The following is a 55,846-nucleotide window of genomic DNA, read 5'->3' as shown; positions in this document are numbered from 1 at the left end:
TGCCGGAGGCCACCGCGAACTGGACGAAACGGTCCATGCGCTTGGCCTGCTTGGCCGGGATGTACTTCTCTGGGTCGAAGCCCTTGACCTCGCCGGCGATGCGAGAGGTGTACTCCGAAGCGTCGAAGTGGGTGATGGGCCCGATGCCGGACTTCCCGGCCACGAGATTCTCCCAGCTTGTCGCAAGGTCGTTACCAAGGGGGGTGATGGCCGCAAGGCCGGTCACGACGACACGCTTTCCGGTCATTAAGATTTCCTCTTGGCGGTAATGGGGCCGAACCCGCGCGAACGGGATAGATGTGGAACGATGGCGAGTGGTTGCGCGCTGTTCGCGTGGTTTCGGCCGTGCAGAAGAAAAGCGCGAGAGCGTCTTATGACCTCGTCATAAGACGCCCGCATGCGATCTTTCGTTGCGTGAAGGGCAAGCCCTACTGCTTGCTCTTGATGTAGGCGATGGCGTCCTGGACCTTGAGGATCTTCTGGGCATCGTCGTCGTCGATTTCGATGCCGAATTCCTCTTCCATGGCCATTATCAGTTCGGTCAGGTCGAGCGAGTCGGCGCCAAGGTCTTCCACGAAGGAGGCTTCGGGCTTCACTTCCTCGGCGGACACGCCAAGCTGATCCATGATGATCTTGCTGATCTTTTCTTCAACGGACATGGTCCCTCCAATGCTGTTTTTCTCGTTTCGGTGCCGGTCGGTGCTGCGTACGGGACGGGCTGCTAGCAGTACATGCCGCCGTTGACGGCGATGACCTGCCCGGTGATGTAGCCCGCCTTATCGGAAGCCAGAAAGGCCACGGCATCGGCGATGTCCTGGGGCAAGCCCAGACGCCGGAGCGGGATGGCTTCGATATATGCCGCGCGAATCTCGTCGGTGAGCTTCGCGGTCATGTCGGTTTCGATGAAGCCGGGGGCCACGGCGTTGACCGTGACGTTGCGCCCGGCAAGTTCCTTGGCGGCGGACTTGGTCATGCCGATCAGCCCCGCCTTGGCGGCGGAATAGTTGATCTGCCCGGCATTGCCCATCTGGCCCACCACCGAGGTGATGTTGACGATGCGGCCCCTGCGCTGCCTGGTCATCAGCTTGGCCGCTTCGCGCAGACAGGTGAAGGCCCCGGAAAGGTTGACGTCCAGCACGCGGTCGAAGTCCTCGTCCTTCATGCGCAGGATCAGCCCGTCCTTGGTGATGCCCGCGTTGTTCACGAGCACGTCGAGGGCGACCTTTTCCCTGATTTCTTCCTGAAAGAACGCGGCCACGGCGGCGGCGTCGGAAACGTCCAGCCGGAAGGCGCGCGCCGAACCGCCCGCGGCGTTGATGCCCGCGGCCACGGCTTCGGCCTCCTCGGGCTTGCTCACGTAGGTGAGGTAGACCTGAAAGCCCTCGCGGGCCAGGGTTTCCGCCACGGCCTTGCCGATGCCCCGGGAGCCCCCGGTGACCAGCGCGGTGGAAGTGAGTTCGCTCATTCGGCCTTTCTCATGTTGCGGGTTGCAAAGGGCTCCGCCTTATACCGCAAAGACAGTGCGACTTCAATTGGCCCGTTCCGGGGTATCGCGGGTGAAGATTATGGTATTTTCTTCCGGTGTCCGGCGATTCGTTGGCAAACGGATTTTTTTTCGCTGGCAAGGAAAACGAGCCTGCCATGAGGGAGTATACTCTTGCTGTATTCGACCGACATGGCAGGCGAAGTTTGACGACGCCAGCGGGAAAAAGGCCGTTTGCCAGTTAAAAATGGAGCAGGGCGGCCCCCCAGGTAAACCCTCCCCCAAAGGTGGCCAGCAGCACGCGCATGCCGGGGCGCAGCACGCCCTTGGCCCGCGCGTCGGCGATGGCCAGCGGCACGGACGCCGCCGAGGTGTTGCCGAACTCGTGCAGGTTCACGAACACCCGTTCGGCGGGCACGCCCAGCCGGTCGCCCACGGCCTCGATGATGCGCAGGTTGGCCTGGTGCGGAATGACCAGGGCCACGTCGTCGATGGTCAGGCCGTTGCGCGCAAGCACGTCCTGGCTGATGGCGGCCATGTTGCGCACGGCGTGCTTGAACACGTCGCGGCCGTTCATCTGCACGAAAAAGTCGTCGCCCACCGGGTCGCCCTTGGCGTAGGGGGTGTGGGTGCCGCCGCCGATGGTCAGCAGGCCGCCCAGGTTGCCGTCGGACGCGGAGTGCACGTCTTCCAGCAGCGCGCCCGCGCCTTCGGTCCCGGTGGTGATGACCGAAGCCCCGGCACCGTCGCCGAACAGCACGCAGGTGGAGCGGTCGGCCCAGTTCAGGCGGCGGGTCAGCGCCTCGGTGGCGGTCAGCAGCACGCGCGCCTCGGGCTGGGCGGCCACGATGGCGCGGGCCATGGACAGGCCGTACACGTAGCCCGAGCAGGCGGCGTTGAAATCGAAGGCCATGGCGCCCACGATGCCCAGCTTGGCCTCGATGAGGCAGGCGGTGTTGGGGCACAGGTAGTCGGGCGTGCAGGTGGCGTTGATGACGTGGGTGATCTCGTCCGGCTGCATGTCCGCGTCGGCCAGGGCCAGGCGGGCGGCTTCCGTCGCCGCGTCCGAGGCGTTCTGCCCCTTGGCCAGGCGGTGGCGCTGCTTGATGCCGGTACGGGTGGTGATCCACTCGTCGGTGGTTTCCACGATTTTTTCAAGGTCGAAGTTGGTCAGCACGTCCACGGGAGTGTACGCACCGAACCCCCTGACCCGGCAGGCAATATCGCGCGATGCTGTCATGTGGCTCGTTCCGGCGGGCGCGTGGTGCGCGCCGCATGTGGCAGGGTGGGGGACGCTACTTTATGGCCTTGCCGTAGCGGGTGAGCTCCTCGTTGGCGCTGATGGCCTTGACGAGGCGTTCGTTGGTCTTCTTCTCCACGAAGGTGGCGGCCAGCTTGACGGCGCTGCGCACGGCCTTGGCGTTGGACTTGCCGTGGCAGACGAAGGCGATGCCCTGCAAACCGAGCAGGGGCGCGCCGCCGTATTCGGCGTAGTCCACGAACTGGGCGAAACGGCGGAACGCGGATTTGGCGAGCAGGGTGCCGATCTTGGGCAGAAGACCCGAGAGCAGTTCGCGCTTCAGCACGCGGCCCAGCGACATGCTGAGCCCTTCGCTGAGCTTCAGCGCCACGTTGCCCACAAAGCCGTCGCAGACCACCACGTCCACGTCGCCGCTGAAAATGTCGCGGCCTTCCACGTTGCCCACGAAGTTGATGCCGTTCTGGGCCAGCTTGAACAGTTCGTAGGCTTCCTTGACCTGGGTGTTGCCCTTGCCCTCTTCCTCGCCGATGCTCAAAAGGCCGATGCGCGGCGACTCGCACGCCAGAAGGTCGCGCGCGAAGGCGTCGGCCATGAGGCCGAACTGGAAAAGGTGGTGGGGCTTGCAGTCCACGTTGGCCCCCACGTCCAGCAGGACGATGGGGTTCTTCTCGGTGGGCATGATGGAGGCGAGCGCCGGACGGTCCACGCCGGGAATGCGGCCCATGATGAACATGCCGCAGGCCACGGTGGCGCCGGAATGCCCGGCGCTGACGATGCCGTGGGCCTGGCCGTCGCGCACCAGGCGGCAGGCCACCTGGATGGAGGCGTCCTTGCGGCGGCGCAGGATGTCCGAAGGCTTTTCGTCCATGCCGGCCACTTCGCTGGCGTGGACAATGTCGTAGGCGACGCCGTCAAGAGGGAGTCTGGCGAGTTCCGCCCGCACCTTCGCCTGGTCTCCGACCAGCAAAAGGGCGACCCCCTTGTCGCGCGCCGCCTCTATCGCGCCGGGGACCACCACGGAGGGGCCGAAATCCCCCCCCATGGCATCCACGGCGATGACTGTGGCGTTATTCATTAGGCTGGGCAACCACCTGACGGCCCTTGTAGGTGCCGCAGCTCGGGCAGGCGCGGTGCGGAACGGTGGGCTCGCCGCAGGCGCAGTACACGATGGTGGGCACGGCCACGCGGTCGTGCGAACGACGCATGCCCTTCTTGGACTTGGACTTCTTGTTCTGCTGAACGGCCATGACGTTCCTCTCCTGGATGTCCCGCCGCGCGCGGCGGGGGTTGTGCTACTTCTTTCCGATGGTAAGGCCGCGCAGGGCGGCAAGCCTGGGGTCGCCCTCTTCCTGCGTGCAGGCGCAGGAAGAGGTGTTCAGGTTGCTTCCGCACGACGGGCACAGGCCCTGGCAGGTGGCGGAGCACAGCGGCTTCGCCGGCAGGGCCAGCAGAAATTCTTCCCACAACAGGCCGGACAGGCTCACCTCGACGCCCTGCCCGGAAGGGGAAATGCGGATCACGGCCTCGTCCACGTCCTCGAATTCGCCGTCCGCTTCAGGCTCGGAAGCACCCGCCTTGCCGTGCCCGCGCGCGGCCTCCGGAGCGGGCTGCGCGGGGCGCTGGGGCTGGGCCGGGGCGGGAAACGGCTCGAAGCTGTCGAAGGAATGGTCGATGGCCAGTTCCGCAGGCTCGGCGCAGCGGTCGCAGGGCGCGCTGATGCGCCCCGTGAGCCTGCCGCGCACGAGGCAGCCGTCGTCCTGCGGCAGCAGGAACACCGAGCCGCGCAACGGCTCGACGATGTTGAACGGCAGTGAAAATTCGGCGATGGGGCCCTGCCAGACGGACTGGTCGTCAACCTCGTACTCGCCGCCGCCCGCCGGAATGTCCTTGAGCGGAATCCAAATCTGGTGCATGGCTACCTCGCGAGCAGCGATTACTACATGCGAACCCTTCGGGCTGTCAAGAAAGGGGTTGCGTTTTTCGGGGCGGCGGTATAAGACTCCCATCTCTCGCGGCGGCAAACATCCAGAATGCGTCCGGAACGTGCCCGGCACATCGGTCGACGCCCGCCCCGCGCAGCGCCCCGGCGGGGAACGCCATCGGCGGCGCACCAGAACGACCACGCGAACTTTGCACATATACGGAGGAAAGTCATGTCCAAGCAGTGCGATGTGTGCGGCAAGAAGGCCCAGGTCGGCCACCATGTGAGCCACTCGAACATCAAGACCAAGCGCCGCTTCGAGCCGAACCTGCAGAGCGTCCGCCACCAGTGCCCCAACGGCGAAGTGAAGACCCTCAGCGTCTGCACCCGCTGCCTGCGCTCCGGCGCGGTGGTGAAGCCCGCCGTCCGCAAGGTCGCCTAAGGCTTTCCGACCCCCAGCGTTCAAAAGCCCCGGTGGTTTCCGCCGGGGCTTTTTGCCGTTGTTTTTCCGGTCGCGGAGCCCGGCACGTCCCCATTCCCCGCATTTTTACGGCGGGATACGTCTTGCCGCCGGGCCCTTCGGTGACTATCCTTATCAGGATGGGCGCGCGCGGACATCCGCGGCCGGGGGGCGCAACGCCTTGCGGGCATGCCGCCCCGCGTCGTCCCCACGTCCCCGTTTTTCCGCGCCGTCTTGCCCGCATCCGGCCCGCACCGGGCCCGCCCGGCCCGCATCCCGGCCATCGCCACGGGCGGGCGCACCGTCCCACCGCAACCATCCCGGAGCCCTCATGCCCCGTCTTGGTCTTGTCCTGCTGCTGGTCCCCTTTCTGGAATTCTACGTGCTGGTGGAGGTGGGCGCGCGCATCGGGGCGTTCAACGCCGTGCTGCTGGTGATCCTGTTCGCCATGGCCGGGGTGTGGCTGGCCCGCACCCAGGGCATGGGCACGCTGGCGCGCATCCAGCAAAGCCTGGCCCAGGGCGTGCTGCCCGCCGACGAAATGCTGGACGGGCTGTTCCTGCTGCTGGCGGGCATCCTGATGGTGTTCCCCGGCTTCGTGTCCGACGTGTTCGGGATTCTCCTGCTGCTGCCCCCGGTGCGCAGGCTGGCCGCGCATCTGCTGCGGCGGCACATGAACGCCACCATGCAGGCCGAAGGCCGCGCGGGCGGGTCGTCGGTGCACGTGCGCACCTGGTATTTCGGCCCCGGCGGGGCGCGGCACACCGAAACGTTCGGCGGCGCGGGCGGGATGTTCGGACCGGGGCACGGCGGTGGACAAGGGCCGGATGGTATTGACGGTCCCGAGGGGGCCGACGGCGCGCGCGGCGACGGCCCCCGGCCCTACGGGCCGGATGATCGTGGTCCCGGTTTCGGCGGCGGCCACGGTGCCGGGCAGGAACCCCGCCGCACCGTGGTCATCGACTGCGAGCCGGTGGAGCCGTCCTCTCCGGCTGGTGGCTCCGGCCAGTCCGGTAACACCTCCGGCTCCACGTCCGGTGACGCGGACGGTACCTCGGGCAGTCCGGGCGCGCGCTAGCGCATCTCCGGCCCGTCATTTCCGCGCATCCCATGGCTCCCCCCAACGGATCAGACCGCTTCCGCCGCCCACGGGCGGTGCGCTCCGGCGGCGCTTCCGCCCTGGCCGGGCGCTCCGCCGTGGCCTCCGGGCTTGCGGCGCGGCCGGAGCACGTGGCGGCGGCCCTGCGCCGCAGGCCCGTGCTGCCGCCGTACTGGCGTGACCTGACCGTGCCCGTTCCCCCCGCCCAGAACGCGGCGTTGCCCGCGCCGCTGCCGCAGCTTCCGCCATGTGTCATGCACTGTCTGCCGCGCTGGCGGCTGGTGCTGGAGGCGCGCAACATCCCGTTTATGGCCGTACGCCGGGGCGACCGGCAGCATCTGTTCGTGCCCGCGCTGTACGAACGTCTGGCCCGGCAGGAACTGCTGGCCGCCGAGGGCGAGGACGCCGCCGCCCGCGCCCGGCCGCCCGCGCCGCCCCCCGCCCCCCTGCGCGCCAACGCGCACCTGACCCTGCTGGGCCTGCTGCTGCTGGCCCTGTGGCACGGGGTGCGCATGGGCTGGTGGTGGGATATGAACCTGCCCCTGCCGGATCTGGACCCCGATGCGTGGCGCGACGCCGGAGCCATGGACGTCTATTACACTGTGGCGCGCGGGCAGTGGTACCGCGTGGTCACGGCCCTGACTCTGCACGCCGACAGCCCGCACCTGTTCGGCAACATCCTGTTCGGCAGCTTCTTCCTGATCCCCCTGTGCCGCCGCGTGGGCAGCGGGCCGGGCTGGCTGCTGACCATCCTGGCGGGGGCGGGCGGCAACGTGCTGAACGCGCTGGCGCGGCCCGCCTCGCACGTCAGCCTGGGCTTTTCCACGGCGCTGTTCGGCGCGGTGGGCGTGCTGTCCGGGCTGCTGGCCGTGGAAGGCGGCTGGAGCGGGTGGCGGCGCATGGTGGTGCCGCTGGCGGCAGGTCTGGCCATCCTCGGCATGCTGGGCAGCGAAGGGGAGCGCACCGACCTTGGCGCGCACCTGTTCGGCTTGGTGGCGGGCATCGTGGTGGGCATGGCGGCGCAGGGGCTGCGCGAACGCTTCGGCGCGCCGCCACGCTGGCTGGAATGGCTGGCGGGCGCGGCCTGCGCGGCGCTGCTGGGAGGCAGTTGGATGCTGGCCCTGCGGTAACATGCCCGCCCTGTCTGCACCCGTTGACGGGGGGCAGGCCGAGGGGATGCTTTCCCGCCGGAGCAGGATATTTTTGCAACGCGAAACGGCCGTGGAGGCGACTCCACGGCCGTCGTGTTTCTTGCCGTGCGGATTCCGGCTACTGGGCCTGCGCCGTTGCCGGAGCGGGGGTGGCCGGGCTGTCCGTGGCGCCCACGCCGGGCGGCGGCGGGGGCGGGGTGGGCACCGGCACGGGTTGCGGCGCGGCCGGGGCGTTGTCCTGCGGCTGCGGACCGGGCAAGGGCACGGCCGGGGCTTCCGGGGCCTGGGGCGCGGGGGCGGCAGGCTGCGCGTCCGGCTGCGTGGGCTGGGGCACGGCGGGCGTGGCCGGTGTCGTGCCGTTTCCGGCATCGCCGGGCGCGGGCTGCGGCAGGGCCGGGGCATCGGGAGCCTGCTCGCCGGAAACGGCCGGGGCGGAATCTTCGCCGGTGGGCGCGGGCGGTGCCGCGTCGGCAGGCTGCTCCGGCTGGACGGGCTGCTCCAACTGTTCCGGCTGGACGGGACCGGAGCGTTCCGCCAGCACGAATTCGCGGTCCACGATCCACTGGCGGTGCACCTCGCGCAGGTCGGCGGGCTTGTCGGCCCATTCCGCGAAGCGGTCGGCGCGCATGGCCACCACCACCTGCGGGAACAGGGTCATGGCGGCGCGCAGCGATTCCTCGTCCGAAAGCTCCTCGATGTTGGAGCCCGCATAGTAGGTGTAGGTGCCGGAGTACACCTTGTAGCTCACCGGGTGGTAGCCCTTGCGGATGTAGTCGCCCATCAGTTCGGCCTGGGCGCGGGGGCTCATGACCGGGTCCAGCGAGGGGGCGGTGAACAGGGCGGCGGGCACGACGAGCGCGGTGACGAAGGCCGCCAGGGTCAGCAGCCCGCCTTCGGGGCGGCTGCGGTCCACGGCCTTCCACAGCAGCACGGCGAAGGCCAGGGTGATGCCTGCAAGAATGGGCGCGCCGCGCGCCATGTCCAGCAGGGCCAGCACTTGGGGCTGCAAGTGCGCGCGCGCCATGTCGGGCGCCCACTGCCACAGCGAGGCGGCGCCAAGACCCAGCGCCAGCATCAGCAGCAGGAAGGCCGTCAGGCCGAAGTACATGCGGCTGCCGAACGCGTTCAGGCGCAGCAGGGCGCGGGCGGTGACCACGGCCAGCAGCGGGAACAGCGGCAGCAGGTAGATGACGATCTTGATGCTGACCACGGTCAGCAGGGCGAACGAGGTGGCCAGCGCCAGCCAGATGTAGGCCATGCCGTCGCCCTGGCCCTTGCGGGTGGCCAGCATGGCGCGCATGGAGGCTGGGGTGAAGGCCCGGCCCCACGGCAGGAACAGCAGCATGGGGGTGAACGGCAGCCACGCGGCGGGCAGGGTGGCCAGATAGTGCCACCACGGCTGCTCGTGATGCCAGGCGGCGGTGGCGCGGTCCACGATCTGGTGGCGCAGGATGTTGCGGATGAGGTCCGCGTAGCCCTCGAACCATACCGCGCCCACCCAGGCAAGCAGGGTGGCCAGCATGATGCCGCCGCCGATGGCCACGTCCATGCGGTTCAGGCGACGGGGCATGCCGCGCCACAGGGCGTAGGCCAGGCCCGCCAGCAGCGGGAAGGCCACGCCGAACGGCCCCTTGATCAGGGTGGCCACGGCGGCCAGGGCGAAGGCCGGGAATATCCAGCGGCAGGCCACGGGCAGGCGCAGCCCCCGGTACATGCACACGTGGGCCAGGGTGATGGCGGCGGCGAACAGCAGGTCCATGCGGGCGTAATGGGTCACGCCCAGGAAGTAGAAGCCGCACAGCAGCACCAGGCCCGCCGCGAACGATTCGCGCTTGTCGCACCCGGCCACCAGGCGGGCCAGGGCATAGGTGGCCCACAGCAGCAGCAGGCCGGAAACGGCGGCCCCCAACTGGAAGACCATGGGGCCGTCCACGCCGGGGATGGCGTCCAGCAGGCCGAGGAACCAGAAATATACCGGGGGCTTGTCCGGATAGGGGGTGCCGTTCAGGTGCGGCACCAGCCACTGCCCGGTGGCCAGCATGGTTTCGTAGACGTTGCCGTGGCGGATTTCGTCCGAGAACCACAGGGACCGCGCATCCAGGGTGAAGGCCGTCTGCGCCGCGTAGATGAGCGTGAGCGGCAGCAGCGGGAAGAACGCCAGCAGGTCGTACAGGCGGGCCAGGATGCCCTTGGGCCTGGGCGGCGGACAGGAACCGGCGGGCTTGCCGCCGGGGGAGCCCGCACCGCCTGCGGCAGCGCCGGGCGGGGTTTGCGCCTTGTCCTGCGGCGTGTCGTGCGGGGCGGCGGCCTTGGTTTCGGGGGCGGCGGTTTCGGTCATGGAGTGGTCCTGTGGGTGATGCGGTGGATGACGAAGGCGGCAAGGCTGCCCAGCAGGAGCCCCGCCAGTACGTCGCTGGCATGGTGCTGCCCCAGCAGCACCCGCGAATAGCCCACGGCGGCCACGAAACAGCCGAGGGCAAGGGAAGCGGCCGTGCGCTTCCAGCGCATGGCCAGCGGCGCACAGGCGCCGGCGATTTCCGTGGTGTGACCCGAGGGCAGCGAATTGTGCGGCCCATCGAACGAAAACGGCACCCACGGACCCGCCACGCCGGGCCGGGTGCGCCCGGCGGCGATCTTGATCACCCGCACGAGCAGGAACGAAATCAGCAACTGCACCACCACGTAGGCGATGACGAAACGCACGGTGCGCGGGTCGTGGCGGCGGCGGGCGCGCCACATGAGCGCCGCGTAGACCGCGTACATGGCCGGGTTGCCCCAGTCGGTCAGCACCCGTACGACAAGGGTGGCGTCCGGGTGAAGGTGCCGCCACGCGCGCCAGTGGGCGGTGACCTCGTCCCCGGTGCCCAGGCACAGGGCGGAGGCCGCAAGCAGCGCCAGCAGCGGCAGTGCGCACAGCAGGTGGTGCGAAAGGGGATACGGCTGGCGCATTGCCGCCTTATAGGGTGAATCCGCCGTGAAGGGAAGGGCGCGGGCGCGCCGGGCCCAAAGCCGCCGCCGATCCTGCCCCCGATTCCCGCCGGTCCTCGCCAGTCCTGTCCCAGTCCCCGCCGGTCCCGGCCCCGTCCCCTTCGCCGTACCGTGCCGCGCGGCCGGGATGCCTTGACGCGCCTTTTCCGCTAGACTACTTGATACGGCTTTTCCGCAACACGGACGGTACGCGACGGAGGATGCAATGTTGTCGAGAATGGTGGCTGGCGTCACCGCGCGCTGGAGCGCGCCGGGCGGGTACCGCGAGGTGCTCGGCGTCAGCCTGCCGCTGGTGGCGGGCATGGCCTCCACCACGGTCATGGAGTTCACCGACCGGCTGTTCCTGAGCCACTATTCGGTGGAAGCCATCGCGGCGGCCACGCCCGCGGCGGTGGTGCATCTGCTGTTTCTGCTCACCTGCATGGGCATCACCGGCTACGCCGGGGTGTTCATAGCGCAATACATCGGCTCGGGCGCGCCGCACCGGGTGGGCGTGGCCCTGTGGCAGGGGCTGCTGATGGCCTTCTTCTTCGGGGCGTGCCTTGCCCTGTTGTGGTTCGCCGCCCCGGCCATCTTCGCCTTTGCCGGGCACCTGCCCGCCGTGCAGGCGGGAGAGGTGGCCTACTTCCGCATGCTGGCGCTGGGCTCGGTGCTGGCGCTGGGCAACAGCTGCCTGGGCGGCTTCTTTTCCGGGCAGGGGCGCACCCGGCCGGTGATGCTGGCCAACTTCGCGGCCATGGCCGTGCACATCCCGCTGGACTACGCCCTGATCTACGGCGAGTGGGGCCTGCCGGAGATGGGCATCGAGGGCGCGGGGCTGTCCATGATCCTCAGCTGGGCCGTCACCTCGCTGCTGCTGGGGGGCATGGTGTTCACCCCGCGCAACGAGCGGTGCTTCCGGGTGTGGAGCGGACGCGGCTTCGAGCGGGCGCTGTTCCTGCGCATGGCGCGCTACGGGCTGCCCAGCGGCATCAACGGCTTCGCCGAGCTGTTCTCGGTGACGTGGTTCGTGTTCCTGGTGGGCGAATTGGGCGAAACGGCGCTGGCGGCCACCAACATCACCTTTTCCATCAACATGGTGGCTTTTCTGCCCATGATGGGCATGAACATCGCCGTGGGCAGCATGGTGGGGCAGGCCATGGGCCGGGGCAGCCCGGCCGGGGCGGAGCGGGTGACGGCCAGCACCCTGCACGTGGCCATGGCCTGGATGCTGGGGCTTTCGCTGTTCTTCTTCTTCACGCCGGGGCCGCTGTACGACCTGTTCCTGAGCGGGGGCGCGCAGGACCCCGCCGTGCTGGCCCAGAAGGCGGAAATCCGCGCCATGGGCGTGGTGCTGCTGCGCTTCGTGGCGGTGTACTGCCTGCTGGACGCGGTGACCATCGTGTACACCGGCGCGTTGAAGGGCGCGGGCGACACCTGGTTCGTCATGTGGAACATGCTGCTGGGCTGCCTGGTCTGGCTGGTGCTGCCCACGCTGGCCCTGCGCGCCTCGGGCCTGATGACCCTGAACACGTTGTGGGCGGCGTTCACCGCGTTCATCCTGCTGCTGGCCGTGGTGTCGTGGCTGCGTTTCCGGCGCGGCGCGTGGAAGCGGCTGCGGCTGGTGGAGACGGCGCACCGGCTGCCCGACGCCTGAGACGGTACCCCGGCCCCCGGCCATCAGCCCTGGTCCAGCCTGGCCTCCACCGAGGCCACCTTTCCGGCCATGCGGCCGGAGGGCCCCTTGCGCAGGTCCACCTTCAGGGTCATGTACACCCGGTCGCAGTCCTCTTCCAACGCGGCCAGGCAGCGGTCGGCCACCTGCATGACCTCGGCCCGTCCACCTTCGATGGTGGTGCCCATGGGACCCAGTTGGTACGGCAGGCCGCTTTCCCGGATGACCCCCAGCACGCGGGCCACCCACTGGCTGACGCTGTCCCCCTTGTCCATGGGAAAGACGGCGATTTCGGCGAGAACGCTCATGATGCCTCCGTGCGGCTGTCCGTTGGCCAGCCGTTATGCGGCCCGTTCACCGGCCGCGCTGGTCATCACCTCGTCGATGCGCCGGATCTTGTCCAGCACCCGCCGGGATATCTGCCGGAATTCCGTCAGCTGCGGCAGCCCGAATCGGTCGCGGCCGTGCACCAGCCCGGAGACGTCCATAATTTCGTTGTACAGGTACGGCGTGCAGATGGGGTCCTGGCGCAGGAAGAAATGCACCCGGCCCAGCATTTCGACGATCTCCGCGCCGTGGCGCTCCGGCTTGCGGAACAGCGTTTCCAGCTTCTTCTGCACGTTGCGCAGCGAGGTGCGCCAGTGCGGCAGGCGCGGCGCGAACAGCGGCTGTTCGCACGGGGCCATGGCCGCGTCCAGGCGCTGGCGGAACCCGGCCAGACCATGGCCGGAACCGTCGCCGCCGTCTGCCCGGCCGGAGTCCGCCGGAGGCGGCAGTTCGCTGTCCAGGTCTTCGGGCGCGATGTCCCGCGCGCCCCGGATCAGCGCGCCGCCGCCGTACAGGTTCACCACGTCGAGGTTCAGGGTGCGGATGTCCTGTTCCATGTCGCGCAGGGCGGTGGCGTAGGGCAGGGTGGAGCGCACCGGGCCGTCGCGGCCGGGCAGTTCCAGCGTGCCCACGGTGATGGCGGCGGCATGGTGCCCGGCGGCGTGCGAGATCTCGCCCCGCCAGCCGAAATCCTGCCCGGCCAGCACCATGCGCCCGGCGCCCATCCAGTGCAGCAGGCGCAGCAGGGCCACGCTGACGTTGCCCGCCGCGTCCAGCACCAGGTCGTCCTTGCCCGCGATGAAGGTGGCCATGCCGCCCACGGTCCACAAGGGCAGGGTGGGGCCGGGGTAGCGGCGCACCACCTCGGGCTGGACCTTGGTGGAATAGACCAGCGGCACGCGGCGTGCCCATTCCGGGTCCAGCCGGTCGTACACGCGCAGGATGCCGTCGCTGTAGTCGATGCACAGGGCGAGGTCCGGACGGATGCCCACGGCCTGCATGGCGGGCAGGGTCTGGAGGGCCGCCGTGACCAGCGCCCGGTCCGCCAGCCCGGCCACGGCCGGGGCCGAGGCGGCCAGCGAGGGACCCGCGCCCGCGATGACGGCGGGCAGGCCGCCCAGCGCGCCGCGCAGGGACTTCATGTCGCCGTCGGCCAGGGCGCGCCGGAAGTTGGAAAGTTCGTTGCCCACCATCACGTCCTGCGCGCGGCGCAGGGTGGAAAGCTCCACCGAAAGGGCGTCCAGCTGTTCGCGGCAGACGCGGGTCCAGTGGGCATAGGACGGGCCGATCTGCTGGCTGGCCAGGTCCGCCTGCAACAGGATGCGCCCGAAGAGAAAGTGCTTGTCGCAGCCGCGCACGGCGGCCACCAGCGCGTCGAAGCGGGGTTCCACGAAGGTCAGGCGGCCGGACTGGATGAACGGACGGTAGTCCGTCAGCCCCAGGCACAGGGTGAGCATGGCCGGGTCGGGCTCCAGCACCAGCAGCCGGTGGCGCGGCGGCGTGTTTTCCAGCATGTGGTTGACGCCGTAGCCCAGGTTGGCCCCCACGATGATGGTGGCCGAACGCTCCGCCTGTTCCGTGGGGGGCCACGACCGGTAGGCGAAGTGGGGCGGGAAGGCGTCAAACAACCGACGACCGTCCTCCAACTCGACGTCCAGCATGTTCCAGCGGTTCAGGCGCAGGCGCGGGGCCAGCGTTTCGGGCGCGGGAGCATTGGCGGCAAGCCAGGCGGCCACTTGGGGCTGCGCGGCGGCCAGTGCCTTGGTGTTCTCGGCGAGGAATCGGGTATGGTTCATGGTGGCGCGCATGCATGATGCATGCCGCGCGGGAAGTGCGGGCCCCGGAAACATGCCGCCCCCCCGGCGCGTGGTGCGGAGGGGGCGGCTGGAGAACGGGATGGGCGGGATGGCGGGTGTCGTTGCAGTGGGCGGGCCTACGGCGTGACGGTGCCTGATTCGCTGGCGGCCGGTTCGGCGGGCATCACCGGTTCGGCGGGCGACGCCGGGGGCGTGGGCAGCGGAGGCACCGTGATGGGGCCGTCCAGGGTTTCCGGGGCCACCCGCAGGGGCGCCTTGTAGGTGGACGGGGTGTCCGCCGGGGCGTCGAGCAGAATGGGGCCGTCCAGGGTTTCCGGCGCGGTGCGGCGCACCGGTTTGTACGGCACCGCTCCGCTGTCCGGGGAATCGGCCGGGGCCGGGGGAACAGATTCCACTTGCGGGGCCGGTTCCGCCACTTCCGGAGTGGCGGGCGCCACTGGTGCGGCCACCGGGGGTGCGACCACCGGTTCCGGCAGGGCCGGAACTTCCGGGGCCGCGACCGGCCCGCGCACCTCCCCGGCTGCGCCGTCCGACATGCCGGGAGGCACATCGGGGGGCACATCGGGCACCACGCCGGGGACCACGTCCGGGGCGGCCTGCACGGGGGCTACCGGTTCGAGTGGGGCCGGTTCGCTGGCGGGGAGCAGGGGGGCCTGCTCCGTGGGCGTCAGGTCCACGGACGGCGTGGCGGAGGCCGGAACGTGCGTTTCCGGCTCGCCGGGCAGTTCGGCCGCATGTTCACCCGTATCTGTCGTACCGGCGGGCACGCCATTGATGGCGGCGTCCTGCGGCGTGGCAGGCGCGGGGGTGGCCTCGGCCTCGGCGGGCGGCGCGATGTGGATGGTCAGTTCCGGCACGGGCGCGGGGGCCGGGGGCGGCGTCACCGGCTTTACCGGTGCCGGAGGCGGGGCCACGGGCATGGGGGTGGCGTTCCGCGCGGGCGCGAACGGTCCCTTGGGCTGTTCCGCCGCCGTTGCCGCGCCGATGGCCTTGGCGTCGCGCCCCACGAGGATGGCGCGGGTTTCCCACGGGCCAAGGTGCAGCACCATACGGCCGCCTTCCAGCGGCACCGGCGCGCCTTCCTCCAGGTCCACGGCCGGGTTGCCCGAGCCGAACAGTTCCAGCAGCTTCGGCGTGGCGGCCATGTCCAGGCGTTCGGTCACGGCCTCGCGCCCGAAGTTGGTGACCGCCACCATCATGCCGCGCCCGCCGGGCAGTTCCACGGCCAGGGCCACGCTGCCGCGCCCCTGCGTGCGCAGGCGGGCGGCCACGCGCCCGGCCGCGATGCCGGTGCGTTCGCGCATGGCGGTGATGGCGTGCACCCCGTTGAGGAATGAATTCGGGTCGTGCAACTGCTCGTCGGGCGAAGGGTAGGCCACCGGGGCGCGGGGCATGCCCTGTCTGGTCAGCACGGTGGTGCGGGCGGTGCGGTACAGGGCGTACGCGCCGCGCGGGGCCAGCGCCGGGTCCCAGCGCTCCTCGGAATCGGCCATGCTGTGCCAGTCCAGCGGCAGCGCACCGGCCAGGTCCTGCCCGTGCAGCACCAGCAGGCCCGGCTGCATGGCCTTGAAGAAGACCAGGGCCAGGTGCCCCCTGCGGATTTCGTCGCGGGCGTCGGCCTTGGCCGCCTCGGCATGGCCGAAGCCCGCGCCTAGGGCGGCAAGGCCCGCGCCGGTGACGGGCAGCACGTCGCCCGCGCCGCCCAGCGGCATGGTGGACGCCCACAGGGCCGCGCGCGTCCGCATGGCCGAGCGCATGTCGTCCGCAAGGGTTGCCGCGCCCACCGCTGCGCCCACCGTCGTGCCGGACGGCAGCATGCCGGGGGCCAGTTGCGGCAGGTCGTAGTCCACGCCGTCCGGGCCGGGGGTGGCGTGCACCAAGCGGCGCATGTCGATGCCAAGGCGCAGGGCGTCGTCCAGCAGGGCGCGCAGGGGGCGCGCGTCGCCGGTAAGCAGGGCATGTTCCGCCATGGGGCTGGTGACGGTATCCTCGGCCACGTCGGCCGATTCGTGCAGGGTGCGGGCCAGCACGGGCAGGGGCAGCCGGTCGCGCTGCCAGGCCCACCCGCCGTAACGGCGCGCCTCGCGTCCCAGCGACAGGGCGGCGGTGGGCGCGGGCTCCAGGGCCGGGGCGTGGCCGGGGTCGCCATGGGCGGCGCGGGGCAGCGGGTCGAGCCCGGCCAGCGGCTCCACCCGGAAGCCGGTCAGGGCCACGCCGCGCAGGCCGATCTGCTGGATGATGCTGGAGGACAGGATGCGCCGGGCCGCAGCCGAGGGGTCGTCCCAGTGCAGCACGGGCATGTCGAACCGCCCGGCATGGCGGTAGACCCAGCGGCGCAGGGCGCCGTCGGCCCCGCGCACCTCGCCGGTGATCGCCCAGCCGCCGGGCCGCGCCCACGACAGCACGTCGCGCGAAAGCGCGGCGGGCAGCAGCCCCTTTTCGGCCAGCAGGTCGTGCTGGGCGCGGGTGAGCGGGCGGGCCTGCCATTCCGATTCGCTGGCGGGCATGTACGGCCACAGGTCGCGCGGAATCTCCACCAGGCAGTACGCGCCGGGGTAGTCGCGCACGTTGCGCGCGGCCAGGAAGAAATCGGGTCCCATGCCGGTGGCGGCGGGGATGATGTCGGTGCCCAGCAGCAGGCGGCTGTTGTCGGCCAGGCGGCGCAGGCGGGTGTATTCGTCGTCCGTGCCCGCCGCCTCGGAAAAGCCGTGCTGGATGGTGTCGTCGCCGGTCAGGGTGGCGCTGCGGTCGTAGGCCCAGATGGCCCCGGCCCCGCCCGAGGGGGTGACGTACAGCCCGCGCGCACCCGCGCGGCGCAGCGCTTCCTGTGCGCGGGGCTGGGACAGGATGGCGAAGGCCGAGGGCGTGCCGTCGGCGATGAGCGCCATGGGGTGCACCAGCACCCAGGTATCGGCGGCGCGCAGCAGGTTGTCCGGGTCGGGCGGCAGGGTGGGGGAGCGCCAGCCCAGCTGGCTGCCGGAAACCACGCGGGAAAGTTCCGAACCCGCGCCCAGCAGCGACTGCTTTTCCAGCCATTGCATGTAGCCGGGGTCCGCGCGGGTGATGGAGGGACCCTGCGGCAACAACAGGGATTTCTGTCTGGATGGGGACGCGCCGCACCCGGCCAGGAACAGGGCGAGAGCCAGCGCCGCGAGCAGCATGGCCCGCCGGGCGGGCGTGGTCTGGAGCATGGTCCGGGGCGTGGCGCGAACCACGCCGGGGGAACGGTCCCGCGCGTGCGGAACGGCGTGCGGCACACCGGATTGCAGGGGGGAGAGGGGCACACTGCGGAGCACGGGGGCAACGGTGCGGAGCGCGGCGCGGTTCGGCATGCGAGTCTCCTTTATCCTCCCGACATTACAGGGGCCACGGGGGCCTGTCAAAGGCGGTATTGCGGCCGCGCCACGCCCTTTTCGCTTTACACGCGGCGTGAAGCGGGGCAAACCGGCATCTGTGGCCATTCGGGCCACGGACCACAGGGAGGAAGTTCATGCCGTTTTTCGAAGTGGACGCGCAAAAATGCAAGCGCGACAACATCTGTATCGACGAATGCCCCATCCGCATCCTGATCGCCGACAAGGAAACGGGCGTGGCCAAGATGCGCCAGGGCGCCGAAGATGCCTGCATCCGTTGCGGCCATTGCGTGGCCGTCTGTCCGAGCGGGGCCGTGCGCCTGGAGGGCATGCCCTTCGAGGAGTTCGTCCCGGTGCGCCGCGAACTGGCCATCGGGGCCGACGCGGCGGAACAGTTCCTGCGCGGGCGCCGCTCCATCCGCACCTACAAGGACCAGCCGGTGGAGCACGACGTGCTGGCCCGGATCATGGACACGGTGCGCTGGGCTCCCACCGCCAGCCACCGCCAGCCGGTGCGCTGGGTGATGGTGGAAGACCCCGCCCGCACCCGCGAAATCGCCACCCTGATCATCGACTGGATGATGTACCTGCGCGAGCACGACCCGGAAACCGCCAAGCGCCACAATGTCGCCGGGCTCATCGCCGGGTGGCGCAAGGGCGTGGACCTGGTGCTGCGCGGCGCGCCGCACATCGCCGTGGCCTGCTGCGACGGCGACGCCACCTGGCCCGCCGTGGATTCGGCCATCGCGCTCAGCTATCTGGAACTGGCCGCCCACGCCCATGGTGTGGGGGCCTGCTGGGGCGGCTATTTCACCTACGCGGCCAATGCCTACCAGCCTTTGCGCGACCTGCTGGGCCTTGGCGATGACGAGAGGGTGCACGGCGCGCAGATGCTGGGGTATGCCAGGTATCGGTACAGGCGGATTCCGTGGCGGAAGGCGCTGCCTGTCACCTGGAAGTAGCTCCCGCGTGCTGGCCGCGCGGATCGTGGGCGATTGCTGCGTCAAACGCCGTTTCCGCTCTGCTGGCCGCGCGGATCGCGGGCGATTGCTGCGTCAGATGCTGTTTCCGCTCGGGTCATGTACCGAAGACGTACACTCCCCTCGCGGAAACAACATTTTCCTTGCCCTCGCCGCACGCTGCGCGCGGCCAGGAAGCCGTGAAGTGGCGTGGGTTGGAAAGAATGAAGAAATGAAGCCGCCCCGATCGGAAGTTCCGGTCGGGGCGGTTGCCGTTGAAGGAAAAACGAAGAAGAGCACAATATGGTTTTCAGGTATGGCCGTCAGACGGAGCGATGTTGTCCGAGGACAAGGAAAACGGCGATGCAGCGAGGTACGTCCCGGTATTTCATGCAGGGGCGATACCCGGCAAACGGCGGGATTTGGCCCGGCACGCAAGGAAAGCGGCCCCGGCGCGAGGGGAGCGTACTCTTTGGTACATGACCCGAGCGCCGGGGCCGTTTGACGCAGCGGTCGCGGCCAAGGCCCGCCGTTTGTCAGCGCATGCGGGCCATGACGGAGCGCAGCGCCTCCGCCTGCTCCGCCAGCGCGGCCACGGCCCGGGCGGCCTCGCGCATGGCCTCCACGGTCTCGCCGGAGATGCGGTCCACCTCGCCGGTGGCGCGGCTGATCTCCTCGCTGGCGGCCGACTGCTGGGACGCGGCGGTGGCGATGGCCCGCACCCGGTCGGCCGTGGTCACGGCGATGGTGACGATATGCTGCAACGTCTGCCCCGAGGCTCCGGCCAGCTCGGCGGACCGGCCCACGTTGCGGGCGGCGTTTTCCGTGGCTTCCAGGTTGCGGGCGGCCCCGGCGCGGATGCGCGCGACGGCCTCGCCCACCTCGCGGGTGGCGCCCATGGTCTTTTCGGCCAGTTTGCGCACCTCGTCGGCGACGACGGCAAAGCCGCGCCCGGCGTCGCCCGCGCGGGCCGCCTCGATGGCCGCGTTCAGGGCCAGCAGGTTGGTCTGGTCGGCGATGTCGGAAATCACGTCCATGATCCGGCCGATGCCCTCCACCTGCGCGCCCAGTTCGCGCATGTCGGCGCGCAGCCCTTCGGCGTCGGCGGCCACGGCCGTGCTGGCCGCCACGGCCTCGCGGGTGATGGAGGCCCCGTTCTCGGCCCTGGTGCGGGCGTCGTCGGCGCTGGCCGCGGCCTCGTCGGCGGCCCGGGCCACCTCGATGACCGAGGCGTTCATTTCTTCCATGGCGCTGGCGGCCTCACCGGCGCGGGCCTTCTGCACGTCGGCCCCGCGCTCGGCCAGTTCCACCTGGCGGGCAAGCCCGGCGGCGGCCTCGGCCACCACCTGCGAGATGCGGTCCGCCTCTGCGGCCACCTCGCCGATGAGGGTGTTCTTGTCTTCCATTTCCTGCTGGTGGGCCTTGATGTCGGTAAGGTCCGCGAAGATGGAGAACGCGCCGATGAGGTTGCCGTCCAGGTCCAGCAGGGGGGCGGTGTCCAGCCGGGCGTGCACGGTGCCGCCGGTGCGGCGGGCCAGGGTCAGTTCCGTGTTCAGGATGGCCCGGCGTTCGCGCATGCAGCGGGCCACCACGGTGTCGCGCCCGGCCTCGCCGTAGAAGAACAGGGCCACGTCGGTGCCCAGGTGTTCGTCGGGCGTGCCGGAAACGCCCAGCAGGTCCAGCATGGCCTGGTTCAGGTAGCTGATGCGGCTGTCGGTATCCACCACGTAGCTCGGCATGGTCATGCCGCGCAGGATGCCGTTGGAGAAGCCCAGGCGGAGCTTGATCTCGCCCACCATGGCGCGCACGCCGCCGATGGTGCGGCCGATGTCGTCATCGGCCGCGTAGTCGATGGCCGCGTCGTAGTTGCCCCTGGCCACTTCCGCCGTGAAGCGGCGCAGCGAGCCCAGCGGGCGCGACACGGTGCGCAGCAGCCCGAACACGAAGACCAGGGCCAGGCCCAGCGCCACCACGGCGATGACGGCGGCGCTCTGCAAGAGGTGCGTATCCAGCCCGTGCACCATTTCCGAGCGGGTCATGCGCACGGCCACGCGCCAGTCCCACGGTTCGAAGTGGCGCACGTAGGCGCGCAAGGGCACGCCGTCCATGGCGTATTCGACGGGGCCTTCCTTCACGTCCTTGAAGAAGGCGGCGATGCCCGCCTCTTCCAGCGTCTTGCCGCGCAGCGCGGGATGGTGGAGAATCGTGCCCGAGGCATCGTAGACGAAGGCGTAGCCCGCGCCCGCCACGCGCACCTTGTCCAGCATTTCGGCCAGTTGCGGGGTGCGGATGGCGCGGCCCACGAACAGCACGGCGATGATGGCTCCGTCCTCGTCGCGCACGGGCTTGTAGGCGGTGATGTACCAGTCGTTCACCACAAAGGCGCGGCCGGTGTAGGTTTCGCCGCGCAGGACCGCCTTGTAGACGGGGCTGTCCTCGGGGATGTAGGTGCCCACGGCGCGCTGGCCGTCCGCCGTGCGCACGTTGGTGGCGATGCGCACCAGCTTGCCGGGCAGCACCTGGAACAGGGTGGCGGCGCCGCCGGCCATCTGCTGCACGCGGTCCACCACCTCGCTGTTGTCGCGCATGGGTTTGCGGCCCAGCAGGGAATACTGGTACAGGCCGGGCATTTCGACCGTTTCCTTCTGCCGGGTGACCTGGTTGACCACGTCCACCTTCTGCACGTCGTTCCTGCGCACCATCAGCGGGCCGTCGGCCAGCAGTTGGGATTCGAACAGCGTAAGGTCGGAGGTGACCTTTTCCTGCGTGATGGAATGCTGCATCTCGATGGTGGAGACAAGATTGTCCGTGGCGGACTTCAGATTGAGCTGCCCGAGGTCCACCAGGTCGCCCCGGACGACGATGGTGAGCACGATGGCCATGAACGCCACGGTGCTTGCGACGATGGCGGCGCTGCCCAGATAGAATTTGGTGCTGAAGCGCATTCGCTGGAACATGGAATCCCCCCAAGGCTGGCGGCCGCGAAACGGCGCATGGCCGGAAAGCGGCCCGAGTGTGACCGAGTGTGTCTGGCGTGGCGAGTGTTTACGAGTATTGACCGAAATGACGCCAAAATCAACATGATACATGATGATAGGAGTGCGGGATGAGCGGAAGCGAAGGAAAGGACAGGTTCGACACCTCGGGATTCGTCATGCGCAGGCAGGAAGTGGGCGAGGCCGACGCGGCGATGACCGTGTCGCGCGCGGGGCGCAGGCCGCCCTTCGATCCGGCGGCGGAACGCATCGTGATTCTGGGCCTGCCGGGCAGCGGCAGGCGGCGGCTGGCGGAGCTGGTGGCGCAGCGCTTCGGCATGCAGGCCGCGACGCCGGAAGACGACGCCGCGCCCGAGGTGGTGACCGAACTGTGCTGCCGCACGGGCCTGGTGCTGGCGGCCCCGGTATCCGCCGTGCGCGACGAAAAGCTGCGGGCCTGCCTGCGCGACGGGGCGCGGGTGTTCTACATGATGACCAACCCGGTGCGGCTGGCCGCCGAACTGGGCCTTTCCGGCGAGGCCGGGGAGAAGTTCTGCCGCGAGGCGCTGGAACTGGAAACCCTGTGCATGGGCGTGCTGCACTTCCTGCTGCCGGACGGAAGATCGCCGGAACAACTGGTGGTCAACGTGTGCGAGAACCTTGGGGTGGGGTAGGTTACCACCCCGCCGCGCAGCCGTCGCCGCGCGGGTCGGCCGCGCCTTCCAGCGTGCCGTCCGGGTGGCGCACGATGGCCCCGGCGTGGCCCATGACCGGGTCGTAGTCCCCCACCATGCGCACGGGGTGCCCGGCCGCGCGCAACGCGTCGGCCACGGCGGGGTCGAAGCGGCCCTCCAGCCGCAGGGACGCGGCGTCGTCCCCCCAGCTTTTGCCCAGCAGCCAGCGCGGCGCGCTGACGGCCCGTTGCAACGGCTGGCCGAAGACCACGTGGCGGGTGAACACGGCGGCCTGGGTCTGGGGCTGGCCTTCGCCGCCCATGGTGCCGTAGGGCATGACCCGGCCGTCGGCCAGCAGGGCCAGGGCCGGGTTCAGGGTGTGGAACGGTTTGCGGCGGGGAGCAAGCGCGGCAGGGCTTTCGGCGCGCAGGCTGAAGCCGCAGCCCCGGTTCTGCCAGGCGATGCCGGTGCGCGGCAGCACCACGCCGGAGCCGAATTCGAAAAAGATGCTCTGGATGCAGCTGACGGCGCGGCCTTGGGCGTCCACCGCGCCCAGCCACACCGTGTCGCCGCCGGAGGGCGGCGCGGGCCACGGCAGGGCGCGGGCCATGTCCACATCGCGGGCCAGGGCGTCCAGCCGGTCGGCCCGCAGGGCGTCCGCCGCAGGGTACGGTGCATGGTCGGGGTCGCCCACCAGGCCGTCGCGCATGCGGAAGGCGCGCTTGGTGGCCTCGACGATGGCATGGACATGCGCGAAGGTTTCCGGTTCGATGTCGGCCCCCGCGCTGCGCAACCGCTCGAAGATGCCGAGGATGCACAGCGACGCCACGCCCTGTGATGGCGGAGGCAGGTTGAACACCTGGCCCTGCGGCAGGCGCAGGGAAAGCGGGGCCACCAGCGACGCCCGGTGGGCCGCAAGGTCCGCCGCCGCGAGGGGAGAGCCCGCGTCGGCAAGGTCGGCGGCCATGGCGGCGGCCACCTGACCCCGGTAGAAATCGTCCAGCCCTCGTCTGCCCAGCGTGCGCAGGGTATCGGCCAAGGCGGGCAGGCGCAGGGTGCTCCCTTCCGGGGGACACGCGCCGCCGGGCAGGAACTGCGCGGCAAAGCCGGGCTGGGCGGCCAGCGATTCCTGGTGAGCGCGCACCAGCGCATGGTGCCCGGCGGTGACGGCAAAGCCGTGCCGGGCGTGCCATTCCGCCTCTTCCAGCAGGCGGGGCAGGGGCAGGGCCGGACCCCACGCGCGGGCGTGGTCCAGCGCCGCCGCCCAGCCGGATACGGCCCCGGCCACGGTGATGGCGGCCAGCGGGCCGCGCCGGGGCACTGCGTCCGTGTGGCCTGCTTTCCGGAGCAGGTCCGGCGTCACGGCCGCGCCGGAGCGGCCGCTGGCGTCGATGCCCACGGGCGCGGGCGCGCCGGGCTGGTGAATGAGCCAGAAGCCGTCGCCGCCAAGGCCGGTCATGTGCGGATACACCGCGCACAGGGTGGCGGCGGCCGCCACCACGGCCTCCACGGCGTTGCCGCCTTCGCGCAGGATGGCGAGACCGGCCTGCGAGGCGAGGTGATGCGGGGTGACGACCATGCCCCTGCGGGCGCGCGGCGTGTGCAGCATGACAAGGCTCCGTGGCGGTGAAATTCCTGTGGGGTGCTTGTGGTTCGGCTGTCCCGGTTGCAAGGGACACCCCGTCCACTATCAGAAAGTTTGAGGGAGGGGATGGGGTCCGGGGAAGGGGAGGGCACTTTCCAAAGTGTCCTCCCCTTCCCCGGTTCATTCCCTTCTCCCCTTTCCCCCAATGTTCTTACCCTCTCAACCTCAGATAATTACGGAACAACCGGCGGCTCATGCGCGACCAGGCATCGAAGTCGGCGGTGGATTCCAGGCCGGGCACCAGAGCCTTGACCACAGGGAATTCCAGGTCGGCGTGGGTGAGGTCCACGTACACCGGGGCCATGCGGTTGACGGCGAACAGGGTTTCCAGCAGCGCCAGGTTGCGCTGGGGCGATTCCAGGGTCAGGTCGGGCAGGTCTTCCAGCCTGCGTTCGGGCAGGCCGCGCACGCCGGGGCCGGAGGGGCCGCCGTTGGGGTAGGGGAAAGGGGTTTCGGTCATGGCGGACAGCACGGCCCGGCGGCCGGAAAGGCCCGCGCCGGTGCCGCGCGCCACCTGCCCGCGCGGCCCCACCACGAAGCACTTGTAGCAGGGCACGCCGAACTCGGTGGTCAGGTCCTGGAACTGGATGTGAATGCCGCGCGCGGCGTAGTCGTCCAGCAGGGCCTGCAACCGCGCGTCGTCGGTGACCAGGCGGAAGCACTGTGAGCGGTCGTAGGGCATGGTGGCTTCGGCGTCGCGCTCGAGGATTTCGGTCAGCGCGGCCACCTTGGCCTCGGCCATGATGTTGCCGGTGGCGAGCCCGGTGGAGCCGGAGGCCGAGAACAGCGCGATTTCGTCAAGGTTGCAGAACAGATAGGCCATCTGCGCGGGCACCAGCACGGGCCGCGTGCCGCCCGCGTCGTCGGGGGTGTGTCCGGTGAGCCAGTACAGGGGCTGGTCCTGGTAGGGGGCCTCCAGCGGAATGGCCTGCGGGGCCAGCGCCTCGCGGCCGTCGGCCAGCAGTTCGGACAGGCGGGCGCGGATCAGCGGCTGCGGGGTGGCGCGGTCGAGCACGTGGAGGTGGCCCCCAATCTTGCCGACGGAAACGTACGACGAGGCGCGCTCCACCATCTCCATGGCGTAGGAGGCGCGCGCGTCGGCCAGCGACAGGCCCCGGCCGTAGGTGGTGCCCTCGCCTTTCAGGGTGTAGTCCAGCGCGCCGCAGCGCACGGTCATGTCCACGTTCCAGCGGCGCAGCAGGGCGATGGGGGAAAGGGACGCCTCGTGGCGCATCTCCACCCCGGCGATGATGCCGTTTTCCACCAGCCGTTCCAGCGCCAGGGACGCCGTTTCGTGCGACGGCGGGCGCTGCCACGGGGCGGATTCGGCGGGTTCCATGGACAGCAGGGCGCGGATGTCGGCGGCGGTGGCCACCGGGCGTTCCGGGCCGTCCAGGATTTCCGCCGGGTCGTACAGCGGGGGGATGTCCATGTCCTCAAGCTGCGGCAGCATGCGGTGGTGGTGCATGTTGTCGCGGAACACCTCGCACCAGGCGCGGTGCAGGTCGCGGTCGGGCTGGGCGTGCCAGCGCAGGGCGATGTGCGGGGTGGCGGCCTCGATGGCGGCAAGGCCTTCCGGCGCGGGGGCCGGGTCCGTCTGGCGGACGAGGCCGGAAAGATCGGGGTTCAGCAGGCACGCCTCGCACAGCAGGGCGGCGGTGGCGGGCCGGGCGGCCGGGTCGAGGCCGTCCAGCAGGGCGGCCATGCGCTCCGGGGTGAAAACGGCGGCGAGGCGCAGCAGATGGCTGTGCAGGAATTCGTCCAGGGGCGCGGCCTCCAGCCGGTCCAGGCCCTGCTCGAAGGTCATGTCCGCCGGGGGCTCGCAGGAGAAGTAGCCGGTGGTGGCCTCCGTGGAGGTGTGCGTGTAGCGGTAGTGCAGGGTGGGGAGGGGGGCGGGGATGGCCGCAGGCTTGGTCGAGTCGGGCATGGGTCCTCCGTGAGTGTGCGTGGGGATGGCATAGCGTATGGGGGTGGAGGGGACAAGGATGAGCAGGGGGAAGGGGGGAGGGGTTGTGCGAGGTTAGTCACGGCTTCTATGAAGATAGCCCCACCCTGTTGACCACGCCAAACAACAAGGGGACCGCGTTTCCGCAGCCCCCTCGCTCAGCTATCCAATTCAATTCTAATCTCTCCCTCTCTCTCGCGTGCGTTCACCCTCGCGTCCCCCACTACTGCGCAGCAATCCACTCCATGGCCGCGTGCAGGTCGAGGGTGACGGTGTAGATGACCCGGCCGGTGACGATCCCCTCCACGCTGGACGTCAGCGTCAGCGGATACAACGCCCACACGTCCTCCCAAAGGGGGGCAGGAAGCATTTTAAGTGTGTGGATTGCATTTGAGTGGTGATGGATGGCACCCTTGTATGCTGACCGGAGTTGCGCAGGCTTCTTGGCAGCTGAATGATAATAGCCTACTTGATGCAAAAAGGAGGTCGTGAATGGTGTGTCGAGGGTGTAAATGGGAGCCAGAATGGTCCGAGGAATTGGACTCTCACTATATTCAGGAACGATATAGTGCGCCTCGTGGAGCCTGTCGAGTTCCTCTGCCTCTTTGGATTGAGGCGGTTATGGATAATAATGGCGAAGTTCGTGATAGGGACGGTGCAGAGGTTGTAGTCAGTAGGTGGCTAGAAATGCGTGGGGATAGTATATATGGTGAGTTTTGTGGGCGAATAGTTTCGTGTCCTTTGCGAGAGGATATTGAGTAGTTGAGGCGTGAGTATTGGGCAGTGCGCTTTACTTTGTTTTTGAGAGAGCCACATCTAAAAACATTTCCATGCCGACAATGATTTGGTCTAATCTGTGGTTGTGATAGGTTATCTTTTTGTTAAAATTGTTGCGATCAACAGCGAGAGCTAATATCGAAGGCGAGTTTTCACCTACAAGATGTAAGGTTTCCGGTGTTAGGGCAGAGTGTTTTTGTGCGTTGGCGAGTTCGTTCAGTGCCCTTAAGAAAAGCTCAATGTCGTTAGTAGGCACTAGTTCATGCTTTAACTGGGTACACCTTGGGTCACTTTTGTCGTTAAGGTTAAGAAGGTTTCCTATGGAGTCAGCGAAGAGTTTTTTTTCCTGCCAAATGTCGTTGCCAAATTCCGCAATAGACCGCGCTATGATCACAGTGTCGATCAATGACTTCATTGCAAGCAGTAAGTGGAATTTTGCAAAATTATGTGCCATGCGGGGGGAAGGTTGTTTTGTTAATGCAGATAAATCTTTTGAGAACACAAGGCTGTGAGTTTCGCATACATCGTCAATGAGTATGTTGATGTGTGCGAGCATGGCTTCACACCATAGCGGGGTCCGGGTTCCATTTAGTAGCCGAGGAAGGGTGCCTCTTGGAAGGTCACTCCAGCTTCGTGCCCTTAGTCGAGGAACGCCACTAAGAGGGGCTGCGAGGGAAAGATAAACTTCTTCAATTGTAGGACGCCAGAAATTATCTGGCTGTAGGGACCATTCTTGGCTCGTAGCGCTGAAAACAGGTATCAGCCCTTTCGGCCACGGTTCATCCGGGGGAGCAACTAGTGTCGCGTGGGCGGGTATACTCCAGTTTGGATCTTTTGGGTATTTATGCGCGTGTTCTATGCCATTGAAGAAAAAATCAAGACTATCATAGGAATAACAGATTCTTGTTTCCATCATGAAATCCTGAGTAATGTGATGAATTTTAATTAATATTTCTTGCGTTAAAGGCATGCGAGACAGGGGATGCAAAGTGCTTCATGGCGGCTAGGCGGTGTTTTTATTGAGCCAATTCAAAGTCGTTAAGTTAATATTATGTGGAATATTGTCTGTGTTCGTTTTGGGGTTTTGCTCTGGTATTGTCAGTGTCCATAATATGCTCAATAATTTTTTATCTCTCGCTGTTTACCGTTTGTCAACCTTTGAGAATATCTGCGAGGATGATCGAATGAGCGGTTAACTTTTTACGTTGCGGCTCCAACAGTTCGCAAGTTTTGTAATGATGCTTGTTGGGCAGAGCTAACTTCTTCGAAGGGCAAGGCGCAGCGTATTAGCTCAAAAAAAGGGACCGCGTTTCTGCGGCCCCCTCGCTCAGCTATCCAATTTAATTCCAATCTCTCCCTCTCTCGCGTGCGTTTCCCCCCGCGCCCCGCCCACTACTGCGCGGCAATCCACTCCATGGCCGCGTGCAGGTCGAGGGTGCCGGTGTAGATGGCTCGGCCGGTGATGGCCCCCTCCACGCTGGACGTCAGCGTCAGTGGGTACAACGCCCGCACGTCCTCCAGCGTGGCCACGCCGCCCGCCGCGATGACCGGCACCGGGCACATGCCCGCCAGCCGTTCCAGCGCGGCCAGGTTCACCCCGGTCTGCATGCCGTCGCGGTCGATATCGGTGTAGATGACGAAGGCGGTGCCCGCGTCCAGCAGGCGGGGCAGCACGTCATCCACGGTCAGGCCGGAATCGGCCACCCAGCCCTTGGTCTTCAGCCTGCCGCCCTCGGCGTCCAGCGAGACGCCGACGCGCCCCGGAAAGGCCGCGCACAGGCGGGCGTACAGGTCCGGTTCCTCCAGAGCCACGGTGCCGATGATCAGCCGTTCCACCCCGGCGTCGAGGTAGGCCCTGGCCGTGCCCTCGTCGCGGACGCCGCCGCCAAGCTGCACCGGAACGGAAAGGTCGGCGCAGATGCGGCGGATCAGCCCGAAGTTTGCGGGCATGCCGCTGAAGGCCCCGTCCAGGTCGATGACGTGCAGCCATCTGGCGCCCTGGTCCTGCCAGTGGCGGGCCATGGCGGCCGGGTCGTCGGAAAACACGGTCTCGGCGTCGGCGCGGCCCTGCCGCAGCCGCACGCAACGGCCGTCCTTGATGTCCACGGCGGGGAAAAGGATCACAGGCCGAACTCCTTGATGGCCTTGCGCATCCCTTCCCTGGCCAGGTCAAGGGCGGACAGCCACTTGCCCTTGCGCCCCACGAACTTGCCCACTTCCAGCAGGTTGTCCGCGAGGCCCATCTGCTTTTCGTCGTAGTTGGAGCGCTTGACCAGGGTGCCGCCCTTCACGTCGATGAGGAACACGTCCATCATAATGCTGGCGGACTCGGTGACGCCCATGTCGCCGCCCTGGCGTTCGCGCAGGTCGATGACCTGGGGCACCAGCAGGAAGTCCACGTCGGCCTGGCGGCCCACTTCGACCCAGTAGGCCAGCGCCTGGGGCCGCCCGCCGGTGCGTCCGCCCGCCTGGGTGGACAGCGAGGGCTTGGTGGCGGCAAAGCTGTACACCCGCTTGGTTTCGCCGCGCAGGATGTCGCCGAAGGCACGGTCGAGGTCGGCGAAGGTTTCTTCCTCCACCTTGTGCTGGTCCTCGGGGATGTACCCGGCCAGCAGATCGGCCATGGCCGTGGGCTGGGTGAAGGCGGCCACGCCGATGGTAGCGTCGGGCAGCGGGGCCGGGCCGCGCTGGCGCTGCGAGCAGCCGGGCAGCACGGCGAGCAGGGTGAGGACGAGCAGCGCGAGCAGCGCGCCCGACACCGGGAAGGCGATGAAACCGCGATGGGTACGCATCAGTCTAGGCTCCCTTTGGTGCTGAGCAGCGTCTCGCGGTCACGGCGCACCGCCTGCCGCAGGGCAAGTCCCAGCCCCTTGGCGGCGGATTCCAGCAGATGGTGACCGTTCCTGCCGTACAGGAACGAGACGTGCAGGTTCATGCGGGCGGCCAACGCGAATGCCTTCAGGAACTCGCGCCACAGGTCGCGTTCCTGCCCGGCGACGACGGGCGGCAACAGGTCGTCCCCGCGCCATTCAAGCCACGGGCGGCCGGAGATGTCGATGCACACGTCGGCCAGGGCCTCGTCCATGGGCACGCGGGCAAACCCCACGCGCGCTATGCCGGCCCGTTCGCCCAGGGCCTCGGCCAGGGCCTGGCCCAGGCACAGGCCCACGTCCTCCACGGTGTGGTGGGCGTCGATGTGCAGGTCGCCGGTGCAGGACAGGGTAAGGTCGAACCCGGCCCAGAACGCGGCCAGGGTGATGACGTGGTCCGCCATGCCGAACCCGGTGTGCACGTTGACAAGGCCCTGCCCGTCCACCACGAGGTCGAGGCGGATGGAGGTCTCCTTGGTTTCGCGGAACACGGCGGCGCTGCGCTGGCTCATCTCGGGCTCCTTCCGGGGGGCGTGGTTCATGTGTAGACCGTCGTGTGCTGCGGCGCGGGGCTAGTCGCCCTGCACGACCTTGTCGGGGCCGGGCTTTTCGGCGTCGCCGTCCTCTTCCTGCGCGGCCTCTTCGTCCTCTCCGTCCACTGCGGGCTTTTTCTTGCCGAACACGGCGGCCACGAGGATGCTTATTTCATACAGCACAAGCATGGGCGCCGCCATCATCAACTGCGAGAAAACATCCGGCGGGGTGAGAATGGCGGCCACGATGAAGATGGCGAGGATGGCGTACTTGCGGGTCTTGCGCATCCACTGCGCGGTGACGAGGCCGAGCCGCGCCAGGAAGAACGCGAACAGCGGCATTTCGAAGATGAGCCCGAAGGCCAGCAGCATCTTCAGCGTGAAGCCGAGGTACTCGTCCAGCTTGGGCATGGGCGCAATGGTGTCCGTGGCAAAGCCCACGAAGAACTCGAAGGCGTACGGGAACACCTGGAAATAGCAGAACGCCGCGCCCGCCACGAAGAACAGCGCCGACGCCCCGGCGATGGGGATGATGTGGCGCTTTTCCTCGTCGTACAGGCCGGGCGCGATGAACGCCCAGATCTGGTAGAACAGGTACGGGCTGGCCAGGAAGGCCCCGGCCACCAGCGCCACCTGCATGTAGACGAAGAACGCCTCGGGCAGCGCGGTGTAGATCAGCTTGGCCCCGGACGGCAGCGCCCGGGTCAGGGGGATCATCAGGTAGTTGAACAGCTCTTCGGCAAAACCGTAGCAGGCGAAGAAGCCCACGGTCAGCGCGATGAGGCAGCGCACCAGGCGCACGCGCAGTTCGGAAAGATGGTCCAGCAGGGTCATGGACCGACCGCCCTCGGCGGCGGTTTCCTCTTCCTTGCCGGCGCGGTCCACGGCCTCGCTGAGGTCGCGGGGGGGGGCGGACACCACGGCGGTTTCCGTGGCGGCGGCTTCGGCCGCGTCGTCCGGGGGCGGGGTGCCGGAGCCGTCCTGACCGGTGTCCCCACTGGCGTCCGTACCGGAAATGGGGGCGGCGTCGGAGCCGTCCGGCTCGTAGTCGGGCAGCACGGCTGCGGCGACCACGTCCTCGACGGAGCGGGATTCGCCGGATCCGGCTTCCGCCGAAGCGGATTCCGCCTGTCCGGCGTCGGGAGCATCGCTGGCGGGCGCGTCGGAAGGCTCCGGAGCCGTCGCCGCTGTTTCCTCGATGGCGCCGCACGAAGCGTACGCCAGCCCGGCATCGGGGTCCGACTGCCACGCGGGCTTCTGCTCGCAGGCGTCGATGGCGTCCAGTTCGCAGGCGTTGCGTTCGGCTGCGTCCGGGTCGTAGGCGTTTGGCTCGCAGTCGTTCGGCTCGTCCGCCGCAGGAGGCGTTTCGCGGTCGCCTTCGGACACGGGCTCCGCCTTGGCGGCGTCCTTGTCGTCCCGGCTCATGCGCTCTTACCGTCGGCTTCGGTGGCGGGCTTGGCGGCTTCGGCCTTCTGGGGTTCGGCCTTGGGGGCTTCGGCCTTGGGGGCTTCGGCCTTGGTCTTGTCGTCGAAGAATTCCTTCTCGGCTTCCTTCTTGCGGCGCTCGTGATCGTCGAGTTCGATCTCGGTGTTCAGCGTGCGCTGGAAGTCAGTGGAAACCCTGCGGAATTCACCCATGGCCTTGCCCAGCGTGCGTGCGATGTTGGGCAGGTTCTTGGGACCGAGGACGATGAGGGCCACAACCATGATGACCAGAAGTTCCGTGCTGCCGATGCCGAACATTGAAAACAGACCGCCTTGGTTGCAGTGCTGCGGGCAGGGGCGGGAAAGACCGGCCATGCCCGGTGGGCGCCGCGCGGTGGCGCGGCCCTACGGCCAAATGCGGGGGGCGCCACGGGGGCCTTCCGGCCCCCGCGCGTCCGCCGGGCGTTCATCCAGGCATGCCCCTGGGCGTGCATCCGAGCGTGCACCTGGGCGAACGCCGTCCGCCTATTCCCATTCGATGGTGCTCGGCGGCTTCGAGGAGATGTCGTAGACCACGCGGTTCACGCCCTTCACCTCGTTGATTATCCGGCTCGAAATACGCTCAAGCAGTTCGGAAGGCAAGCGCGCCCAGTCCGCCGTCATGGCGTCCACGCTGTCCACGATGCGCAGGGCGATGACGTGCTCGTAGGTGCGGCCGTCGCCCATGACGCCCACGGTCTTCAGCGGCAGCAGCACGGCGAAGCCCTGCCACACCTTGCGGTACCAGCCGGAGGCCATCAGTTCGTGCTGCACGACCTTGTCGGCCTTGCGCAGGATGTCCAGGCGTTCCTCGGTGATCTCGCCGATGACGCGGATGGCCAGGCCCGGGCCGGGGAAGGGGTGCCGCCAGATGATGAAGTCCGGCAGGCCCAGTTCCGCCGCCACCTTGCGCACTTCGTCCTTGAACAGTTCGCGCAGCGGTTCGATGAGCTTGAGGTTCATCTTTTCCGGCAGGCCGCCCACGTTGTGGTGGCTCTTGATGACGGCGGAAGGCCCCTTGTGCGACACCGACTCGATGACGTCGGGGTACAGGGTGCCCTGCGCCAGGAAGTCCACGTGGCCGAGGGCCTTGGCTTCCTCGTCGAACACCTCGATGAAGGTGTAGCCGATGATCTTGCGCTTCTGCTCGGGGTCGTCCACGCCTTCCAGCTTGTCGAGGAAGCGGCGCTGGGCCTGCACGTACTTCAGGTTCAGGTCGAAGTGCTCGCGCAGGTAGTCCACCACTTCCTGGCCTTCGTTCAGGCGCAGCACGCCGTTGTCCACGAAGATGCAGTGCAGGTGCTTGCCGATGGCCTTGTGCAGCAGCACGGCCACCACGGTGGAGTCGATGCCGCCCGAAAGCGCGCACACCACGTGACGGTCGCCCACGGTTTCGGCCATTTCCTTCACCGCGCGCTCCACGAACGAGGACATGGTCCAGTCGGCCTTCAGCCGGGCCACGTGGAACAGGAAGTTGTTGATGATGCGGGTGCCTTCCTCGGTGTGGTGCACCTCTGGGTGGAACTGCACGGCGTAGATGCGCCGGGCTTCGTCGGCCATGGCGGCCACGTCCAGGGTGGCGGTGCGGCCCACCACGGCGAAGCCGGGCGGGGGCGTCTTGACCTTGTCGCCATGGCTCATCCACACGCGGGTTGAGGCGGACTTGTCGATGCCGTCCCACAGCGGGCAGTCGCCCAGCAGGGTGAGGTCGGCCGGGCCGTATTCGCGGGTTTCGGAGGTGGCCAGCTGGCCGCCCAGGTTGTGCCCCAGAAGCTGCATGCCGTAGCAGATGGCCAGCACCGGCACGCCGAGTTCCAGCAGGCCCTTGTCCAGGGTGGGGGCGTCGGCCTCGCCCACGCTGGCCGGACCGCCGGACAGGATGACGGCGGCGGGGTTCATGGCGCGCACCTGCTCCGCCGTGACGATGCAGGGATGGATTTCGGAATAGACGCCGGCCTCGCGCACGCGGCGGGCGATGAGCTGCGTCACCTGCGAACCGTAGTCGATGATGATGACCTTGGTCTGTGCTTCCATGTGCTGTCCTCTGTCGCCCGCGCGGGGTGCATCGGGCAATCGTGATGTGCGTTGTGAGGCCGTTGTGTTTGCGGAGTAGCGGCTGCCCGATGACGCTATTTCGTTTTTCGGCGTCACCGGGACATACGCGGCGGGATTTTCGTTCTCCGGCAAGGAAGGCGAGCCTTTTACGAAGGGAGCGTACTCTTTCGTACGTGACCGGAGTAAAAGGCGATGCCTGACGACGCCGGGGGGCGAAAGGCCCGTCGCGGGTTAGTTATTATCGATGCGGTAGTTCGGCGACTCCTTCGTGATAATCACGTCATGCACGTGGCTTTCACGCAGCCCGGCCGCCGAGATTTCCACGAACTGCGCCTTTTCCTGCAATTCCCTGATGTCGGCCGCGCCCACGTAGCCCATGCCCGAGCGCAGGCCGCCCACCAACTGGTACAGGCTTTCGGCCACGGGCCCCTTCACGGGCACGCGGCCCACGATGCCTTCGGGCACCAGCTTCTTGCTTTTTTCCTGGAAGTAGCGGTCCGAGCTGCCTTCCTTCATGGCGTCGATGGAGCCCATGCCGCGATATATCTTGTACGAGCGGCCCTGGTAGAGAATGGTTTCGCCCGGGCTTTCATCGGTGCCCGCGAACAGGCTGCCGATCATCACGGTGTCCGCGCCCATGGCGATGGCTTTCACCACGTCGCCGGAGAACTTCACGCCGCCGTCGGCGATGACGCAACGGCCAAGCTCGCGCGCGGCGCGCACCGATTCGAGGATGGCGGTGACCTGGGGCACGCCCACGCCCGCCACGATGCGGGTGGTGCAGATGGAGCCGGGGCCGATGCCCACCTTCACGGTGTCGGCGCCCGCCTTCAGGATGGCCTTGGCCCCCTCGTAGGTGGCCACGTTGCCCGCCACCAGCTGGCATTTGGGGAAGGCGCTCTTGACCATCTCGATGGCGCGCAGGACGTTGCGCGAGTGGCCGTGGGCGGAATCCAGCACCAGGAAGTCCACGCCCGCGCCCAGCAGGGCGCCCGCGCGCTCCTCGCAGTCGTTGCCGATGCCGAGGGCGGCGCCCACGCGCAGGCGGCCGTTGTCGTCCTTGCACGAGAACGGGTACTTCTGGACCTTGTCGATGTCCTTCATGGTGATGAGGCCCTTCAGGCGGTTGCCCTCGTCCACCACCAGCAATTTTTCGATGCGGTGCGCGTGCAGCAGGTCCTTGGCCTCGTCCAGGGTGGTGCCCACGGGCACGGTGACCAGGTTCCTGCCGGTCATCACCTCGCGCACCTGGGTGCCTTCCAGGTCCTTGACGAAGCGCACGTCGCGGTTGGTCAGGATGCCCACCAGTTCCGCCCCGCGCACCACGGGCAGGCCGGAGACGCGGTATTCGGCCATCAGTTCCAGGGCTTGGCGCACGGAATAGTCGGGATCGATGGTCACGGGGTCGATGATCATGCCGCTTTCGGACTTCTTGACCTTTTCGACCTCGATGCGCTGGCGGTCCACGGGCATGTTCTTGTGGATGACGCCCACGCCGCCGTTGCGGGCCATGGAGATGGCCATGCCGGAGTCGGTCACGGTGTCCATGGCGGCGCTGAGCAGGGGAATGTTGAGGCGGATTTCGGGGGTGAGCCAGGTGGAGACGTCCACGAGGTCGGGGGTGACTTCGGAATAGCCGGGCTGCAGCAGGACGTCGTCGAACGTCAATGCCTTGCACACGATCTTGCTCATGATCTCTCTCCGGGCGGATTGTTGGAGCGTCCGGGCCGCGCGGCGCCGGACCGTTTTCCCCGTCTGCCTCCGAACGAAGGGCGGGCCGTTGGGTTGGGCAGGTTTGACAAATATGTCAAAATTTAATCAACCATCATACAGAGTGAGGCGGCGGATTGTCAAGATTCGGATTGGTTCGTCAACCAGCCGCATGAAGCCTGGAGGAGCGGCCGGTGAAGGCCGCCGCGCTCCGGCGGCGGGTGCAACCCCTGAGCATTTTTCATCCGCCGCCCGCCATGGGGTAAAGCCGTCCCTTGCATGCGCGAAAGGGGCGGTGGTCCGCCCCTTCCGGTGTGTGCATCATGCAGCGGGGCTGCTGCCCGCTACTGCTTCTTGTCCTGCTGCTTCGTTTCGGGGGCCTTCCGGGCGTCCCCGTGCGTGGCCGACTCCAGTTCCTGCCGGGCCTGCGCCTTGAGGTCCTCGGGGGCCTTGGGGTCATCCAGCACGGCCTTGAGGTGGGCGTTGCCCTTGTCTTCGGCCTTCAGGTAGTGGCGGTACAGGATGCCCAGGTTGTAGCGCGCGGCGGGCTGGGGATCGATCTCGATGAGCCGCTCGAAGGTTTCCGCCGCCTTGTCGAAGGACTGCTGCTGGTACTGGGCGATGCCCAGCATGTACAGCGGCTGCGGGTCGGCCGGGGCGGCCACCACGGCGCGGGCCAGGAAACTTTCGGCGCGGGCCCAGTCGGCGTGGTCCAGGAAATGCTGGCCAAGGGCGAACAGCGCGCCCGCGTCGGTGGGGTTCTGCTGCACCTTCTGCATCAGCGCGGAAACCATTTCCATTTCGCCCGCGTGCTCCCCTTCCTCCTGCGCGGCGGGGCCGCGGCCCTGCTGCACCAGCGAAGGGTTGGACAGGCGGTACAGGAACGAGGCGCCCAGCATGGCGGCAAGGCCCACGCACACGGCCAGCAGCACCAGCTTGCGGCCGCCGTCCAGCGGATTCACGGTCAGGGTGCTATTTGTCATCGCCAAGCATCTCCATGTGGCGGATGCGCCGGTCAAGGGTCTGCTGCGAGCGGGCCAGCAGGAACAGGTAGGCGCCGATGCCCAGCCACACGGCCGCGTTGGCGACCAGCAACCATTGAGTGCTTTCCATATTTTTCGAACCTCCTGCCTCTTGGGAAGCTAGATGGTGGTTTCCGTCGCAAGCACGTCGATGCGCGCCGCCATGCGCCGCTGCGCCGCGCGCAGCCACGTCAGCGCCGCCCACAGGAAGCCGAAGGCGACGATGCAGGCGATGACGGTGGTCTTCATTTCCGGTTCCAGCCCGCCGCCTTTGGATGCGAACACGGCGGGGTGGATGGAGCGCCACAGCCGGGCGGACAGGAACACCAGCGGCACGTCGAGGAAGGCCACGATGCCCACCACGGCGGAGACGGTGCCCAGCCGCTCGCGCGGCAGGTCGAGGGTGCGCAGCACAAGGTAGCCCGCGTACACGAACCACATGACCAGGGTGGTGGTCAGGCGCGGGTCCCACGTCCACCACACGCCCCAGGAATGGCGGCCCCAGATGGAGCCGGTGACGAGGGCCAGGCCGCTGAACAGCACGCCCACCTCGGCGGCGGCGCCGGACAGCGCGTCCCACTTCCAGTTGCGGGTGCGCAGGAAGGCGATGCTGGCCGCGAACACGGTGAAGAAGCTGATCAGCGACCACCACGCCAGCGGCATGTGGAAGTAGAAGATCTTCTGCACGATGCCCATGGTCTGCTCCACGGGGGCGTACACGAAGATCATGTATTGGCAGAGCGCGAGGGCCAGGCCCGCGACAAGCCCGACAAGGGGCATCACGGGGGAAAGCCGGTTCGTTCGCATGGGTGCCTCGCTGCCGCCTGGGCGGCGTTGTATTTCTTTTCCGGGGGAAGGGACCCTTTGGAAAGGGTCTCCTTCCCCCGGACCCCCATCCCCCCAAACTTTTTGATAGGGGGATGCTCACAGTTCAGCGCTTATCCGGAACCGGACCGCGAAGCGGGGCGGTTCCGAAAAAGGGGTCAAGGGGGCGCGGCCCCCTTGCGGGGGGCAGGGGGCAGAGCCCCCTGATCTGCGTATTATTCTTCCCCGCCGTACACGAAGGGGAAGAGCACGATGCCCGCGCCAAGGAACAGGGCGTCGAAGGCGGCCACCAGCCCCAGCCACGAGTCCACACCTTCGGGGATGTCGTCGGCGAAGGCGGCGGCGCCCACCCGGATGCCCGCGAGCAGCACCGGGACCAGCAGCGGAAACAGCACGATGCTGAGCAGCGATTCGCGGGCGGCCTGGCCCTGCGACAGCGCGCCCAGCAGCGCGCCCAGGGCCACGATGCCCACGTCCGCCAGCAGCACGGTGGCCAGTCCCACGTGCCACAGGGGCGACACGGTCTGGCCCAGGAACACCACGGCGGCGGGCAGGAACACGGCCTGGGCGCAGAGCAGCAGGGCGAACCCGGCAATGCCCTTGCCCAGCCACACGGCCTGCACCGGCACCGGGGCCAGCAGCAGGCCGAAGCGCGCGCCGTTGGCCTCTTCGATGGAGAACAGGGTGTTGAAGATGAGCACCTGGCAGAAGGCGGACGCCAGCCAGAAGATGGCGGCGGCCCCCTGCGGTCCCATCACTTCGCCCACCCGCTGCGACAGGCTGAACACGAAGATCAGCAACAGCCCTAGCAGCAGGGCCTGGACCAGGCCGGTGCCGCGCGAAAGCAGCAGGCGCAGGTCCTTGGATGCGATGGCGAGGGCTGCGCTCAGCATGCCACGGCCTCCGGAACGTACCCGGCGGCCGGGCCGCTGTAGGCCACGCGCTTTTCGGCGATGGCCAGCACGTGGTCGGCCCGGACAAGGTCCTCGGCCACGGAATGGCTGATCCAGACGATGCCCGCGCCCCGGTCGCGCGCGGCGGCGATTTCGCGGTGCAGGATGGCCATGGACCGGGTGTCGAGCCCGGTGCCCGGTTCGTCCAGCAGCAGCAGCGACGGCGACAGCAGCAGCACCCGCGCGAGGTTCAGCCGCTGGGCCATGCCGCGCGAAAAGCCGCCCGCCCGTTCGAAGGCGAAGCGCTTCAGTTCCATGCGGTCCAGGGCGGCCAGCAGGGCTTCTTCGGTGCACCGTTCCGGCGCAAGGCCGTGCAGGCGCGCCCAGAAGGCCAGGTTTTCGAAGGCGGTGAGTTCGGGATAGATGAACGTCTGGTGCCCAAGATAGCCAAGGGAATCCTCGGCCACGCCGCGCTCCACGCTGCCCGCGCTGGGCCGGGACAGTCCGGCCATGAGCTTGAGCAGCGTGGACTTGCCCGCCCCGTTGGGACCGGCCAGCAGCGTCACCGTGCCGGGGGCCGCCTCGAACGAGACGTCCTTGATCACCAGCCGGTTGCCGTAGAACTTGGCGACCTTGGTCAGCCGCAGCATCATCATGCCTCCCGCCCGTCTCCGGCGTCGCCGTCCTCGTCGCGTGACGATGCCGGGCGGCGCAGTCCCAGGAAGGGGGCGACGCACATCAGCGTGCCGCCGATCCACACCCAGTTCACCAGCGGGTTCACGCTGACCTTGAGCGTGGCCGCGCCGGAGGCATCGACCCCCAGCAGGGTGGCGTACAGTTCGTCGCCAAGGCCGAAGATGGTGGCCGCCTCGGCGAAGGCCTGGCGGTCGAACTTGGCGTACAGGCGGCGCTGGGGCGACAGCATGCCCACGGGCGCGCCCTCGCGGGTGACGTTCAGTTCGGCCTCGATGAAGATGTAGCCGGGGCCTTCGCCCTCGTACAGGTTCACGTAGCGCAGGTCGTACTTGCCCAGCTTCACCGTGGCGTCGCGGGGAATCTCCACTTCCTGCTCGACCTTGTACGGGCCGGAGAAGGCGATGCCCAGCACCATCAGGGCCAGGCCCAGGTGCACGCCGTGGGCGGCCAGCGAGGCGTTGTTGCGCCGCACGTGGGCTTCGGTGGTCAGCAGGATGACGATGCCCGCCACGCAGGCTGCGCCCGCGCCCGCGCCCAGGGCGGCCATGGGCATGCGGTAGGCGTACCAGGTCATGACGGTGACGGCGGCCATCACCCCCAGCACGGCCAGCAGCTTCGGCATGCTGCGCACGCCGCCCTTCCAGCCCAGCCACGGACACACGGACAGCAGCACGGCGATGCCCGCGAACAGCGGCAGGCACACCCGGTTGTAGAAGGCGGGTTCCAGCCCCATGGGCTTTTCGACCCAGAACTTGCTGAACACGGGCCACATGGTGGCCACCAGGATGATGGCGGACAGGGCCAGCAGCACCCAGGCCACCAGCACCAGGAAGCCTTCGCGGCTGTCGATGCCGGAAAGGGGCTTTGCGTCGTCCTTGCGCCAGATCAGCGTCACTGCCACGGTGAGTGCGATGGAGGCCAGGATGAAGATCAGCAGCGGGCGGCCCACGCCGCCGTCGCCGAAGGCGTGCAGCGAATCCACCACCCCGCTGCGCACCAGGTAGGTGGCGAAGAAGGCGGAAATGGTGGTGAGCGCCATGAGCAGGATGTTCACGCGGTGCAGCTTGCCGCGCCGCGACTCGATGACCGAGGTGTGCAGGAACGCGGTGGAGACCAGCCACGGGATGAGCGAGGCGTTTTCCACCGGGTCCCACGCCCAGTAGCCGCCCCAGCCCAGTTCCATGTACGACCACCAGCCGCCCAGCACGATGCCCGCGGTCAGGAACAGCCACGCGGTAAGGGTGAACGGCCGGGCGATGCCCGCCCACGCGCCCTCGCGGCCGTAGCCGTTGCTCATGGCCTGGCCCAGGGCGAGACAGCCGGGAATGGCGAAGCCGCCGTACCCCAGGAATAGCAACGGCGGGTGGAAGATCATGCCGGGGTTCTGGAGCAGCGGGTTCAGGCCGTTGCCGTCGGCCGGGGCCGGGGATGCGGTGAGGAACGGGTTGCTCCACGCGGTGAGGATGAGCAGGAAGAAGGCCATGACGGCCAGAAAGAACAGCCAGAACCACAGCTTGGTCTGGGGGCTGAGGGCGCGGTAGTCGCCGGTGAGGGCGAAGATGACCCCGAACAGGGCCACGGACCATGCCCAGAACAGCATGGACCCGGCCTGTCCGGCCCAGAAGGCCGTCATGCGGTAGAACAGCGGCAGTGCGCGGTCGGTGTAGCTGGCGACGTAGACGAGCGAGAAGTCGAAGTTGACAAGGGCGTACAGCAGCACCACGGATGACAAGGTCATGAACCCGGTCAGCATCAGGTGCGCCTTTTCGATCCACGGCAGGACCGTGGAGCGCCCCTGCCACAGCTGCGCGGCTGCCGCCCCGGCGAAGAAGAGGGCGAAAAGCAGCGACGCGACAAGCAGCAAGTAGGCGGAAAGGTGCATGAAGTCTCCTGCCGATATGTGAGGGATGCGCGGATGCGGCACATGGGTGCGTGGCGGGCCGGGAATCGGAAGCCGGGCGGCGTTTGCCGCCGGTGCCCGTTACGCGGCGCGTGGGAACCGCAGGGCGCGCGTCAGCGCGCGGCGCAGGCGAAGCCGCCCGTCAGTAAACCACCGTGGCAACCACCGTGGCGACCGTCGCGGCGACCGGCGTGCCGGTTCGGAAGGCTGGCCGGCCCACGCCGCGTAACCCGCCGGGCATCATCCCTTACGGTTTTCTTTTTCGTATTTCGAGGGACACTTGGTCATCAGCGTCTTGGCGCGGAACTCGCTTGCGGCCCCGCCCTGGGGCATGCCGCCTTCCACGATGACCTCGACGCCTTCCTTGAAGGTATCGGGCACGGCCCCGCGGTACATCACCCGCACGGTCTGCCCCGGATTGTCCTTGTCTTCGAGTTGGAAGCGCACGCCCGGCCCGTCGTCCAGCCTGGCGATGCCCTCGGGGGCCACGGTGCCGAACAGGCGGATGGACTGCAACTTGTCCGAGGGCATGGCGAGGGCTTCCGAAACGTTCAGGAAGTACACGCTGTTTTGGGAAAAGCCCGAGAACACCAGATAGCCCACCCCGCCCAGGAACAGGGCGAGGGCCACGAGGTACAGGCTTTTGCCGTTCTTCTTCGACATGTGTGGTCCTTATGGCTTCCCTGCCCGATTCCGGTGGGTTGGCGATCCGGAAAGGGCGGGAAGTGCGCCGCCGCATCGCGCGAAGGCCGGGGGGCGATGCCCACCCGTGCCGTTGCCGGAAGGGCCGTCCCTTCGGCCGCGCGGGGCGCGTTCGTGGTGCAGGCGCCGGTGGCGCCGCGCGGGCCGCTGGCGTGGCCGCCCGCATGATCGCCGGTGCGTGACCGGCCGCGAACTGTGTATCGTCTCACGGCGCCGTGTGGCGGCGCCGGGTTGCATCGGATGCGCTGCCGCCGGAAACGTCCCGTCATCCTACGGAAACGTCGCATGCGGCTGCGTCTGGCATACGGCGTTTCCGCCGTCGTGGCAAGGGGGTAGCGCCCGTGCAAAGGCTTTCACAACGGGAGAGCGCCTCAGGTAACAAGCCGTAACGACAACGGATCGCTCATCTTTAAAAACACTAACAGTAATCATTAGTTATTTTTGTGCCAACTCTGCGTGGCGGCGCCGGGCCGGTTCCTGCAAATTGCAAATCGTCCACCCGCTTCCGGTCCAGCGACAGGATGTTGCGGATGGAACGTTCCTCGTACGGCTGGATGCGCCCGGCCCGGCGCGGCAGGCTGACGATGGCCCGGATGCCGTCTTCGGTGGTGTGGGGCTCGCTGCCTCTTGGGCCGCCGCCTTGAAAAAAGCGGCCCGCCGTGCCACAAGTTGCCCCACCATGAACCCGGCACCGAACACCACATCCCTCACCGCCGTGCTGCTCGACCGCGACGGCACCGTCATCGAGGACCGCCACTACCTGGCCGACCCCGAAGGCGTCACGCTGCTGCCGGGCGCCGGGCAGGGGCTTGCCGCCCTGGCCGCCGCCGGGGCGCGGCTGTTCCTCGTCACCAACCAGTCGGGCATCGGACGGGGCTACTTCACCGAGGCCGACCTGCACGCCTGCAACGACCGCCTCGGCAAATTGCTGGGGGAATACGGCGTGACGTTGACCGGCACGGCCTTCTGCCCGCACGGCCCGGACGACGGCTGCGCCTGCCGCAAGCCCGCGCCGGGCATGTGGCTGGCCCTGCGCGACCGGCACGGCCTGTGCGCCGCCGCCACCGCCATGGTGGGCGACAAGCCCGAGGACGTGGCCTTCGGCCGCAGCGCGGGCCTGGGACTGGTGGTGCTGGTGCTGACTGGCAAGGGGCAGGCCGCCGCGCGTACCTTGGGCGTGCCCGTGCCCGAAGGTGACGCCCCCGTGCGCGAACCCGACCCCGCCGACCTTGCCGCGCGGCCGGACTGGCCGCACGCGGTGGCGCGCGACCTTGCCGCGGCAGCCGCGTGGCTGCTGGGCCGGGGCACCGTGCGGGAGCGGGACGTGTCAAACTCATCGGGCTCATCGGGCGCACCGGGCGCATCGGGCGCATCGGGCACGCCGGGGTCATCCCCCTGCGCCCCCCTTCCCACGGACCTTTCGCGGAGCGAACCGTCATGAGCCGCATCGGCGTCTGGAACACCGCCTTCCTAGGCGACGCGGTGCTTACGCTGCCGCTTCTGCGCACCTTGCGCGCCAACTACCCCGACGCCGAACTGCACTTCTGGGTGCGGCGCGGCGTGGGCGGGCTGTTCGCCGCGCAGCCCGAGCTTTCCGGCGTGCACGAGTTCGACAAGCGCGGCGGCGAAAGCGGCGTCATGGCCGCCGCCCGCGTGGGGCGGCAACTGGCGCGCGAGAACCATTCGCTGTGGATTTCCGCCCACACCAGCCTGCGCAGCGCGTGCATCGCCCGCTGGACCAGCGCCAAGGTGCGCATCGGCTACGACCGGCCGTGGTTCAACTCGTGGTTCTACACCCACACCGTTCCGCGCCGCTTCGACCAACTGGACGAGATCGAACGGCTGCTGCAACTGGTGCGGCCCCTGAACCTCAGGCAGGTTCTGGACTGGCCGGAACTGGTGCTGCCCGAACCCGCCCGCCAGCGGGCCGCCGCCTTCCGCGCGGAGCACACGGGCGGCGGCGCGCCGCTGCTGGGCGTGCATCCCGGTTCGGTCTGGGCCACCAAGCGCTGGCCCGTCGGATATTTCGCGGAGGTCGTCCGCCGCGCCGCCGCCCATGGCGCGCGCGTCGTGCTGTTCGCCGGGCCCGGCGAGGAAGAGGTGGCGCGCGAGGTGGCCGAACGCTCCGGCACCCTCGGCAGCCCCGCGCTCATCGACCTGTCCGGCGCGCTCTCGCTCGTGGACCTTGCCGCGCACCTCGCCATCCTTGACTGCTACCTCACCAACGATTCCGGTCCCATGCACATCGCCTGGGCCCAGCGCACCCCCGTCACCGCCATCTTCGGCCCCACCGTGCGCCGCCACGGCTTCTATCCGCGCGGCCCCAGGGCCACCGTGCTCGAAACCGGCCTGGACTGCCGCCCCTGCGGCCTGCACGGCCCCCAGCAGTGCCCCCTGGGCCATCATCGCTGCATGCGCGACATCACCCCCGATGCCGTGTGGCCGGACGTGCGCGCGAAACTGTTCGGGTAGGCGTTCGGAGTAAACGGGGGAAGGGGAGAAGCCCCTTTTCCAAAAGGGGCTTCTCCCCTTCCCCCGGACCCCCATCCCCTCTTCCCCAAAACGTTTTCATTGGGGGAGGAGTCGTTGGGATGAGAGGAGCGTCTTGGCCGATCGCTGACGCCCCTATTGAAAAGTTTGGAAGGATGGAGAGGGGGTGTGGGGGAGAGGAAGGAAACTTTTGCGCGCTGCGGTCGCCATCCGTAAGGCTCGCAGGCTCGCCTAACGGCTGCCGCAAAAGTTTCCTTCCTCTCCCCCGCATTCGTTTTTTTCTTCTACCCGTGATGGTGGTGCACGTCGCCGCCGGTGTGGGTGTGCACATGGGTGTGGGGGGTATGGGTGGCGGTGCGCACGGTGCCGTCCTGCACGGTGAGGAAGCTGTCGCAGGTGTGGGCCAGAAAGTCCCAGTCGTGCGAGATGATCAGGTGGGTGGGGCTGTGCGCGGCCAGGATGGTGATGAGCCGGTCGCGGGTGCGCGGGTCCAGGTCGTTGGTGGGCTCGTCCAGCAGCAGGGCCTGCGGCTGCATGGCCAGCACGGCGGCAAGGGCGATCATCTTCTTTTCGCCTCCGGACAGGCGGTGGGTGACCCGGCTGCCGAACCCGGCGAAGCCGAGCCGCTCCAGGGTGGCCTCGGCCATGGCGCGGGCCTCGGCCGGGGAGGCGCCGTGGTTCAGCGGTCCGAAGGCCACGTCTTCGAGCACGGTGGGGCAGAATAACTGGTCGTCGGAATTCTGGAACAGGAATCCCACCTCGCGGCGCAGCGGCACGAAGTCCGCCTCGCGGGCCAGGGGAGCGCCCCGGTGCAACACCCGGCCGGACTGTGGCCGCAACAGGCCCATGAGCAGGTGCAGCAGGGTGGACTTGCCGCTGCCGTTGTGCCCCAGCAGGCCGATGCGCCGCCCCGGCCGCAGGGCCAGCGAAGCGCCGCGCAGCACCGGTTCCGCGCTGCCGGGATAGGTGAAGTGGATGTCCTGCACGGCCGCCAGCGGCGGGGTGGCGTCGTCATCGGAATGGCTGTGCGGATGGGGATGCGGATGGCCGTGCCCGTGCGCATGATCATGCGCATGGTCATGCGCACAGTTGTGGGGCTGTCCGCTGTTCGGGGGCGTGGTTGCGGTGCTCATGGCAGTCCGGCGAGGGGTTGCAGGATGTCGGCGGCCAGCAGGGCGGCCGCGCACAGGATGATGACGGCGGCCAGCAGCCGGTCGCCGGGGCGTCCGGCGGGCTCGGCCAGCATGTGGAAACGCCCGGCGAAGCCGCGCAGGCGCATGGCCTGGCCCACGCGCTCGGCCCGGTCGAAGCTGCGCACCAGCACCATGCCCGCCATGTTCGCGTAGGTCCGGTAGGTGTGCAGGTCGGTGCCGGGGGTGAAGCCGCGCACCTTGGCGGCGGTGCGCAGGCGGTGGTATTCCTGGGCCACCACGTGCAACTGCCGCCAGGTGAACAGCAGCAGCAGGGCCAGTTTGTCCGGCAGGCCCAGCCTCGCCATGGCATGGCCTACGGCGGTGATGTCCGACGTGCCCGCCAGCGCGATGAAGGCCAGCACGATGGCGTTGGACTTCAGGGTGACCAGCAGGGCCTGGGCCACGCCCGCGTCGGTGGCGGTCAGAGACAGCCAGTTCGGGGCCAGCCAGTCCGGCAGGCCGGGAAAGGGGCCGATGCGCAGCAGCGGCGCGCCGGGCAGGGAAAAGGGCAGGAACAGCCACAGGAAGGCCACGAACACGTTCACGGCGGCCAGCCTGCGCAGCAGGCGGGGCAGGGGCAGGCGGGCCCACAGGCACAGGGCCGCGCCCGTCAGCAGGGCCAGGGCGGCCGGGCCGGGCGAGCGCAGCAAGGCCGCGCACACGGCGAAGGCCAGCGCGGCCACCAGCTTGCAGCGCGGGTCCGCCAGGTGCAGGCGCGAGGCGCCCCGGCTGAAGGGTTCGTCCAGCACGGGGGAGCCGCTAGCCGTGGGCCGTGGAGGTGAAGGCCAGCATTTCGGGCCGCACCCGGGCGATGAACGACACCACCAGCGCCGTCACCACTCCTTCCGCGAACATGACCGGAACGTGCGCCAGCAGCAGCGCCCGCGCGGCGGCGGCGAACTCCTCGCCGGACAGGGCCAGCGCCGCGGCGGTGAGCAGGGCGGATGCGCCCACGGACAGGAAGCCGCACGCGAAGGCCGCGCCCCCGCGCAGGCGGGACGGGCCGGACAGCATGGGCCGGAAGGCGTAGAAGCACAGCACTGGCGGCAGGGCCATGGTGAAGGTGTTCACCCCCAGCACGGTGAGCCCGCCGAACTGGAACAGCAGGGCCTGCAACGCCAGGGCCACGAAGATGGCGGGAACGGCGGCCCAGCCCAGCATGACGCCCAGCAGCCCGTTGAGCACCAGGTGCGCGCTGGCGGGACCGATGGGCACGTGGATCAGCGAGGCCACGAAAAAGGCGGAGGACAGGATGGCCACGGTCATCAGGCGATCGTAGTCCAGGCGCTTCAGGCCCGTGGCGACGCCAAGGGCGGCCAGCGCCGCGCCCGCGCCGAGCACGGCCGGGGAAAGCACCCCTTCCGAAATGTGCATGCATGCCTCGCGCTGTCTGCGCGCCCGTCGCGGCGCGCGGAAAATCCGGCGTCACGGGCGTGCCGAAAGGGGTAGCAGATGGCACATGGAGCGTCAACGTGCCACGATTCCGCGAGGCGTGCCGGGGCATTGCGTCACTGCGGTGCGCGTCGCTACATGAAGAAGACCAGCGTCACCAGCGCGAACGAGGGCACCAGGATACCGCACGACCAGGCCATGTAGCCGAAGAAGCTGGGCATCTTCACGCCCTGCTCCTCTGCGATGGAGCGCACCATGAAGTTGGGGGCGTTGCCGATGTAGGTGTTGGCCCCCATGAACACGGCGCCGGCCGAGATGGCCAGCAGCGTCCGGGGCATGTCGTGCATCAGGCGCATGGCGTCGCCCCCGGCGGTGTTGAAGAACACCAGGTAGGTGGGCGCGTTGTCCAGAAAGCTCGAAAGCAGACCGGCCAGCCAGAAGTACATGACGTCCACCGGCTGGCCGTCGTGGGTCACCATCTGGATCACCGGGCGCAGCGCGCCGTGCTCGCCCGCCTTCAGGATGGCGATGGCCGGAATCATGCTGACGAAGATGCCCGCGAACAGCTTGGCCACCTCAAGGATGGGCCCCCAGCTGAAATCGTTCCTGATGCGCGATTCGGAGTCGGTGAGCTTCAGCGACAGCCCGGCAATGGCCAGCAGGATGACGTCGCGCACGACGTTCTGCAACTCCACGCCCACGTGGTACACGGTGAATTCCACGCCCGGCTTCCAGAAGCCGCTCAGAAGCACCGCGCCCACCACGCCCGCCAGCAGCAGCAGGTTCACGCCGCCTTCCAGGCCCAGTTTTTCTCCGGTGTCCTGCCGGGGTGGCACGGGGCGGCCTTCCTTGCCGAACAGCACCGTGTCCAGCGCCAGGAACACGGCCAGCAGCAGCACCGAAACCAGCAGCATGGGCGGCAGCATGTGCACCGTGGTCCAGAAGAACGAAACGCCCTTGAGGAAGCCGAGGAACAGCGGCGGGTCGCCCAGCGGCGTCAGCGAGCCGCCGATGTTGGCCACCAGGAAGATGAAGAACACCACCGAATGCACCTTGTACTTGCGATGGGCGTTGGCGCGCAGCAGGGGGCGGATCAGCAGCATGGCCGCGCCGGTGGTGCCCATCCAGCTTGCCAGCACCGTGCCGATGGCCAGCAGCATGGTGTTAACCGCGGGCGTGCCGACCAGCGAGCCGGTCAGGCGCACGCCGCCCGCCACGGTGAACAGGGCCAGCAGCAGGATGATGAACGGGATGTACTCCAGCAGCAGGGTGTGCAGCACTTCGTACACGGCCAGCGAGGCGCCGAACGTGATGGCGAAGGGCACAAGGAAGGCCAGGCCCCAGAACGCGGAGACCTTGCCGAAGTGATGGTGCCAGAAGTGCGGGGCCAGCAGGGGCAGGATGGCGATGGACAGCAGCATGCAGGCGAAGGGGGCGGCCCACAGCCCGCCCAGCACCGCGCCGTCGAAGTGGGGCGCGCCGGCGTCGGCGGCCAGGGCCGTGCCGGGCGGCAGTACGGCGGCCAGCACCGCGAGAACGGCCGGGATTGCACGAACGGCCATGACGAAAGGGGCGGGCGCTGTGGGGAAACGTTTCACCTGTGGGCCTCCTGGGGTCTCGTCGGGGGGAAGGGCCGTCATCGTGCGGATGCGGAGGCGGTCCCGTTGGTGTCGCAAGGGTCCGGCTCCGGTACCACGGACGCGGGCGAGGCGGAACCGTGCGCTATCGAACGGAAAGTGCGTATGGCGCACCGTGTTGCCTGTCGCAAAGGCCGTGCATGAAGTGCCGGTATGGTTTTCTGCAACCTGCCGTTCTCGTTCGTCAAGCGTGAAGATGACATTTCGGCCGAACGAAGGTACACAGGTGCCCCGCGCCACGGCGCCCACCGCAACCCCGCATACCGCATCAGAACCACAATGGCACGACAGATAACCCCCCGGCGCATGGAGCGCATCCGCCGCGTTCTCGGCTGGCGGCAGAAGGACCTGACCCTTGTGCTGGCCAACATCCACGACCCGCACAACGTTTCGGCCATCTACCGCAGCTGCGACGCCTTCGGCGTGGCTCAGGTGCACCTGTACTACACGGACACCGCCTTTCCCGTGCTGGGCCGCAAGTCGTCGGCATCCGCCCGCAAGTGGGTGGAAACGGTGCGCCATTCCGACGCCCAAAGCCTGATGCGCACCCTGAAGGAAAGCGGGCACCGCGTGCTGGCCACCAGTTGCACTCCGGCGGCGAAGCCCCTCGGCGACTACGACATGACCCGGCCCACCGCCATCATCATGGGCAACGAGCATTCCGGCGTAGCCCCGGAACTGACGGAACTGGTGGACGGCGAAGTGTACATTCCCATGTACGGCATGATCCAGAGCTTCAACGTGTCGGTGGCGGCGGCGGTGCTGCTGGCCGAGGCCTCGCGCCAGCGCGTGCTGGCGGGCATGTACGACCGGCCCTCCTGGCCCGATGAGGAGTTGGAGGCCCGCATCGCCGCCTGGACGGAAAAGTAGCGGGAACGGAAGGCGGGGAATGCCCCGTCCCGCGCCCGCGACGCACGACGGCGGCGCATCCGGAAGGTTCCGGGTGCGCCGCCGTCGCGTTTGGCGGATACGGCGTGGGTCCGCGGCAGGGGGGCTTGTCGGGGGCGTCCGTCAGTCGCCTTCGCCCGGCAGGTCGTTGGCGTCGCCGCCTTGCAGCGGCAGGCCCAGGTCGGTCAGCCAGCCCTCGTACAGCGCGCCCACCTCGCGCTCGCCCGCGCGCCGCGCCCAGCGGGCCAGCCCGCGCGCCTTGCGCACCAGCGGTTCCGGGTCCTCCAGCAGGCCGGTGACGTGCTCGATCTTGCGGGCGGCCTGCCCGGCCAGGTCCGGGTTGCCCGCCTGCGCCGCCATGAGGGCCAGGCGGCGGTACCCCGGCAGGCTGGGAAAGAAATAGCAGTGCAGCAGCCGCACGCCCGAAGCCTCCAGGTATCTGCCGTGGGCCTCCAAGAACGCGGCCAGCAGTTCGTAGCCGGGCTGCCACAGCGGGTCGGACTGCAGGGCCTGCCAGCAGCGGCCGGGCTCGAAATCGGCGTGGGCCGCCAGCAGTTCCGCCGCGCGCGCGGCGGGCAGGGTCAGGTAGGTTTCCAGCCACGGGGTCAGAGCCAGTTCGAAGCCGTCGCGCCGGGCCAGCTTGTGCAGGTCCGGCCCGAAGCAGCCGGAGCAGCGCCGGTTGAGCCGGGCGGCGTTGGCCGTGTCGTGGTCGCTCCGGCCGGGGGTGCGGCTTTCCAGGTGGTACACCCGGCTTTCCGGCACGCAGGCCACCTTCATCCCCCGTTCACGGACGCGCCAGCACAGTTCCAGGTCTTCGCTGCCGTTCAGGTACCCTTCGTGGAAGCCGCCGCAGTCCGCGAACAACCCGCGCCCCATGAGCAGGGCCGCGCCGGTGATGGCCTGCAACGGCCGCCGCGCGGCCACCGCCGGGTGCGCGGCGGGGAAATTGGCGTAGAGGTGTTCGGTGGACAGCGAGGGCGTGAAGGCGATGCCGCAGTGCTGCACGCGGTCGGTATCCGGGTAGAGCAGCAGCGGCCCCACGGCGCCCAGCCGGGCGTCGTCGTCCAGCGCGCGCAGCAGGGGCGGCAGCCAGCCGGGGGTGGCCAGGGTGTCGTTGTTCAGGAACAGCAGCCGGTCCGCCTGGGCCTGCGCCGCGCCAAGATTGCTGGCTATGGCGAAGCCCCTGTTTTCCGGCAGGCGCACGGCCCGGAACAGATCGCCGAAGAGGGCGCGCCCCAATGGTTCGAGGTCGGTGGCGGTGGCGTCGGTGGAGCCGTTGTCCACCACCATGACCTCCAGCACGCCGCCGGGCGTGTGCGCGCGCAGGCTTTCCAGGCAGCCGCGCGTGAGGTCCCAGAGGTTCCAGGCGGGGATGACGACGGAGACGAGGGGGGCTTTGGTGGTCATGCGGAGAGGACTCGTGCGCGCGGCGCGGTGGCGGGTGGAAGAGGTTGCGGGACGGCTACCCGGCATTTGGCGAGGGCAGGGCCGCCAGCGCGGCGGCCTTGCGCAGCAGGTCCTGCCGGGCCAGCGCGGCGGACGCCTCGCGCGCCTGCTTCGCCTTGTTCGCCGGGTGCAGGTGTTCCAGCTTGATGCGGTTGCCGAAGATGTGCGCGCTGCGTGCCCGGCTGGTGGCCTGGCGCAGGCTGGAGTGCTGCATGTGGCGCACCCGCACCGTGCCCGCGTACCACACCGGCAGCCCGGCCAGCGTGCAGCGGATGTCCCGCTCCAGGTCGTCGAACTGGCTGGGGCTGAAGCGCACGTCGAAGGCGCCCACCTGTTGCACGGAAGCCATGGAGACCATGTGGCAGCAGCCGGAAACGGACAGGCACGGCCGGGTGTAGGCGGTGAGCAGGGGGTCTGCGTTGCCTGCCGAGTTGCCGTGGATATGCCAGTGCTCGTCAAGGTCGGCGAAGCTGCGGGTGCCCATGTCCGGCGGCAGGGCGAAAAAGTCGGCGCATTGCAGCGCGTGCGGCGGGGTGTGGTCGGTGACCGCGCAGCCGATGGCCCCCCAGCCGGGACGGGCGTGGGCCACGGCCAGCAGGCCGTCCAGCCAGCCGGGTTCCAGCAGCACGTCGTCGTCCAGGAACACGGCGTGCTCGCGCTGGCGAACTTCCGGCAGCGAAAGCAGCCAATTGCGGGCGGCGGGGGCGCCCACGTTCACCGGCAGGCGCACCACGGTGAAGGGCGAACCCCAATCCGCCGCCATGGCCCGGAACATGTCCTCGGTGCCGTCCTGCGAACCGTTGTCCAGCGCGAAGACCGGCGCGCCACGGAACCCCGCCGAACGGAGCGAGCGCAGGGTCTGCGCCGCCAGGTCGCACTTGTTCCAAGTGTACAGCAGGATGGCGGGGGGAGCCATGTCCGCCGGTGGCGCGGGCAGCGGGTGCAGCAGTTCGTGCAGGGCCAGGGTGAGGTTGGGATGGTACGGGGCCGCGCGCCACAGGGGCAGCAGCAGGGCGGCGGCGTCGGCCGGGTGTCCCAGCCGGGCCAGCAGTTCGGCGCGGCGCAGCGCGTACCACGGGGAAAAGGGGGATGCGCCAGCGGGGGAGGCGTTCGGTTCCGCCAGTTGGTCCAACCGCCGCAGCGCGTCGGCAGCGTCCAGGCGGCGCACCGCCCATTCGGCGCGCAGCCGGTCTGCCAGAATGGCTGGCAGCGCCAGTTCGCCGGGCAGGGTCGTGGCGGCGCGCAACAATGTTTCCAGCGCGGTGTCATCCGCGGCTGGGGAAACAGGGGGAGCGATTCCGTCAGCGGTCGCGCCCACGGAATTTTCGTGGCGCACGCACCACTCCACGCCGCGCGCCAGCCAGAACAGCCCGTGTGCCGGGTCGGTCAGCCGGGGCAGCACCACGTCGAGCATCACCCGGCCCGGAGCGGCCGCCGGGCCTCCATGTTCGTTCAGGGCCGCGTCCAGCGCACCGAAGGCGACGGGCACGCGCACCCTGCCGTGCAGGCGGGCCATCAACTCGCGCAACGCCGGGTCGAACGCCTGCGGGGCGTCCTCCATGATGGCGCGCAGCAAGGCGGCAAGGCGGGTGTCCAGCGGGTTGTCGCGCCAGCCCCACAGGGCCATGCCCACCCCTGCGGCCACCACGCCGGGGTCGCCCTCCGCGTTCTCGATGGTCCCGCGCGCCAGGCGGTATTGGTTGTCCACGCCAAGGGCGCCGCATTCCCACGTGGGCACGCGGTCCATGAGGGCGGCCAGCAGCGCGGGGGCCTGGGCCGGGTCGGGGGCGGGGATGCCGTGCGGATGCGCCATGCGTGTTGCGGGGATGCGGGTTGGCGGGATACAACGCGCCGAAACGCGCGCGGCGGTTGCGGCGCGCGGATCGGCCGATGCGGCACTGTGGGCGGTAACGCCCGGAATGTCAATTGAACCCGCCGGAGCCACCGTGACCTCTCCCGCCCTTGCCCGTCCCCGCTGGCGCGATCTGCCCGGCGACCTCGCCGCCGCCCTGCTCAAGGGCGGGGTGGGGCAACTGCACCTTGTCGGCATTGCCGAGATGGCCCTTGCGGCCATGAACACGCCGGAAGGTTCCGCGTACGGCCCCGCCGCCCTGTTCGCGCTGGGGGCCGACGCCCTATGCGCAGCGTGGGAGGCCGACCCGCTGGACGGGCGCACGGCCGGGCAACTGGCCGCGCTGCACAAGGCCCGGCCGTTCCTGCCCACGCCGGTGTTCCGGGTGGCGGAACTGTTGGCGGCTCTGGACGCGCCCCCGCCCGAGGCCGAGGTGCGCCAACTCGTCCAACTGCTCCAGCAGCGCGACGCCGACGCCTCGTGCCGCCTGCTGGACCGCCAGCGCCGCGCCCAGCCGGGCAACACCTTCTGGCTGCGGCAGGCCATGGTGGTGGGCATGACCGAGGCCCGCCACCAGTGGCTGGACGCGTGGCTGGCCGGACTGCCTTCCGGATTACGGGATGGGGGTGGCGTGCCCGCGCCGGTTGTCGCGGCCCTGCGCGGCGACGTGGCCTTCGCGCGCGGGGACATGGCCGGGGCCGCCGCCCTGTACGCGGCAGCGTGCAAGGCCCTGCCGCTGGTCACGTGGAGGGTCCGGCATGCCGAATCCCTGTACCGCGCGGGAGACCGCGACGCCGCTTTGGCCCTGTGGCGCGCGGCGGCCGACGCCCGGCCGTGGCAGGTCAACCTGCTGCTGCGGCTGGACGACGTGGCGCGCGGCCGCGACCTGCCGGGCGATCTGCCCGCCGGACGCGGCGCGGTGCTGTTCTACACCTGGAACAAGGCCGAGTGTATCGACGAGGCCCTGGCCTCGGTGGCCGCCTCGGACCTTGGCGACGCCCGCGTGGTGGTGCTGGACAACGGCTGCACCGACGCCACCCCCAAGGTGCTGGCCCGCTGGGCGGAACGCACGCCCAGCCGTCCCGGCGGAAGTCTGGGCGAACGGCTGCTCACTGTCACCCTGCCGCTGAACATCGGCGCGCCCCCCGCCCGCAACTGGCTGCTGACCCTGCCGGAAGTCCGCGCCTGCGACTGGATGGCCTTTCTGGACGACGACGCCACCGTGCCGCCTGACTGGCTGCGCCTGTTCGGCGCGTCCATGGCCGTCCATCCCGCCGCCAACGTGTACGGCTGCCGGGTGGTGGACCACGCCGTGCCCATGCTGCTCCAGTCCGTGGACCTGCACCTGGACCCCGGGGGCGACATGGCCGCCGCGCCCGAGAACGCCCCCGGCTACCGCCGCCGTTTCTCCGTGTCCGACCTGCATTTGCAGGAACTGGATTTCGGCCAGTTTTCCTACCAGCGCCCGTGCGTGTCCGTCACCGGCTGCTGCCACCTGTTCCGCCGCGCCGTGTTCGACGCCGTGGGCCCCTTCGACCTGCGCTATGCCCCCAGCCAGTACGACGACCTGGAACACGACCTGCGCCGCAGCCTGCGCGGCGACCTGCCCGTCTATCAGGGCCATCTGGCCGTGCGCCACATGAAGCGCACCGGCCGCTCCGCCTGGACCGACCCCGCCCAGTTCTCCAATGCCTGGGCCAACATGTACAAGCTCCAGTACCGCTACGCCCGCCCTGACTTCGATACCCTGCGCCAGCACGACCACGCCGCCCTGCTGGAGGATGTGGAGGCACGGGGTTTCTAAGGAAGAAAAAATGCGAATCGGGGCGGGGGAGGAAACCTTTTGGAAAAGGTTCTCCTCCCCCGCCCCGAACCCCACCCCCTCCTTCCAAAACTTTTCAATAGGGGACGCTTGTTAAAGCGTCCCCTTCCCCGGTTTGTATTTTTTCCTAGCTACTTCTCCAACCCCGGCACGTTTTCCATCCACGCGGCGAAGCTGGCGCGGGCGCGTTCGGCGTACAGGGCCTTGCGGTCGCGTTTTTTGGCGCGCTGGGTCAGTTCGGGCATCAGGCCGAAGTTGACGTTGGAGGGCTGGAAGTTCTTGGCGGGGGTGTGCAGGTGGTGGAGCAGCGCGCCCAGGGCGGTGTCCGTGGGCGGGGTGGACAGGCGGCGGCCCAGGGCGCGGGCGGCCAGCAGCATGCCCAGCCACAGGCCGCAGGCGGCGGATTCCACGTAGCCTTCCACCCCGGTGATCTGCCCGGCCAGGTGCACGTGGCGGTGGGGGCGCAGGGACAGGTCGTCGGCAAGGACGAGGGGGGCGTTGACGTAGGTGTTGCGGTGCATGGAGCCGTGGCGCACGAATTCGGCGTTGGTCAGGCCCGGGATCATGCGGAACACGCGCTCCTGCTCGCCGTACTTGAGCTTGGTCTGGCAGCCCACGAGGTTGTAGGCGGTGCGGTTCAGGTTTTCGGCGCGCAGTTGCACGATGGCGTAGGGGCGCTGGCCGGTGCGCGGGTCGGTGAAGCCCACGGGCTTGAACGGCCCGAAGACCAGGGTGCGTTCGCCGCGTTCGGCCAGGGCTTCTATGGGCATGCAGCCCTCGAAGTGCACTTCCTTCTCGAACTCGTGGACGGGGGCCTTTTCGGCGGCCAGCAGGGCGGCGTGGAACGCCTCGTACTCCTCGCGGTTCATGGGGCAGTTCAGGTAGTCGCCCTCGCCTTCGTCGTAGCGCGAGCCCAGGAAGGCGATGGAGGTATCGATGGATTCGGCGGCGATGATGGGCGCGATGGCGTCGTAGAAATACAGGTGGTCGGAGCCGACAACGGCGGCCAGCGACGCGGCCAGCGGCGCGCTGGCCAGCGGCCCGGCGGCCACCACGGCCACGTCGGCGGCGGCCAGTTCCGGCGCGTGGATGGAGGGAATCTCGCGACGCACCACGGTGATGTTCGGTTCCGCCTCCACGGCTTCGGTCATGCGCCGGGCGAACAGTTCGCGGTCCACCGCAAGGGCCTTGCCCGCTGGCACGCGGGTGGCCTCGGCCACCTGGATGACCAGGCTGTCCAGTTCGCGCATCTCCTGCTTCAGCAGCCCCACGCCCGAGGCGATGTCATCCGAGCGTAGCGAGTTGGAGCACACCAGTTCGGCAAGGTCGGGGCTGGTGTGGGCCGGGGAATAGGCCAGGGGCTTCATTTCGTACAGGGTGACGGCAACCCCGGCGCGGGCGAGCCTGCGGGCGCATTCGCAGCCTGCAAGGCCCCCCCCGGCGATGGCGGCGGTGACGAGAGCGGTCAAGGTGTCCTCCGGAACGGCTGGGCGGATGGGATGAAGGCGGCCGGGGTGCGGCGGGCTCCCCGGCCTGCGGGTGAGGTAGGGCATTTCCGCCCGGCAGGCAAGCGGAGGCCGGTCATGGGCGGAGGGGAGCGAGGCGCACCACGGCGTCACTGCCCGGCGGGCTGTTCCCCGGCCAGGCGGCGCATTTCGCGGTGCAGTTCGTCCACCAGTCCGGCGGCGCGCACGGCGGCCAGCCCCTTGTCGAAGGCCGCGCGCAGGGCGGCGTGGCCCGGCCGCGTGCGCGCAAAGCACACGTACAGGTCGCGCTCGCCAAGGACGGGATCGAACTCGGCCAGTGTGGCCGGGTCTCCGGAAAGGTCGCGCCGCAGCCGGTAGTGCACCACGTTGCGGTCGGCGGCCATGGCGTCGATGCGCCCGGCCATCAGCTTGCGCAGGTTGGCCGTTTCGTCGTTGGCGGCTTCCTTGTTCAGGAACGGGGCCTCGTCGAAGGCGTCGGTGT

Annotated in this window: 48 protein-coding genes and 2 pseudogenes (2 of these 50 cut by a window edge); 10 read left to right on the top strand and 40 right to left on the bottom strand. The window is 68.8% G+C overall.

Translation table 11 applies throughout. From position 1 onward, the window contains the following. The 7 genes from fabF to ACR4XJ_RS12915 form a co-directional block, all read right to left on the bottom strand. Positions 1-247: the start of a beta-ketoacyl-ACP synthase II gene (gene fabF / locus ACR4XJ_RS12945; RefSeq protein ID WP_434755576.1), read on the bottom strand. 1,001 nt of this gene lie to the left of the window's left edge; only the first 247 of its 1,248 coding nucleotides appear in the window; it begins with the start codon at positions 245-247; the stop codon falls past the left edge of the window. A 181-nt stretch (positions 248-428) separates the two neighbouring features. Further along, positions 429-659: an acyl carrier protein gene (gene acpP / locus ACR4XJ_RS12940; RefSeq protein WP_333506184.1), complete on the bottom strand. Its 231-nt coding sequence runs from the start codon at positions 657-659 to the stop codon at positions 429-431. A 62-nt stretch (positions 660-721) separates the two neighbouring features. Further along, positions 722-1,465: a 3-oxoacyl-[acyl-carrier-protein] reductase gene (gene fabG / locus ACR4XJ_RS12935; RefSeq protein ID WP_434755575.1), complete on the bottom strand. Its 744-nt coding sequence runs from the start codon at positions 1,463-1,465 to the stop codon at positions 722-724. A 259-nt stretch (positions 1,466-1,724) separates the two neighbouring features. After that, entirely contained in the window at positions 1,725-2,723 is a 999-nt protein-coding gene (locus ACR4XJ_RS12930) for a beta-ketoacyl-ACP synthase III (RefSeq protein WP_434755574.1), read from the bottom strand. 55 nt (positions 2,724-2,778) lie between these two features. Continuing rightward, entirely contained in the window at positions 2,779-3,819 is a 1,041-nt protein-coding gene (gene plsX / locus ACR4XJ_RS12925) for a phosphate acyltransferase PlsX (protein ID WP_434755573.1), read from the bottom strand. Next, positions 3,812-3,991: a 50S ribosomal protein L32 gene (rpmF, locus tag ACR4XJ_RS12920; RefSeq protein ID WP_007527626.1), complete on the bottom strand. Its 180-nt coding sequence runs from the start codon at positions 3,989-3,991 to the stop codon at positions 3,812-3,814. The genes plsX and rpmF overlap by 8 nt, the downstream gene beginning before the upstream one ends. A 45-nt stretch (positions 3,992-4,036) precedes the next feature. Beyond that, the gene (locus ACR4XJ_RS12915; RefSeq protein WP_434755572.1) at positions 4,037-4,657 is read right to left on the bottom strand and encodes a YceD family protein; all 621 of its coding nucleotides are present in this window, start codon (positions 4,655-4,657) and stop codon (positions 4,037-4,039) included. Between the two features lie 240 nt (positions 4,658-4,897). Between ACR4XJ_RS12915 and rpmB the strand changes: the two genes are divergently transcribed. From rpmB to ACR4XJ_RS12900, 3 genes are all read left to right on the top strand, one after another. Beyond that, on the top strand, positions 4,898-5,107 hold the full coding sequence (gene rpmB / locus ACR4XJ_RS12910) for a 50S ribosomal protein L28 (protein ID WP_333506189.1): 210 nt from the start codon (positions 4,898-4,900) through the stop codon (positions 5,105-5,107). Positions 5,108-5,456: 349 nt separating this feature from the next. Continuing rightward, positions 5,457-6,203, top strand: a complete 747-nt coding sequence (locus ACR4XJ_RS12905) for an FxsA family protein (protein WP_434755571.1) — start codon at positions 5,457-5,459, stop codon at positions 6,201-6,203. A 32-nt stretch (positions 6,204-6,235) separates the two neighbouring features. Further along, complete coding sequence (locus ACR4XJ_RS12900; RefSeq protein ID WP_434755570.1) at positions 6,236-7,354, top strand: rhomboid family intramembrane serine protease; 1,119 nt, start codon at positions 6,236-6,238, stop codon at positions 7,352-7,354. 139 nt (positions 7,355-7,493) lie between these two features. Here the strand turns inward: ACR4XJ_RS12900 and ACR4XJ_RS12895 are convergent, their stop codons facing one another. Beyond that, on the bottom strand, positions 7,494-9,713 hold the full coding sequence (locus ACR4XJ_RS12895) for an ArnT family glycosyltransferase (RefSeq protein ID WP_434755569.1): 2,220 nt from the start codon (positions 9,711-9,713) through the stop codon (positions 7,494-7,496). Beyond that, entirely contained in the window at positions 9,710-10,324 is a 615-nt protein-coding gene (locus ACR4XJ_RS12890; RefSeq protein WP_333506193.1) for a phosphatase PAP2 family protein, read from the bottom strand. Before ACR4XJ_RS12890 ends, ACR4XJ_RS12895 begins: the two co-directional genes overlap by 4 nt. 244 nt (positions 10,325-10,568) lie before the next feature. On the opposite strand from ACR4XJ_RS12890, the gene ACR4XJ_RS12885 reads away from it, so the two are divergent. Continuing rightward, the gene (locus ACR4XJ_RS12885; RefSeq protein WP_434755568.1) at positions 10,569-11,999 is read left to right on the top strand and encodes an MATE family efflux transporter; all 1,431 of its coding nucleotides are present in this window, start codon (positions 10,569-10,571) and stop codon (positions 11,997-11,999) included. Positions 12,000-12,022: 23 nt separating this feature from the next. On the opposite strand, the gene ACR4XJ_RS12880 is transcribed toward ACR4XJ_RS12885, so the two are convergent. The 3 genes from ACR4XJ_RS12880 to ACR4XJ_RS12870 form a co-directional block, all read right to left on the bottom strand. Next, the gene (locus ACR4XJ_RS12880) at positions 12,023-12,325 is read right to left on the bottom strand and encodes an MTH1187 family thiamine-binding protein (protein ID WP_434755567.1); all 303 of its coding nucleotides are present in this window, start codon (positions 12,323-12,325) and stop codon (positions 12,023-12,025) included. A 33-nt stretch (positions 12,326-12,358) separates the two neighbouring features. Beyond that, positions 12,359-14,140 carry a motility associated factor glycosyltransferase family protein gene (locus tag ACR4XJ_RS12875; protein ID WP_434755566.1) on the bottom strand — a complete coding sequence of 594 codons (1,782 nt, stop codon included), beginning with the start codon at positions 14,138-14,140 and terminating at the stop codon, positions 12,359-12,361. 137 nt (positions 14,141-14,277) lie between these two features. Beyond that, complete coding sequence (locus ACR4XJ_RS12870) at positions 14,278-17,493, bottom strand: hypothetical protein (RefSeq protein WP_434755565.1); 3,216 nt, start codon at positions 17,491-17,493, stop codon at positions 14,278-14,280. Positions 17,494-17,651: 158 nt separating this feature from the next. Between ACR4XJ_RS12870 and ACR4XJ_RS12865 the strand changes: the two genes are divergently transcribed. Then, entirely contained in the window at positions 17,652-18,476 is an 825-nt protein-coding gene (locus tag ACR4XJ_RS12865) for a nitroreductase family protein (protein WP_434755564.1), read from the top strand. Between the two features lie 533 nt (positions 18,477-19,009). Here the strand turns inward: ACR4XJ_RS12865 and ACR4XJ_RS12860 are convergent. Together ACR4XJ_RS12860 and ACR4XJ_RS12855 are read right to left on the bottom strand one after the other, a co-directional pair. Next, positions 19,010-19,513, bottom strand: a pseudogene (locus ACR4XJ_RS12860) (methyl-accepting chemotaxis protein); the annotation flags it as partial. Between the two features lie 378 nt (positions 19,514-19,891). Next, a pseudogene (locus ACR4XJ_RS12855) lies at positions 19,892-21,355 on the bottom strand (Cache 3/Cache 2 fusion domain-containing protein); the annotation flags it as partial. A 224-nt stretch (positions 21,356-21,579) separates the two neighbouring features. On the opposite strand from ACR4XJ_RS12855, the gene ACR4XJ_RS12850 reads away from it, so the two are divergent. After that, complete coding sequence (locus ACR4XJ_RS12850; protein WP_434755563.1) at positions 21,580-22,122, top strand: hypothetical protein; 543 nt, start codon at positions 21,580-21,582, stop codon at positions 22,120-22,122. Between the two features lies 1 nt (position 22,123). On the opposite strand, the gene ACR4XJ_RS12845 is transcribed toward ACR4XJ_RS12850, so the two are convergent. From ACR4XJ_RS12845 to ACR4XJ_RS12760, 18 genes are all read right to left on the bottom strand, one after another. Next, complete coding sequence (locus ACR4XJ_RS12845; protein WP_434755562.1) at positions 22,124-23,731, bottom strand: gamma-glutamyltransferase family protein; 1,608 nt, start codon at positions 23,729-23,731, stop codon at positions 22,124-22,126. 187 nt (positions 23,732-23,918) lie between these two features. Further along, positions 23,919-25,694 carry a YcaO-like family protein gene (locus ACR4XJ_RS12840; protein ID WP_434755561.1) on the bottom strand — a complete coding sequence of 592 codons (1,776 nt, stop codon included), beginning with the start codon at positions 25,692-25,694 and terminating at the stop codon, positions 23,919-23,921. Positions 25,695-25,935: 241 nt separating this feature from the next. Next, positions 25,936-26,082, bottom strand: coding sequence for a hypothetical protein (locus ACR4XJ_RS12835; RefSeq protein ID WP_434755560.1), 147 nt, complete (start codon positions 26,080-26,082; stop codon positions 25,936-25,938). A gap of 420 nt (positions 26,083-26,502) precedes the next feature. Continuing rightward, complete coding sequence (locus ACR4XJ_RS12830; protein ID WP_434755559.1) at positions 26,503-27,402, bottom strand: hypothetical protein; 900 nt, start codon at positions 27,400-27,402, stop codon at positions 26,503-26,505. 479 nt (positions 27,403-27,881) lie between these two features. Next, positions 27,882-28,613 (bottom strand): 1-(5-phosphoribosyl)-5-[(5-phosphoribosylamino)methylideneamino]imidazole-4-carboxamide isomerase, encoded by a 732-nt coding sequence (hisA, locus tag ACR4XJ_RS12825; RefSeq protein WP_434755558.1) that lies wholly within the window; start codon positions 28,611-28,613, stop codon positions 27,882-27,884. Beyond that, complete coding sequence (locus tag ACR4XJ_RS12820; RefSeq protein WP_434755557.1) at positions 28,610-29,281, bottom strand: hypothetical protein; 672 nt, start codon at positions 29,279-29,281, stop codon at positions 28,610-28,612. Before ACR4XJ_RS12820 ends, hisA begins: the two co-directional genes overlap by 4 nt. Then, entirely contained in the window at positions 29,281-29,871 is a 591-nt protein-coding gene (hisB, locus tag ACR4XJ_RS12815; RefSeq protein ID WP_434755556.1) for an imidazoleglycerol-phosphate dehydratase HisB, read from the bottom strand. Before hisB ends, ACR4XJ_RS12820 begins: the two co-directional genes overlap by 1 nt. Before the next feature lie 60 nt (positions 29,872-29,931). Continuing rightward, the gene (gene tatC / locus ACR4XJ_RS12810) at positions 29,932-30,726 is read right to left on the bottom strand and encodes a twin-arginine translocase subunit TatC (protein ID WP_434755598.1); all 795 of its coding nucleotides are present in this window, start codon (positions 30,724-30,726) and stop codon (positions 29,932-29,934) included. A gap of 587 nt (positions 30,727-31,313) precedes the next feature. After that, positions 31,314-31,634 (bottom strand): Sec-independent protein translocase protein TatB, encoded by a 321-nt coding sequence (gene tatB / locus ACR4XJ_RS12805; protein WP_434755555.1) that lies wholly within the window; start codon positions 31,632-31,634, stop codon positions 31,314-31,316. 207 nt (positions 31,635-31,841) lie between these two features. Next, positions 31,842-33,389: a glutamine-hydrolyzing GMP synthase gene (guaA, locus tag ACR4XJ_RS12800; RefSeq protein WP_434755554.1), complete on the bottom strand. Its 1,548-nt coding sequence runs from the start codon at positions 33,387-33,389 to the stop codon at positions 31,842-31,844. Positions 33,390-33,641: 252 nt separating this feature from the next. Further along, positions 33,642-35,102, bottom strand: a complete 1,461-nt coding sequence (gene guaB, locus ACR4XJ_RS12795; protein ID WP_434755553.1) for an IMP dehydrogenase — start codon at positions 35,100-35,102, stop codon at positions 33,642-33,644. A gap of 362 nt (positions 35,103-35,464) precedes the next feature. Then, a complete protein-coding gene (locus tag ACR4XJ_RS12790) occupies positions 35,465-36,103 on the bottom strand; it encodes a tetratricopeptide repeat protein (protein WP_434755552.1) in 639 nt (212 codons plus the stop codon). Next, positions 36,093-36,233: a CcmD family protein gene (locus ACR4XJ_RS12785; RefSeq protein ID WP_116305856.1), complete on the bottom strand. Its 141-nt coding sequence runs from the start codon at positions 36,231-36,233 to the stop codon at positions 36,093-36,095. The genes ACR4XJ_RS12790 and ACR4XJ_RS12785 overlap by 11 nt, the downstream gene beginning before the upstream one ends. A gap of 29 nt (positions 36,234-36,262) precedes the next feature. Next, the gene (locus ACR4XJ_RS12780) at positions 36,263-36,949 is read right to left on the bottom strand and encodes a cytochrome c biogenesis protein (protein WP_434755551.1); all 687 of its coding nucleotides are present in this window, start codon (positions 36,947-36,949) and stop codon (positions 36,263-36,265) included. A 233-nt stretch (positions 36,950-37,182) separates the two neighbouring features. Continuing rightward, the gene (locus tag ACR4XJ_RS12775) at positions 37,183-37,860 is read right to left on the bottom strand and encodes a heme exporter protein CcmB (protein WP_434755550.1); all 678 of its coding nucleotides are present in this window, start codon (positions 37,858-37,860) and stop codon (positions 37,183-37,185) included. Continuing rightward, positions 37,854-38,513, bottom strand: coding sequence for an ABC transporter ATP-binding protein (locus tag ACR4XJ_RS12770; protein WP_434755597.1), 660 nt, complete (start codon positions 38,511-38,513; stop codon positions 37,854-37,856). Before ACR4XJ_RS12770 ends, ACR4XJ_RS12775 begins: the two co-directional genes overlap by 7 nt. Then, a complete protein-coding gene (locus ACR4XJ_RS12765) occupies positions 38,513-40,438 on the bottom strand; it encodes a heme lyase CcmF/NrfE family subunit (RefSeq protein ID WP_434755549.1) in 1,926 nt (641 codons plus the stop codon). Before ACR4XJ_RS12765 ends, ACR4XJ_RS12770 begins: the two co-directional genes overlap by 1 nt. 258 nt (positions 40,439-40,696) lie before the next feature. Continuing rightward, positions 40,697-41,119 (bottom strand): cytochrome c maturation protein CcmE, encoded by a 423-nt coding sequence (locus tag ACR4XJ_RS12760; protein ID WP_434755548.1) that lies wholly within the window; start codon positions 41,117-41,119, stop codon positions 40,697-40,699. A gap of 718 nt (positions 41,120-41,837) precedes the next feature. Between ACR4XJ_RS12760 and ACR4XJ_RS12755 the strand changes: the two genes are divergently transcribed. Continuing rightward, positions 41,838-42,599, top strand: a complete 762-nt coding sequence (locus tag ACR4XJ_RS12755; protein WP_434755547.1) for a D-glycero-alpha-D-manno-heptose-1,7-bisphosphate 7-phosphatase — start codon at positions 41,838-41,840, stop codon at positions 42,597-42,599. Next, complete coding sequence (locus ACR4XJ_RS12750) at positions 42,596-43,630, top strand: glycosyltransferase family 9 protein (protein ID WP_434755546.1); 1,035 nt, start codon at positions 42,596-42,598, stop codon at positions 43,628-43,630. Before ACR4XJ_RS12755 ends, ACR4XJ_RS12750 begins: the two co-directional genes overlap by 4 nt. A 302-nt stretch (positions 43,631-43,932) precedes the next feature. Here the strand turns inward: ACR4XJ_RS12750 and ACR4XJ_RS12745 are convergent, their stop codons facing one another. The 4 genes from ACR4XJ_RS12745 to ACR4XJ_RS12730 form a co-directional block, all read right to left on the bottom strand. Continuing rightward, positions 43,933-44,781, bottom strand: a complete 849-nt coding sequence (locus ACR4XJ_RS12745; RefSeq protein WP_434755545.1) for an energy-coupling factor ABC transporter ATP-binding protein — start codon at positions 44,779-44,781, stop codon at positions 43,933-43,935. After that, positions 44,778-45,590 carry a cobalt ECF transporter T component CbiQ gene (gene cbiQ / locus ACR4XJ_RS12740; RefSeq protein ID WP_434755544.1) on the bottom strand — a complete coding sequence of 271 codons (813 nt, stop codon included), beginning with the start codon at positions 45,588-45,590 and terminating at the stop codon, positions 44,778-44,780. Before cbiQ ends, ACR4XJ_RS12745 begins: the two co-directional genes overlap by 4 nt. Positions 45,591-45,600: 10 nt before the next feature. After that, entirely contained in the window at positions 45,601-46,215 is a 615-nt protein-coding gene (gene cbiM, locus ACR4XJ_RS12735; protein ID WP_434755543.1) for a cobalt transporter CbiM, read from the bottom strand. 152 nt (positions 46,216-46,367) lie between these two features. Continuing rightward, positions 46,368-47,795, bottom strand: a complete 1,428-nt coding sequence (locus ACR4XJ_RS12730; protein WP_434755596.1) for a sodium:proton antiporter — start codon at positions 47,793-47,795, stop codon at positions 46,368-46,370. A 354-nt stretch (positions 47,796-48,149) separates the two neighbouring features. Here ACR4XJ_RS12730 and ACR4XJ_RS12725 point away from each other — a divergent pair, with 354 nt between their 5' ends. Next, positions 48,150-48,740 carry a TrmH family RNA methyltransferase gene (locus ACR4XJ_RS12725; RefSeq protein WP_434755542.1) on the top strand — a complete coding sequence of 197 codons (591 nt, stop codon included), beginning with the start codon at positions 48,150-48,152 and terminating at the stop codon, positions 48,738-48,740. A 141-nt stretch (positions 48,741-48,881) separates the two neighbouring features. Here the strand turns inward: ACR4XJ_RS12725 and ACR4XJ_RS12720 are convergent, their stop codons facing one another. Together ACR4XJ_RS12720 and ACR4XJ_RS12715 are read right to left on the bottom strand one after the other, a co-directional pair. Beyond that, the gene (locus tag ACR4XJ_RS12720) at positions 48,882-50,165 is read right to left on the bottom strand and encodes a glycosyltransferase family 2 protein (protein ID WP_434755541.1); all 1,284 of its coding nucleotides are present in this window, start codon (positions 50,163-50,165) and stop codon (positions 48,882-48,884) included. Positions 50,166-50,220: 55 nt separating this feature from the next. Beyond that, positions 50,221-52,017: a glycosyltransferase family 2 protein gene (locus ACR4XJ_RS12715; RefSeq protein WP_434755540.1), complete on the bottom strand. Its 1,797-nt coding sequence runs from the start codon at positions 52,015-52,017 to the stop codon at positions 50,221-50,223. Between the two features lie 106 nt (positions 52,018-52,123). On the opposite strand from ACR4XJ_RS12715, the gene ACR4XJ_RS12710 reads away from it, so the two are divergent. Next, positions 52,124-53,860, top strand: coding sequence for a glycosyltransferase family 2 protein (locus ACR4XJ_RS12710; protein ID WP_434755539.1), 1,737 nt, complete (start codon positions 52,124-52,126; stop codon positions 53,858-53,860). 149 nt (positions 53,861-54,009) lie between these two features. On the opposite strand, the gene trmFO is transcribed toward ACR4XJ_RS12710, so the two are convergent. Together trmFO and ACR4XJ_RS12700 are read right to left on the bottom strand one after the other, a co-directional pair. Then, on the bottom strand, positions 54,010-55,347 hold the full coding sequence (gene trmFO, locus ACR4XJ_RS12705) for a methylenetetrahydrofolate--tRNA-(uracil(54)-C(5))-methyltransferase (FADH(2)-oxidizing) TrmFO (RefSeq protein ID WP_434755538.1): 1,338 nt from the start codon (positions 55,345-55,347) through the stop codon (positions 54,010-54,012). A 146-nt stretch (positions 55,348-55,493) separates the two neighbouring features. Further along, positions 55,494-55,846, bottom strand: partial view of a substrate-binding periplasmic protein gene (locus tag ACR4XJ_RS12700; RefSeq protein ID WP_434755537.1) — the final stretch only. It continues 544 nt past the right edge of the window; only the last 353 of its 897 coding nucleotides appear in the window; the start codon falls outside the window, past its right edge; the stop codon is at positions 55,494-55,496.

This window comes from Nitratidesulfovibrio sp. D1 (assembly GCF_051133415.1).
Classification (GTDB): domain Bacteria; phylum Desulfobacterota; class Desulfovibrionia; order Desulfovibrionales; family Desulfovibrionaceae; genus Cupidesulfovibrio.
This window is presented reverse-complemented; position numbering and strand designations above follow the sequence as displayed.

Excerpts from the sequence above, each read along its gene's own strand:
- acpP (WP_333506184.1), bottom strand. The coding sequence starts at position 659 with ATGTCCGTTGAAGAAAAGATCAGCAAGATCATCATGGATCAGCTTGGC.
- fabG (WP_434755575.1), bottom strand. The coding sequence starts at position 1,465 with ATGAGCGAACTCACTTCCACCGCGCTGGTCACCGGGGGCTCCCGGGGC.
- ACR4XJ_RS12930 (WP_434755574.1), bottom strand. The coding sequence starts at position 2,723 with ATGACAGCATCGCGCGATATTGCCTGCCGGGTCAGGGGGTTCGGTGCG.
- plsX (WP_434755573.1), bottom strand. The coding sequence starts at position 3,819 with ATGAATAACGCCACAGTCATCGCCGTGGATGCCATGGGGGGGGATTTC.
- rpmF (WP_007527626.1), bottom strand. The coding sequence starts at position 3,991 with ATGGCCGTTCAGCAGAACAAGAAGTCCAAGTCCAAGAAGGGCATGCGT.
- ACR4XJ_RS12915 (WP_434755572.1), bottom strand. The coding sequence starts at position 4,657 with ATGCACCAGATTTGGATTCCGCTCAAGGACATTCCGGCGGGCGGCGGC.
- rpmB (WP_333506189.1), top strand. The coding sequence starts at position 4,898 with ATGTCCAAGCAGTGCGATGTGTGCGGCAAGAAGGCCCAGGTCGGCCAC.
- ACR4XJ_RS12905 (WP_434755571.1), top strand. The coding sequence starts at position 5,457 with ATGCCCCGTCTTGGTCTTGTCCTGCTGCTGGTCCCCTTTCTGGAATTC.
- ACR4XJ_RS12900 (WP_434755570.1), top strand. The coding sequence starts at position 6,236 with ATGGCTCCCCCCAACGGATCAGACCGCTTCCGCCGCCCACGGGCGGTG.
- ACR4XJ_RS12895 (WP_434755569.1), bottom strand. The coding sequence starts at position 9,713 with ATGACCGAAACCGCCGCCCCCGAAACCAAGGCCGCCGCCCCGCACGAC.
- ACR4XJ_RS12890 (WP_333506193.1), bottom strand. The coding sequence starts at position 10,324 with ATGCGCCAGCCGTATCCCCTTTCGCACCACCTGCTGTGCGCACTGCCG.
- ACR4XJ_RS12885 (WP_434755568.1), top strand. The coding sequence starts at position 10,569 with ATGTTGTCGAGAATGGTGGCTGGCGTCACCGCGCGCTGGAGCGCGCCG.
- ACR4XJ_RS12880 (WP_434755567.1), bottom strand. The coding sequence starts at position 12,325 with ATGAGCGTTCTCGCCGAAATCGCCGTCTTTCCCATGGACAAGGGGGAC.
- ACR4XJ_RS12875 (WP_434755566.1), bottom strand. The coding sequence starts at position 14,140 with ATGAACCATACCCGATTCCTCGCCGAGAACACCAAGGCACTGGCCGCC.
- ACR4XJ_RS12870 (WP_434755565.1), bottom strand. The coding sequence starts at position 17,493 with ATGCCGAACCGCGCCGCGCTCCGCACCGTTGCCCCCGTGCTCCGCAGT.
- ACR4XJ_RS12865 (WP_434755564.1), top strand. The coding sequence starts at position 17,652 with ATGCCGTTTTTCGAAGTGGACGCGCAAAAATGCAAGCGCGACAACATC.
- ACR4XJ_RS12850 (WP_434755563.1), top strand. The coding sequence starts at position 21,580 with ATGAGCGGAAGCGAAGGAAAGGACAGGTTCGACACCTCGGGATTCGTC.
- ACR4XJ_RS12845 (WP_434755562.1), bottom strand. The coding sequence starts at position 23,731 with ATGCTGCACACGCCGCGCGCCCGCAGGGGCATGGTCGTCACCCCGCAT.
- ACR4XJ_RS12840 (WP_434755561.1), bottom strand. The coding sequence starts at position 25,694 with ATGCCCGACTCGACCAAGCCTGCGGCCATCCCCGCCCCCCTCCCCACC.
- ACR4XJ_RS12835 (WP_434755560.1), bottom strand. The coding sequence starts at position 26,082 with ATGCTTCCTGCCCCCCTTTGGGAGGACGTGTGGGCGTTGTATCCGCTG.
- ACR4XJ_RS12830 (WP_434755559.1), bottom strand. The coding sequence starts at position 27,402 with ATGGAAACAAGAATCTGTTATTCCTATGATAGTCTTGATTTTTTCTTC.
- ACR4XJ_RS12820 (WP_434755557.1), bottom strand. The coding sequence starts at position 29,281 with ATGCGTACCCATCGCGGTTTCATCGCCTTCCCGGTGTCGGGCGCGCTG.
- hisB (WP_434755556.1), bottom strand. The coding sequence starts at position 29,871 with ATGAGCCAGCGCAGCGCCGCCGTGTTCCGCGAAACCAAGGAGACCTCC.
- tatC (WP_434755598.1), bottom strand. The coding sequence starts at position 30,726 with ATGACCCTGCTGGACCATCTTTCCGAACTGCGCGTGCGCCTGGTGCGC.
- tatB (WP_434755555.1), bottom strand. The coding sequence starts at position 31,634 with ATGTTCGGCATCGGCAGCACGGAACTTCTGGTCATCATGGTTGTGGCC.
- guaA (WP_434755554.1), bottom strand. The coding sequence starts at position 33,389 with ATGGAAGCACAGACCAAGGTCATCATCATCGACTACGGTTCGCAGGTG.
- guaB (WP_434755553.1), bottom strand. The coding sequence starts at position 35,102 with ATGAGCAAGATCGTGTGCAAGGCATTGACGTTCGACGACGTCCTGCTG.
- ACR4XJ_RS12790 (WP_434755552.1), bottom strand. The coding sequence starts at position 36,103 with ATGACAAATAGCACCCTGACCGTGAATCCGCTGGACGGCGGCCGCAAG.
- ACR4XJ_RS12785 (WP_116305856.1), bottom strand. The coding sequence starts at position 36,233 with ATGGAAAGCACTCAATGGTTGCTGGTCGCCAACGCGGCCGTGTGGCTG.
- ACR4XJ_RS12780 (WP_434755551.1), bottom strand. The coding sequence starts at position 36,949 with ATGCGAACGAACCGGCTTTCCCCCGTGATGCCCCTTGTCGGGCTTGTC.
- ACR4XJ_RS12775 (WP_434755550.1), bottom strand. The coding sequence starts at position 37,860 with ATGCTGAGCGCAGCCCTCGCCATCGCATCCAAGGACCTGCGCCTGCTG.
- ACR4XJ_RS12770 (WP_434755597.1), bottom strand. The coding sequence starts at position 38,513 with ATGATGCTGCGGCTGACCAAGGTCGCCAAGTTCTACGGCAACCGGCTG.
- ACR4XJ_RS12765 (WP_434755549.1), bottom strand. The coding sequence starts at position 40,438 with ATGCACCTTTCCGCCTACTTGCTGCTTGTCGCGTCGCTGCTTTTCGCC.
- ACR4XJ_RS12760 (WP_434755548.1), bottom strand. The coding sequence starts at position 41,119 with ATGTCGAAGAAGAACGGCAAAAGCCTGTACCTCGTGGCCCTCGCCCTG.
- ACR4XJ_RS12755 (WP_434755547.1), top strand. The coding sequence starts at position 41,838 with ATGAACCCGGCACCGAACACCACATCCCTCACCGCCGTGCTGCTCGAC.
- ACR4XJ_RS12750 (WP_434755546.1), top strand. The coding sequence starts at position 42,596 with ATGAGCCGCATCGGCGTCTGGAACACCGCCTTCCTAGGCGACGCGGTG.
- ACR4XJ_RS12745 (WP_434755545.1), bottom strand. The coding sequence starts at position 44,781 with ATGAGCACCGCAACCACGCCCCCGAACAGCGGACAGCCCCACAACTGT.
- cbiM (WP_434755543.1), bottom strand. The coding sequence starts at position 46,215 with ATGCACATTTCGGAAGGGGTGCTTTCCCCGGCCGTGCTCGGCGCGGGC.
- ACR4XJ_RS12730 (WP_434755596.1), bottom strand. The coding sequence starts at position 47,795 with ATGGCCGTTCGTGCAATCCCGGCCGTTCTCGCGGTGCTGGCCGCCGTA.
- ACR4XJ_RS12725 (WP_434755542.1), top strand. The coding sequence starts at position 48,150 with ATGGCACGACAGATAACCCCCCGGCGCATGGAGCGCATCCGCCGCGTT.
- ACR4XJ_RS12720 (WP_434755541.1), bottom strand. The coding sequence starts at position 50,165 with ATGACCACCAAAGCCCCCCTCGTCTCCGTCGTCATCCCCGCCTGGAAC.
- ACR4XJ_RS12715 (WP_434755540.1), bottom strand. The coding sequence starts at position 52,017 with ATGGCGCATCCGCACGGCATCCCCGCCCCCGACCCGGCCCAGGCCCCC.
- ACR4XJ_RS12710 (WP_434755539.1), top strand. The coding sequence starts at position 52,124 with ATGTCAATTGAACCCGCCGGAGCCACCGTGACCTCTCCCGCCCTTGCC.